This is a genomic window from Mesorhizobium sp. B2-3-13, from assembly GCF_006442195.1.
GTDB lineage: Bacteria > Pseudomonadota > Alphaproteobacteria > Rhizobiales > Rhizobiaceae > Mesorhizobium > Mesorhizobium salmacidum.
The window spans coordinates 1-53981 of sequence record NZ_VFVQ01000010.1 but is presented as its reverse complement, the minus strand read 5'-3'; the positions used below and the strand labels follow the sequence as shown (position 1 = coordinate 53981).

60 protein-coding genes, 1 tRNA gene and 1 pseudogene (1 of these 62 running past the window's edge) are annotated in these 53981 nt (G+C 62.2%); 34 read left to right on the top strand and 28 right to left on the bottom strand.

Translation table 11 applies throughout. The features are described 5' to 3' along the window. Positions 1-348, bottom strand: the beginning of a protein-coding gene (gene purC / locus FJ941_RS13930; RefSeq protein ID WP_013532127.1) for a phosphoribosylaminoimidazolesuccinocarboxamide synthase. Its footprint begins 447 nt before the window's first position; only the first 348 of its 795 coding nucleotides appear in the window; it begins with the start codon at positions 346-348; its stop codon lies beyond the left edge, outside the window. A gap of 274 nt (positions 349-622) precedes the next feature. On the opposite strand from purC, the gene FJ941_RS13920 reads away from it, so the two are divergent. Then, positions 623-943: a DUF1476 domain-containing protein gene (locus tag FJ941_RS13920; protein WP_140506359.1), complete on the top strand. Its 321-nt coding sequence runs from the start codon at positions 623-625 to the stop codon at positions 941-943. A gap of 109 nt (positions 944-1052) precedes the next feature. Beyond that, positions 1053-1826: an HpcH/HpaI aldolase/citrate lyase family protein gene (locus FJ941_RS13915; RefSeq protein WP_140506355.1), complete on the top strand. Its 774-nt coding sequence runs from the start codon at positions 1053-1055 to the stop codon at positions 1824-1826. 50 nt (positions 1827-1876) lie between these two features. Here the strand turns inward: FJ941_RS13915 and FJ941_RS13910 are convergent, their stop codons facing one another. Both FJ941_RS13910 and FJ941_RS13905 read right to left on the bottom strand, forming a co-directional pair. Continuing rightward, complete coding sequence (locus tag FJ941_RS13910) at positions 1877-3049, bottom strand: acyltransferase (RefSeq protein ID WP_140506353.1); 1173 nt, start codon at positions 3047-3049, stop codon at positions 1877-1879. Between the two features lie 126 nt (positions 3050-3175). Next, the gene (locus FJ941_RS13905; RefSeq protein WP_140506571.1) at positions 3176-3724 is read right to left on the bottom strand and encodes an alpha/beta hydrolase; all 549 of its coding nucleotides are present in this window, start codon (positions 3722-3724) and stop codon (positions 3176-3178) included. Between the two features lie 245 nt (positions 3725-3969). On the opposite strand from FJ941_RS13905, the gene FJ941_RS13900 reads away from it, so the two are divergent. Then, positions 3970-4782, top strand: coding sequence for a VOC family protein (locus FJ941_RS13900; protein ID WP_140506351.1), 813 nt, complete (start codon positions 3970-3972; stop codon positions 4780-4782). A 173-nt stretch (positions 4783-4955) separates the two neighbouring features. On the opposite strand, the gene purB is transcribed toward FJ941_RS13900, so the two are convergent. Further along, positions 4956-6263: an adenylosuccinate lyase gene (gene purB / locus FJ941_RS13895; RefSeq protein ID WP_140506349.1), complete on the bottom strand. Its 1308-nt coding sequence runs from the start codon at positions 6261-6263 to the stop codon at positions 4956-4958. A gap of 276 nt (positions 6264-6539) precedes the next feature. Between purB and FJ941_RS13890 the strand changes: the two are divergent. Beyond that, positions 6540-6790, top strand: a pseudogene (locus tag FJ941_RS13890) (DUF2171 domain-containing protein). Positions 6791-6799: 9 nt separating this feature from the next. Here FJ941_RS13890 and FJ941_RS13885 read toward each other — a convergent pair. Both FJ941_RS13885 and FJ941_RS13880 read right to left on the bottom strand, forming a co-directional pair. Continuing rightward, positions 6800-7825 carry a P1 family peptidase gene (locus tag FJ941_RS13885; protein ID WP_140506347.1) on the bottom strand — a complete coding sequence of 342 codons (1026 nt, stop codon included), beginning with the start codon at positions 7823-7825 and terminating at the stop codon, positions 6800-6802. Next, the gene (locus FJ941_RS13880; RefSeq protein WP_140506346.1) at positions 7825-8898 is read right to left on the bottom strand and encodes an ABC transporter substrate-binding protein; all 1074 of its coding nucleotides are present in this window, start codon (positions 8896-8898) and stop codon (positions 7825-7827) included. Before FJ941_RS13880 ends, FJ941_RS13885 begins: the two co-directional genes overlap by 1 nt. 173 nt (positions 8899-9071) lie before the next feature. Between FJ941_RS13880 and FJ941_RS13875 the strand changes: the two genes are divergently transcribed. From FJ941_RS13875 to FJ941_RS13845, 7 genes are read left to right on the top strand one after another with little or no spacing between them, the layout of a single operon-like run. Next, positions 9072-9599 (top strand): flavin reductase, encoded by a 528-nt coding sequence (locus FJ941_RS13875; protein ID WP_140506344.1) that lies wholly within the window; start codon positions 9072-9074, stop codon positions 9597-9599. Further along, positions 9596-10525, top strand: a complete 930-nt coding sequence (locus FJ941_RS13870; protein WP_140506342.1) for a MoxR family ATPase — start codon at positions 9596-9598, stop codon at positions 10523-10525. The genes FJ941_RS13875 and FJ941_RS13870 overlap by 4 nt, the downstream gene beginning before the upstream one ends. Before the next feature lie 4 nt (positions 10526-10529). Continuing rightward, on the top strand, positions 10530-11780 hold the full coding sequence (locus tag FJ941_RS13865; RefSeq protein ID WP_140506340.1) for a VWA domain-containing protein: 1251 nt from the start codon (positions 10530-10532) through the stop codon (positions 11778-11780). Between the two features lie 49 nt (positions 11781-11829). Continuing rightward, positions 11830-12168, top strand: a complete 339-nt coding sequence (locus FJ941_RS13860; RefSeq protein ID WP_140506339.1) for an XdhC family protein — start codon at positions 11830-11832, stop codon at positions 12166-12168. Positions 12169-12174: 6 nt separating this feature from the next. Beyond that, complete coding sequence (locus FJ941_RS13855; RefSeq protein WP_140506337.1) at positions 12175-12879, top strand: XdhC family protein; 705 nt, start codon at positions 12175-12177, stop codon at positions 12877-12879. After that, complete coding sequence (locus FJ941_RS13850) at positions 12876-14486, top strand: molybdopterin-binding/glycosyltransferase family 2 protein (RefSeq protein WP_140506336.1); 1611 nt, start codon at positions 12876-12878, stop codon at positions 14484-14486. Before FJ941_RS13855 ends, FJ941_RS13850 begins: the two co-directional genes overlap by 4 nt. A gap of 33 nt (positions 14487-14519) precedes the next feature. Continuing rightward, a complete protein-coding gene (locus tag FJ941_RS13845) occupies positions 14520-15428 on the top strand; it encodes an alpha/beta fold hydrolase (RefSeq protein ID WP_181169801.1) in 909 nt (302 codons plus the stop codon). 20 nt (positions 15429-15448) lie between these two features. Here FJ941_RS13845 and FJ941_RS13840 read toward each other — a convergent pair whose 3' ends face one another. Beyond that, positions 15449-16498 (bottom strand): DUF1176 domain-containing protein, encoded by a 1050-nt coding sequence (locus FJ941_RS13840; RefSeq protein WP_140506334.1) that lies wholly within the window; start codon positions 16496-16498, stop codon positions 15449-15451. Positions 16499-16638: 140 nt separating this feature from the next. Here FJ941_RS13840 and FJ941_RS13835 point away from each other — a divergent pair, with 140 nt between their 5' ends. Further along, positions 16639-17145 (top strand): DUF1993 family protein, encoded by a 507-nt coding sequence (locus FJ941_RS13835; RefSeq protein ID WP_140506332.1) that lies wholly within the window; start codon positions 16639-16641, stop codon positions 17143-17145. 44 nt (positions 17146-17189) lie between these two features. On the opposite strand, the gene FJ941_RS13830 is transcribed toward FJ941_RS13835, so the two are convergent. After that, on the bottom strand, positions 17190-17354 hold the full coding sequence (locus FJ941_RS13830) for a hypothetical protein (protein ID WP_140506331.1): 165 nt from the start codon (positions 17352-17354) through the stop codon (positions 17190-17192). 250 nt (positions 17355-17604) lie between these two features. Between FJ941_RS13830 and FJ941_RS13825 the strand changes: the two genes are divergently transcribed. The 3 genes from FJ941_RS13825 to FJ941_RS13815 all read left to right on the top strand — a co-directional run bounded on the left by FJ941_RS13825 (position 17605) and on the right by FJ941_RS13815 (position 20570). Beyond that, positions 17605-18066 (top strand): hypothetical protein, encoded by a 462-nt coding sequence (locus FJ941_RS13825; RefSeq protein ID WP_140506329.1) that lies wholly within the window; start codon positions 17605-17607, stop codon positions 18064-18066. A gap of 119 nt (positions 18067-18185) precedes the next feature. Next, positions 18186-19253 (top strand): aldo/keto reductase, encoded by a 1068-nt coding sequence (locus FJ941_RS13820; protein ID WP_140506327.1) that lies wholly within the window; start codon positions 18186-18188, stop codon positions 19251-19253. A gap of 48 nt (positions 19254-19301) precedes the next feature. Next, complete coding sequence (locus FJ941_RS13815; protein WP_181169799.1) at positions 19302-20570, top strand: cysteine desulfurase-like protein; 1269 nt, start codon at positions 19302-19304, stop codon at positions 20568-20570. A 15-nt stretch (positions 20571-20585) separates the two neighbouring features. On the opposite strand, the gene FJ941_RS13810 is transcribed toward FJ941_RS13815, so the two are convergent. From FJ941_RS13810 to FJ941_RS13790, 5 genes are read right to left on the bottom strand one after another with little or no spacing between them, the layout of a single operon-like run. Further along, on the bottom strand, positions 20586-21614 hold the full coding sequence (locus FJ941_RS13810) for a histone deacetylase family protein (RefSeq protein ID WP_140506324.1): 1029 nt from the start codon (positions 21612-21614) through the stop codon (positions 20586-20588). Next, a complete protein-coding gene (locus FJ941_RS13805; RefSeq protein ID WP_140506322.1) occupies positions 21611-22117 on the bottom strand; it encodes a GNAT family N-acetyltransferase in 507 nt (168 codons plus the stop codon). The genes FJ941_RS13810 and FJ941_RS13805 overlap by 4 nt, the downstream gene beginning before the upstream one ends. Before the next feature lie 14 nt (positions 22118-22131). Continuing rightward, the gene (locus FJ941_RS13800; RefSeq protein ID WP_140506320.1) at positions 22132-23061 is read right to left on the bottom strand and encodes a 3-keto-5-aminohexanoate cleavage protein; all 930 of its coding nucleotides are present in this window, start codon (positions 23059-23061) and stop codon (positions 22132-22134) included. Positions 23062-23066: 5 nt separating this feature from the next. Further along, positions 23067-24452 carry an aspartate aminotransferase family protein gene (locus tag FJ941_RS13795; protein WP_140506318.1) on the bottom strand — a complete coding sequence of 462 codons (1386 nt, stop codon included), beginning with the start codon at positions 24450-24452 and terminating at the stop codon, positions 23067-23069. A gap of 1 nt (position 24453) precedes the next feature. After that, positions 24454-26094, bottom strand: coding sequence for a N,N-dimethylformamidase beta subunit family domain-containing protein (locus FJ941_RS13790; RefSeq protein ID WP_181165988.1), 1641 nt, complete (start codon positions 26092-26094; stop codon positions 24454-24456). 154 nt (positions 26095-26248) lie between these two features. Between FJ941_RS13790 and FJ941_RS13785 the strand changes: the two genes are divergently transcribed. Next, a complete protein-coding gene (locus FJ941_RS13785) occupies positions 26249-26497 on the top strand; it encodes a ParB N-terminal domain-containing protein (RefSeq protein WP_140506316.1) in 249 nt (82 codons plus the stop codon). Positions 26498-26616: 119 nt separating this feature from the next. Next, entirely contained in the window at positions 26617-27573 is a 957-nt protein-coding gene (locus FJ941_RS13780; protein ID WP_140506314.1) for an alpha/beta hydrolase, read from the top strand. A gap of 50 nt (positions 27574-27623) precedes the next feature. Here the strand turns inward: FJ941_RS13780 and FJ941_RS13775 are convergent, their stop codons facing one another. After that, complete coding sequence (locus tag FJ941_RS13775; protein ID WP_140506312.1) at positions 27624-28652, bottom strand: 2OG-Fe(II) oxygenase family protein; 1029 nt, start codon at positions 28650-28652, stop codon at positions 27624-27626. 113 nt (positions 28653-28765) lie between these two features. Here FJ941_RS13775 and FJ941_RS13770 point away from each other — a divergent pair, with 113 nt between their 5' ends. The 5 genes from FJ941_RS13770 (at position 28766) to FJ941_RS13750 (ending at position 32245) form a co-directional block, all read left to right on the top strand. Further along, the gene (locus FJ941_RS13770; protein WP_140506311.1) at positions 28766-29161 is read left to right on the top strand and encodes a GFA family protein; all 396 of its coding nucleotides are present in this window, start codon (positions 28766-28768) and stop codon (positions 29159-29161) included. Between the two features lie 150 nt (positions 29162-29311). Next, positions 29312-29509: a hypothetical protein gene (locus FJ941_RS13765; protein ID WP_140506309.1), complete on the top strand. Its 198-nt coding sequence runs from the start codon at positions 29312-29314 to the stop codon at positions 29507-29509. A gap of 190 nt (positions 29510-29699) precedes the next feature. After that, positions 29700-30572: an undecaprenyl-diphosphate phosphatase gene (locus FJ941_RS13760; RefSeq protein WP_140506307.1), complete on the top strand. Its 873-nt coding sequence runs from the start codon at positions 29700-29702 to the stop codon at positions 30570-30572. Between the two features lie 147 nt (positions 30573-30719). Then, entirely contained in the window at positions 30720-31346 is a 627-nt protein-coding gene (locus FJ941_RS13755) for a transglutaminase-like cysteine peptidase (RefSeq protein ID WP_140506305.1), read from the top strand. A 110-nt stretch (positions 31347-31456) separates the two neighbouring features. Continuing rightward, a complete protein-coding gene (locus FJ941_RS13750; RefSeq protein WP_140506303.1) occupies positions 31457-32245 on the top strand; it encodes a phosphodiester glycosidase family protein in 789 nt (262 codons plus the stop codon). Positions 32246-32273: 28 nt separating this feature from the next. On the opposite strand, the gene FJ941_RS13745 is transcribed toward FJ941_RS13750, so the two are convergent. Next, the gene (locus FJ941_RS13745; protein ID WP_140506302.1) at positions 32274-32906 is read right to left on the bottom strand and encodes a DedA family protein; all 633 of its coding nucleotides are present in this window, start codon (positions 32904-32906) and stop codon (positions 32274-32276) included. 328 nt (positions 32907-33234) lie between these two features. Here FJ941_RS13745 and FJ941_RS13740 point away from each other — a divergent pair, with 328 nt between their 5' ends. After that, entirely contained in the window at positions 33235-34308 is a 1074-nt protein-coding gene (locus tag FJ941_RS13740; RefSeq protein ID WP_140506300.1) for a GH25 family lysozyme, read from the top strand. A gap of 39 nt (positions 34309-34347) precedes the next feature. Here the strand turns inward: FJ941_RS13740 and FJ941_RS13735 are convergent, their stop codons facing one another. Then, positions 34348-34536, bottom strand: a complete 189-nt coding sequence (locus FJ941_RS13735) for a hypothetical protein (RefSeq protein ID WP_140506298.1) — start codon at positions 34534-34536, stop codon at positions 34348-34350. A gap of 189 nt (positions 34537-34725) precedes the next feature. Here FJ941_RS13735 and FJ941_RS13730 point away from each other — a divergent pair, with 189 nt between their 5' ends. From FJ941_RS13730 to FJ941_RS13705, 5 genes are all read left to right on the top strand, one after another. Continuing rightward, positions 34726-35706, top strand: a complete 981-nt coding sequence (locus FJ941_RS13730) for a DUF3592 domain-containing protein (RefSeq protein WP_181169797.1) — start codon at positions 34726-34728, stop codon at positions 35704-35706. A 556-nt stretch (positions 35707-36262) separates the two neighbouring features. Then, on the top strand, positions 36263-36784 hold the full coding sequence (locus tag FJ941_RS13720; RefSeq protein WP_140506293.1) for a hypothetical protein: 522 nt from the start codon (positions 36263-36265) through the stop codon (positions 36782-36784). 19 nt (positions 36785-36803) lie between these two features. Further along, the gene (locus FJ941_RS13715) at positions 36804-37397 is read left to right on the top strand and encodes a hypothetical protein (RefSeq protein ID WP_246673823.1); all 594 of its coding nucleotides are present in this window, start codon (positions 36804-36806) and stop codon (positions 37395-37397) included. A gap of 100 nt (positions 37398-37497) precedes the next feature. Further along, entirely contained in the window at positions 37498-37962 is a 465-nt protein-coding gene (locus tag FJ941_RS13710) for a DUF488 domain-containing protein (protein WP_181169794.1), read from the top strand. Beyond that, the gene (locus tag FJ941_RS13705; RefSeq protein WP_140506287.1) at positions 37963-38748 is read left to right on the top strand and encodes a hypothetical protein; all 786 of its coding nucleotides are present in this window, start codon (positions 37963-37965) and stop codon (positions 38746-38748) included. Between the two features lie 76 nt (positions 38749-38824). On the opposite strand, the gene FJ941_RS13700 is transcribed toward FJ941_RS13705, so the two are convergent. The 6 genes from FJ941_RS13700 to FJ941_RS13675 all read right to left on the bottom strand — a co-directional run bounded on the left by FJ941_RS13700 (position 38825) and on the right by FJ941_RS13675 (position 46686). Beyond that, on the bottom strand, positions 38825-42622 hold the full coding sequence (locus FJ941_RS13700) for a vitamin B12-dependent ribonucleotide reductase (RefSeq protein ID WP_140506285.1): 3798 nt from the start codon (positions 42620-42622) through the stop codon (positions 38825-38827). Positions 42623-43295: 673 nt separating this feature from the next. After that, positions 43296-43607, bottom strand: a complete 312-nt coding sequence (locus FJ941_RS13695; RefSeq protein WP_140506283.1) for a PilZ domain-containing protein — start codon at positions 43605-43607, stop codon at positions 43296-43298. A gap of 104 nt (positions 43608-43711) precedes the next feature. Further along, positions 43712-44200 carry an NUDIX hydrolase gene (locus tag FJ941_RS13690; RefSeq protein WP_140506281.1) on the bottom strand — a complete coding sequence of 163 codons (489 nt, stop codon included), beginning with the start codon at positions 44198-44200 and terminating at the stop codon, positions 43712-43714. Positions 44201-44411: 211 nt separating this feature from the next. After that, positions 44412-44912, bottom strand: coding sequence for a xanthine phosphoribosyltransferase (gene gpt, locus FJ941_RS13685; RefSeq protein WP_027145490.1), 501 nt, complete (start codon positions 44910-44912; stop codon positions 44412-44414). Positions 44913-45028: 116 nt separating this feature from the next. Continuing rightward, entirely contained in the window at positions 45029-45862 is an 834-nt protein-coding gene (locus tag FJ941_RS13680) for a universal stress protein (protein WP_140506279.1), read from the bottom strand. 80 nt (positions 45863-45942) lie between these two features. Then, the gene (locus FJ941_RS13675; RefSeq protein ID WP_140506277.1) at positions 45943-46686 is read right to left on the bottom strand and encodes a competence/damage-inducible protein A; all 744 of its coding nucleotides are present in this window, start codon (positions 46684-46686) and stop codon (positions 45943-45945) included. A gap of 64 nt (positions 46687-46750) precedes the next feature. Between FJ941_RS13675 and FJ941_RS13670 the strand changes: the two genes are divergently transcribed. Beyond that, positions 46751-47131, top strand: a complete 381-nt coding sequence (locus FJ941_RS13670) for a hypothetical protein (protein WP_246673822.1) — start codon at positions 46751-46753, stop codon at positions 47129-47131. 59 nt (positions 47132-47190) lie between these two features. After that, a complete protein-coding gene (locus FJ941_RS13665) occupies positions 47191-47472 on the top strand; it encodes a hypothetical protein (protein ID WP_140506275.1) in 282 nt (93 codons plus the stop codon). Between the two features lie 67 nt (positions 47473-47539). Here FJ941_RS13665 and FJ941_RS13660 read toward each other — a convergent pair whose 3' ends face one another. From FJ941_RS13660 to FJ941_RS13645, 4 genes are all read right to left on the bottom strand, one after another. Next, positions 47540-47779 (bottom strand): DUF2188 domain-containing protein, encoded by a 240-nt coding sequence (locus FJ941_RS13660; RefSeq protein ID WP_027145493.1) that lies wholly within the window; start codon positions 47777-47779, stop codon positions 47540-47542. A 28-nt stretch (positions 47780-47807) separates the two neighbouring features. Continuing rightward, a complete protein-coding gene (locus FJ941_RS13655; protein WP_032935880.1) occupies positions 47808-48086 on the bottom strand; it encodes a DUF982 domain-containing protein in 279 nt (92 codons plus the stop codon). Positions 48087-48185: 99 nt separating this feature from the next. Further along, positions 48186-48503 (bottom strand): SH3 domain-containing protein, encoded by a 318-nt coding sequence (locus tag FJ941_RS13650; RefSeq protein ID WP_140506273.1) that lies wholly within the window; start codon positions 48501-48503, stop codon positions 48186-48188. A gap of 132 nt (positions 48504-48635) precedes the next feature. Continuing rightward, positions 48636-49739: an NADH:flavin oxidoreductase/NADH oxidase gene (locus FJ941_RS13645; RefSeq protein ID WP_140506271.1), complete on the bottom strand. Its 1104-nt coding sequence runs from the start codon at positions 49737-49739 to the stop codon at positions 48636-48638. A 156-nt stretch (positions 49740-49895) separates the two neighbouring features. On the opposite strand from FJ941_RS13645, the gene FJ941_RS13640 reads away from it, so the two are divergent. Continuing rightward, entirely contained in the window at positions 49896-50474 is a 579-nt protein-coding gene (locus FJ941_RS13640) for an NUDIX domain-containing protein (protein WP_027145497.1), read from the top strand. A gap of 22 nt (positions 50475-50496) precedes the next feature. Here the strand turns inward: FJ941_RS13640 and FJ941_RS13635 are convergent, their stop codons facing one another. Next, a complete protein-coding gene (locus FJ941_RS13635) occupies positions 50497-51036 on the bottom strand; it encodes a J domain-containing protein (protein ID WP_140506269.1) in 540 nt (179 codons plus the stop codon). 210 nt (positions 51037-51246) lie between these two features. On the opposite strand from FJ941_RS13635, the gene FJ941_RS13630 reads away from it, so the two are divergent. From FJ941_RS13630 to FJ941_RS13620, 3 genes are all read left to right on the top strand, one after another. Next, positions 51247-51534 carry a PilZ domain-containing protein gene (locus FJ941_RS13630; protein WP_027145499.1) on the top strand — a complete coding sequence of 96 codons (288 nt, stop codon included), beginning with the start codon at positions 51247-51249 and terminating at the stop codon, positions 51532-51534. Positions 51535-51707: 173 nt separating this feature from the next. Further along, positions 51708-52427 (top strand): carbonic anhydrase, encoded by a 720-nt coding sequence (locus FJ941_RS13625; protein ID WP_140506267.1) that lies wholly within the window; start codon positions 51708-51710, stop codon positions 52425-52427. 198 nt (positions 52428-52625) lie between these two features. Then, on the top strand, positions 52626-53381 hold the full coding sequence (locus FJ941_RS13620; protein ID WP_140506264.1) for a DUF4239 domain-containing protein: 756 nt from the start codon (positions 52626-52628) through the stop codon (positions 53379-53381). Between the two features lie 151 nt (positions 53382-53532). Here the strand turns inward: FJ941_RS13620 and FJ941_RS13615 are convergent. After that, positions 53533-53621: transfer RNA gene (locus FJ941_RS13615), tRNA-Leu, on the bottom strand. Between the last annotated feature and the right edge of the window lie 360 nt (positions 53622-53981).

The following is a 53981-nucleotide window of genomic DNA, read 5'->3' as shown; positions in this document are numbered from 1 at the left end:
CGAGCGCGGCAAAACGGTGCCTTCCTCGATGCCGAGGCGCTTGGACAGCGAACCGGCGGCGACATTGCGCACCACCACTTCGAGCGGGATGATCTCGACTTCCTTGATCAGCTGCTCGCGCATGTTGAGCCGGCGGATGAAGTGGGTCGGAATGCCCATGCGGTTCAAATGATTGAATATGTATTCGGAAATGCGGTTGTTGAGCACGCCCTTGCCGTCGATGACCTCGTGTTTCTTCTTGTTGAACGCGGTTGCGTCGTCCTTGAAGAACTGGATCAGCGTGCCCGGCTCGGGTCCCTCATAGAGGATCTTGGCCTTGCCTTCATAAATGCGGCGGCGATTTTTCATTTGAATTTTTCTCTGGATTTGCGGGCAGGCGGCAAGCGACCACTTCCTGTCCGTCCGCCTGAATTAATGCGGCGACGGTGACGTTCAATGCCGGGTCTATCCCAATCACACCGTTTGCTCAATCGGCAAATCCTTCCAATCAACCGCTTTCGGGACTGAAATGCCGCAGCGCAGCATATGACGAAGCATATTGACCGGCCCGCGACCTTTTGGTTTGTGCTTCGGCAACACATATTCACCTGCCAACGAATCGGATTTGACCCGGAGGGACTCCATGAGCAGCATGAAAGACCGCGAAGAGGGCTTCGAGCGCAAATTTGCATTCGACGAGGAGCTTCGGTTCAAGGCTTCGGCGCGGCGCAACAAGGCGCTTGGTCTGTGGGCCGCCGAAAAGCTCGGAAAATCCGGTGCCGACGCCGACGCCTACGCCAAGGAAGTGGTTGTTTCCGATATCGAGGAAGCCGGCGACCATGACGTATTCCGCAAGATCCGCAAGGATTTCGACGCCGCCGGCGTCGAGCAGTCCGATCACCAGATCCGCCGCACCATGGATGAACTGATGGCGCAGGCGATCGAGCAGATCAGGAACACCTGATCCGGCCTCTTACTGGACCAATCGACCGCCCGGCCGATCCGGGCGGTTTTTCTTTGCCTTGCGGCGGTTTCCGGCTGAAACTGCCGACGCTAACAAGGAAAGAGATTAGATGTCGCTGAAGTCCCGTCTTGCCGCCGATGAAACGCTGGTCACCGCCTGGTCCGGCGTGCCGGACGCGTTGACCGTGGAGATCCTCGCCAGGCAGGACTTCGATGCCGTCACGCTCGACATGCAGCATGGCGGTCATCACGAGGACAGCGTGCTGCGCGGTCTCGCCCCGGTGCTCGCCACCGGCAAGCCGGCGCTGGTGCGCATTCCCGTCGGCCGCTTCGACATGGCAAGCCGGGCGCTTGATTTCGGCGCCGAAGCGGTCATTGCGCCGATGGTCAATTCGGTGGCCGACGCAAAAATGTTTGCCGCCGCCATGAAATACCCGCCGCTCGGCGAGCGCTCCTGGGGGCCGACCTACGCCTTTCCTCGTCACGGCAAGGGCGACCAAGCCGATTGGCTGCGCGATGCCAACCAGCGCACCATGGCCTTCGCCATGGTCGAAACGCGTGCCGCGCTCGACGCGCTCGACGGCATTCTCGATACGCCGGGTATCGACGGCATTTTCCTCGGCCCATCGGATTTCTCGATCGCCTGGTCGAACGGCACGACCGTCAATTCGACGCTCGAAAGCATGATGGAAACCGTGGCTTCGATCGCCGAACGCACCCGCAAGGCTGGCAAACACGCCGCGATCTACGTCATCGAACCGGCCATTGCCGGCCGCGTCGTGTCGATGGGCTACCGCCTGCTGGCCACCGGATCCGAACACGCGCTGGTTTCGCTGGGAGCCAAGACGCTGCTGAAAGACATCAAGGATTCGATCGGGGCCTGAGCAGGCTCCTCGGGATTTCGCTAGCCTCTCGCGCCGGGGGCGCTCTGCGATCAGATATGCGCGGTTTCAGCCGCCGCTACTGTGTCGATGCGCCTGAATCTGTCGAACAGGACGCGAAGCACTGCGATCCACCAATTGTTGAAGGCCACTAGCGGCAATGCCGTGAGGACCGAGCCCAGCATGGCCGCTGCCGCGCCGAAGGCAGCGGAGCCGCTGGTCAAAAAAACCCAGGACCCCAACGAGCAGATGACCGGCACATGCACGAGATAAAGCGGGAATGACAAGTCGCCGAAGAAGCGCGCGGCTTTGCCCGTCAGCCACGATGGCGGGCTCCGCGAGGCCACCACGGCATAGATGAGCATGACGCTGCCCAATGTGGCGATATAGGCCCGCCTGGCGCTCTCGGGGAGACCGCCGGCCTCCAGCACGGCAAAGGGGCGGTAGATGCCAACCGAATTCCCGGCATAGCCCAGCAAAGCCAATGAGACAGCGACGAGGGCCAGCCTTGTACAAGCGTTCGGACGAAATTTCGAGGCGAGCAGAAGATGCAGCGAAAGCCCGACGGGGAAGGCGACCAGAACGAAATTGACCAACCACGCCAAGAACACGCCGATGGCAAGCACGAGCCAGGAAAGCGAAGGTATGCGGTCGTGCAGGAAGAAGATGGCCGGCGCGAGAGCAAAGACCATCAGGCTGCCCCAGAACTCGAACCACATGGTCCACAGGCTCGTGTCGTAGTAGCTGTCCCCGAAAATGAACGTCCGCCATGCCCCTTGCGCGAAGGCGTCCGAAAAGTTCGCGGTCTCTGGCGTCAGCTGCTTTGCGGCATAGGCGAAATTGGCGAGCCAGGGTGATCCGGTCTGGGCGCCCGCATCCCGGAAGAAATACAGCTCCTGCCTGAAGATGAGGCAGGACAGCAGCACCGTGACAAGCACGGGCCCCGCAAGCCGTGGCAGGCGCTTGGCCGCGGCCAGCAGGAGATCCCCGATCTTGCGGCTCGCGAAATAACGTTTCACCAGCACGAAGGAGGACAGCACGAAGAACAGATACACGGCGGACTGGCCATTCAGCGCGACGAAGACGAAGCTCGTTTGCAACGAGTTGGCTGGGCCATTCGCAAAAATACCGCTCGCCGAAGGCGCAAAACCGAGCAGCGTGTGCCAGAACATCACGACGATTGACGCAATGCCCCGCAACAATTCCAGCGAATCGTCCTTACGCAAATCCCAGCCCCCTTACTTCGCAGCCGCCTTGGCTTATCCGACCGGCCATTTGCCGTAAAGCTGCCCGGCGGCCATCGTCTTGCCAGGCATATAACCTCCAAAAGCGGGGCATGGACGGCCGAGCGACTAGAGATCCGTCAAGAACTTGGCAAAGGTCATCGAACCTTCTGGCCATGGGCCGAAGCCTGAATCCTCGCTGAGATGACCCGTCTCGCCGGCGTCGATGAACAGTGAGCCCCAGGCGCCGGCGATGTCCTCGGCGACATCGAAGGGACAAAAGGGATCGTTGCGGCTGGCGATCAAGATGGAGGGAAACGGCAGCGGCTCGCGCGGATAAGGGCCGAAGGTCATCAGATGCCTTGGCTTGATCTTGGGATTGGCGACGTCGGGCGGTGCCACGAAGAAGGCGCCGGCGACCGGCTTCTGAAATTGCGGAATGGCTTGTACGGCCGCGGCCACTCCCAGTGAGTGAGCGACGAGAACGACAGGTCTCTGCGCCTCGTTGACCGCTTTGGCCACGCTCGCCGTCCAGTCCTCGCGCACCGGCTTAGACCACTCCGCCTGTTCCACGCGCCGCGCCGTCGACAGCTTCGATTGCCAGCGGGTCTGCCAATGCTCGGGCCCGGAATTGGTGTATCCGGGAATGATCAGAATATCTGCGTCCTTGACTTTCATGGCGCTGAGATAGCGAGCGCGATTGTCTGATGCAACCATTGATGGATGCGCTCACGCTCGCAATGGTGAACACCATGTTTGCTTTTCGCGGTCTTGTGTGAACGATGGCGATCGACGATCTCTGTCGGGAAAGAAACAGCCGTGGAGGGACCGGGATTTTGGCGCTGACACGACGAACAATGATCGGCGGCGCCGGGGTCCTGGCTTTGGGAACTTCGCGAAACGTCGCCGCAACGGAGACAATGATGAGCGAACTGCCATTTGCCGCCACCACGCCGGTGAGCGTCGCCCGGGTCGGGCTGAAGGCGCGTGATGCCGAAAGCCTCGCGGCCTATTATCGCCGGGTTGTCGGCCTGCAGGAACTGAGCCGTGCCGATGGTGCGATCACCCTGGGCGCAGCCGACCGTCCGCTGCTGGTCCTTGAACCGGACGTGTCCGCCAAGCCGGACGATCCGCGCGGCGCCGGCCTCTTCCATACGGCATTCCTGCTGCCTAGCCGCGCCGATCTCGGCCGCTGGATCAAGCATGCCATCGCAGACAAGATCGCCATCGAGGGCGCTTCGGACCATCTGGTCAGCGAAGCGCTGTACCTGACCGATCCCGAGGGCAACGGCATCGAGATCTATGCCGACCGCCGCCCGCAGGACTGGAAATGGAACGGCGACAGGATCGCCATGGCGACCGAGCGGATGAACATTCCTTCCGTCGTTGCCGAAGTGCCGGCCGGCGATGCCGGCTGGCAGGGCGCGCCGGAAAACAGCATTGTCGGCCATGTCCACCTGCGCGTCGGCAGGCCGGAAGAGGCCGAAGCCTGGTGGAACCAGGAATTCGGTTTCGACACGGTGGCCAAATATGGCGGCCAGGCGGTGTTCCTGTCGTCAGGCCATTACCACCACCACATCGGCGCCAATGCCTGGCAGAGCGCCGGCGCCGCCCGCCGCGACCCGGCCCGTTCGGGCCTCGCCTGGGTAGAGATGCGTTCGGATAATGTGAGCAGCGAAACGACCCGCGAGGACCCCTGGGGCACGGTGATCAGGACTGTTCCCGGCAAGGCTTGATTGGCGAAAGCGTCGGCGCGAGCGTCTTCTCCCCATCTATACGGGGAGAAAGACCCGGCAGGGCAATGAGGGCAAGTCTTGAGATTGTCGAAGCCGACGAGGGTTCATCGCCGAAGTCGGTGCCGCCCCGCCTGCCGGCACCTTCTCCCGGTATGGGGAGAAAGAAGCTGTACTCACGCCTCTCCGAACACCCGCTTGAAAATCGTGTCGACGTGCTTGGTGTGGTAGCCCAGGTCGAATTTTTCGCGGATTTGCGCCTCCGGCAGCGCGGCTGTCACTTCCTTGTCGGCAAGGAGTTCCTCAAGGAAATCAGCGCCTTGTTCCCATACTTTCATGGCGTTGCGTTGCACCAGCCGGTAGGAGTCCTCGCGCGACAGGCCGACCTGCGTCAGCGCCAGCATCACGCGCTGGGAATGCACCAGGCCGCGGAACTTGTTCATGTTGTTCAGCATGTTCTCGGGATAGACGACCAGCTTGTCGACGACGCTGGTCAGGCGTGACAGCGCGAAATCGAGCGTCACCGTGGCGTCCGGGCCGATCATGCGCTCGACCGAGGAATGCGAGATGTCGCGTTCGTGCCAGAGCGCCACGTTCTCCATCGCCGGCAACGCCATGGAACGCACCATGCGGGCAAGGCCGGTGAGGTTTTCGGTCAGCACCGGGTTGCGCTTGTGCGGCATCGCCGACGAGCCTTTCTGGCCCGGCGAAAAATACTCTTCCGCTTCCAGCACTTCGGTGCGTTGCAAATGCCGGACCTCGATCGCCAGCCGCTCGATCGACGAGGCGATGACGCCGAGCGTGGCGAAGAACATGGCGTGGCGATCGCGCGGAATCACTTGCGTCGACACCGGTTCCGGCTTCAGTCCCAGCTTTTGGGCCACATGTTCCTCGACATAGGGCTCGATGTTGGCGAAGGTGCCGACCGCCCCTGAAATTGCACAGGTGGCAATGTCTTCGCGCGCGTGCACCAGCCGCTCGCGGCAGCGCGAGAATTCGGCGTAGGCCTGCGCCAGCTTGATGCCGAAGGTGGTCGGCTCGGCATGGATGCCGTGGCTGCGTCCAATGGTGACAGTGTCCTTGTGCTCGAAGGCGCGGCGCTTGAGCGCTGCGAGCAACGTGTCGATGTCGGCGAGCAGGATGTCGCTGGCACGGGTGAGTTGCACCGCAAAGCAGGTGTCGAGCACGTCCGAGGACGTCATGCCCTGATGGATGAAGCGCGCGTCGGGCCCGACGAATTCGGCAAGATGGGTGAGGAAGGCGATGACATCATGCTTGGTGATGCGCTCGATCGCGTCGATCTTGTCGACGTCGAATTCCGCCGCGCTTCCCTTTTCCCAAATGGTCTTAGCCGCTTCCTTGGGGATGACGCCCAGTTCGGCCAGCGCGTCGCAGGCATGGGCCTCGATTTCGAACCAGATGCGAAACCGGGTTTCGGGCGACCAGATGGCGACCATTTCTGGCCGGGAATAGCGAGGGATCATATGGATCGATTCCAGCTTCGCGTTGCGTTGGTCGCGTCCTAACAGAGGCGGGCAAAATGCTCAACGTTGCTGCTGCGCAAACCAGAGGCCGGTCAAGCGGAAATAAAGCCGGATTCCCCAGGCGAGTGAAGGCGGGCGCATGGACCTTAGAGGAGATTGGACGCGGTTGATTGCCCAATCAAAGCGTCGTGCGGGCCAAAGCCGATGCATCCAATCCGCTCGTCATTTGTTATTGTCGGCAATCCCAATGGCAACCACCCCAATGGAGAACCTGACATGACCGACACCAGCAAAATTCGTGAGCACATGGAAGTCGTCGGCGCCGATGGCGTGCATATCGGCACCGTCGACAAGGTCGAGGGCCAGCGCATCAAGCTGACCAGGGCCGACAGCAGGGCGCTCACAAGGGCCATCACCATTATATTTCCCTGGCCTTGGTTGCCGAGGTCGATGGCAAGAAGGTTTGGTTGTCCGCGAATTCGGATGTCGCGGTGACGTTCGAAGAAGAAAAATCCGATCCGGTTTGATCGAAGGCTTTAGCCCAGGCGCGACGACCAGACGGGAAACAGATCGTTGCCCGCTGGCGTCGCGGCAAACACACCACGGCTGATGGCCCGCGCCATGGTGGCGCCGGCCGCGGCATAGAGATCGACCGCTGCGTCGGCGGTCAGTTCGACCCCGCTCCTGCCGGTGGCCAGCGCGAACACCAGGTCGCCGTCGGCCGGCGTGTGCGTCGGCCAGATGGCGCGCACGAAGCCGTCATGCGCCGAAATCGCCAGGCGTTTCGCGGCGGCCTTGGTGAGGACCGCGTCTGTCGCGATGATGGCGATGGTCGTGTTGCCGCCGCTTTCCATCTGCCGCCCGTGATCCTTGTCGCGGTATTTCAGCAAGATCCGCTTTGCGTCGTCGGGCATGGGCGAGGGATAACCGAGCCCGCCGAATTCATCGCCGATTTCGAAGGGCGCCGCCCAGAAATAGCGGGTGCGGCCGACGGTGACCGATCCGGTTGGGTTGACGGCCGCCAGCGCGCCGATGGTGACGCCATTGTCCAGCAACGTCGAGGCGGAACCCAGGCCACCCTTCAGCCCCGACGTCAGTGCACCGGTACCGGCGCCGGCCGTGCCAAGTTGGAAATCGACGGCGGCTGCCTGTACCGACTCGTAGCCAAGGTCGCGATAGGGCGGATAGCGGCCCCAGTCCTTGTCGCCGCCATTGCGTAGGTCGAACAGGATCGCCGCCGGAACGATCGGCACCCGGAAGCCGCCCACCTCGAAGCCGATGCCGCGTTCGCGTAGCGCGGCCTGCACGCCGGACGCAGCATCGAGGCCGAAGGCCGAACCGCCCGACAGCACAACCGCATGGATTGTCTCCACGGAATTGTGCGGTTCCAGCAGATCCGTCTCGCGGGTTCCAGGCGCGCCGCCAAGGATTTGCACACCCGCCACCGCCGGCTCGTCGCAAAGGACGGTCGTCACGCCGGAGTTAAGCCTGGCATCGGAAGCATTGCCGACGCGCAGGCCGGCAACGTCTGATATGAGATTGCGCGGACCGGTGCGGAACATCAGTTGTTTTCCAAGGGCACGAACCGGGTGCCGTCGAAGCGGAAGACACGGTAGGGGCTCTGGTTGAGGTCGCCCTTGGCGTCGAAGCGGACGGGCCCGATCGCCGTCGTGAAATCATGCCCGGTGAGCGCATCGGTCAGTGGTTTGCCGGAGCCAGCAGCGTCCGCCGTCGCCGCCTTGGCGATCTCGACCGCCGCATAGGCCGGCAAGGTGTAGCCATCCGGCACGATCTTTTGCGCGGAGAAGCTCTCCAGAACTTTAGGGTCCGCGACATCGGCCCATTCGGGCGGCGCGATCATCAGGGTGCCCGTTGCATAAGGCACGTCGCCGGGCGGCGTGCGCAGGTTTTCGCCGCCGGCGAGGACGATGCCCGTCTGGAGCTGGGCGGCATCGCGCCCCATGATGGCGATGTCGTCGCCGTCGCCGCCGGCAAAAACATGCGTGGCGCCGGCCTTTTTCAGCCGCCCCACCAGGCCGATCTGGTTGTCGAGCTGCGGCCGGAACGTGTCGACGAAGACCGGTTTCAGCGCTGCCTGCTCGGCCGCCGCGCGAAGTGTCTCGGCGATCTCGCGGCCATAGATGGTGCCGTCATCGATGATGGCGAACAGTTCGTCACGCCACAGCCGGGTGAGGTTAGAGGCGACAGCGTTGCGCTCATCGTCGCCGCGTGGTCCCAAGCGATATACCGGCCAGCCTGTCTTGGCGCGGCGGTCGGTCAGGCTTTCGGTTCGCACGCCGATGGTGATGACCGGGATGTTGGCGTCCTTCAGGACAGGCATCGCCGCTTCGATAGCCTCCGTGCAGAGGAAGCCGATCACGACATTGACCTTGGCTGCCACGAACTCGCTGGCCGCCAAGGCGCCGCCATTGCCGGTGCAGGCGTCATCCACGGTCTTGAAGTGGATGCCGTTCGCCTCTGCCGCGAGCCGGGCGCCGGCCTCGATCTGCTTGCCGAGGATGGCCGATGGTCCCGACAGGGGCGCGGCGACGCCGATCGTGAGCGTCTGGGCGCCGGCGGCACCGGTCAGCAACAGCCAGGCCAGTGCGATGGATATCGTTCCCCCGGATCGCATCCTGTCGAACCGTCCCTCCAAGCCCGCGCGCGGGCGCCAATTCCCGCCAAGACCTAAAGGCTGTCCGGCCTTGGTGCAACACGCGAATTCCGGATATGGGCCAAGCACTTCGCTTGTGGCATGTGATGTCTGGCCATATATAACAGTTCAGGTTTTGGCTGTGGAAATCTCCAGTGCTGAAGATAAACGATATTGGACCGCAGGCCTATCGCGACGCGATGAGCCATTTTGCCGGTCACGTTCATGTGGTGACCACCGACGGACCCGCCGGCAAGCGTGGCGCGACGGTGATCGCGGCTTGTTCCGTGTCGGACACGCCGCCGACCATCCTGGTCTGCCTCAACCGTGAAAACCCCAAAAACGAGCCGTTCGTGAAGAACGGCAGGTTTGCCTTGAACACGCTGGCTTCGCACCAGGAGCCGCTGTCGATTGGATTCTCCGGTATGACTGGGTTGCCGGTCGAAGAGCGTTTCGCGCTTGGCGAGTGGGACGTGATTTCCACCGGCGCGCCGACGCTGAAGGGCGCGCTCGCCGTTTTCGATTGCGAGTTGATCGACACCAAGGACCTGGCCACCCATCGTGTGCTTTTTGGCAAGGTGACAGGCCTTCGCATGGGCGATAATTTGCGGCCGCTGATCTACCACGCGCGCGGCTACCACGTCCTGGAAAGTGGGGCGGCCGCACCCACGGAGAAAGAATGAGCGACTTGAAACCGCGCCCCGTGCCGCGGACGATCGATGAGACGCTCGATCTCCTGACCGGCGCGGACTATGTCGCGGACCGGTCGCTGGCAACGGTACTTTTCCTGTCGCTGCGCATGAAACGGCCGCTTTTCCTCGAGGGGGAGGCCGGCGTCGGCAAGACCGAGATCGCCAAGGTGTTGGCCGAGGCGCTTGGCCGCCGGCTGATCCGCCTGCAATGCTATGAGGGGCTCGATGTCTCCTCGGCCGTCTATGAGTGGAATTACGCCGCGCAGATGATAGAAATCCGCATGGAGGAGGCTGCCGGCAAGGTCGAGCGCTCCGCCATGGAGCGCAACGTCTTCTCGGAAAAATACCTGATCCGCCGGCCGGTGCTCGATGCGCTGACCGGCAAGACGGGCGCGGCCCCGGTCTTCCTGATCGACGAGCTCGACCGCACCGACGAAGCGTTCGAGGCCTTCCTGCTCGAGATCCTCTCCGACTTCCAGGTGACGGTGCCTGAACTCGGCACGATCAAGGCGGAAGAGCCGCCGATCGTCATCATCACCACCAATCGCACGCGTGAGATCCACGACGCGCTGAAGCGGCGCTGCCTCTATCACTGGGTCGACTATCCCAATACGGAACGCGAGCTGGAGATCGTGCGCCGCAAGGTGCCTCGGGCCAACCAGCGGCTTTCGGCCGAAGTGGTCTCCTTCATCCAGAAGCTGCGCCAGCTCGAGCTGTTCAAGGTACCTGGCGTCGCCGAAACCATAGACTGGGCCGGTGCACTGACTGAACTCGACAAGGTGGCGCTCGATCCGGAGACCGTGTCCGACACGATCGGCGTGCTGCTGAAATACCAGGACGACATTGCCCGCATCGGTGCGGGTGAGGGCCGGCGCATCCTCGACGAGGTCAAGGCCGAGCTCGCGGCGGCGGAGTAGGGGAATGAAGGCGTCGCGTCCCGACCCCAGAGAGGCGACCGAGGACGGGCGGATCGCCGACAATATCGTCTATTTCGCCCGCACCTTGCGCAAGGCCGGCATGCGGGTCGGGCCGGCCTCGGTCAAGGACGCGATCGAGGCGGTGCTCGTCGCCGGCATCGGCTCGCGCGATGATTTTTACTGGACGCTGCACGCCGTGCTGGTATCGCGCCATGAGGATCATGCCACCTTCGACGAAGCCTTCAGGCTGTTCTGGAAATCGCGCGAACTGATCGAGAAGCTGCTGGCGATGTTTTCGCCGGTGGCCCCCGACGTCAGGCAGAAGCAGAAGCCGCGCGCGGCCGAAAACCGCGTCAGCCAGGCGATGTTCGAAGGCCACCAGAAAAAGCAATCACCGCAGGAAGTCCCTGAGATCGAAGTCGACGCCCGCTTCACCTTTTCCGGCAACGAGGTGTTGCGGGGCAAGGATTTCGCGCAGATGAACGCAGCCGAGATGGCCGATGCCAGGAAGGCTATCGCCGAGCTGCGATTGCCTTTCGACATGGTGCGGACCCGCCGCTTCAAGGCCGATGCGCACGGCCGCCGCATCGATCCACGCGCCATGATGCGCTCGGCGGCGCGCACCGGCGGTGAATTGATCCTGCCGAAATTCCGCTCGGTCCGCGAAACCCACCCGCCGCTGGTGGTACTGGCCGACATTTCCGGTTCGATGAGCCAGTACACGCGCATCTTCCTGCATTTCCTGCATGCGCTGACGGAAAAGCGCCGGCGCGTGCACACTTTCGTCTTCGGCACGCGGCTGACCAATTTGACCCGGCAGATGCGCCACCGCGATCCCGATGCCGCTCTTGCCGACTGCTCGGCGGCGGTCAAGGACTGGTCGGGCGGCACGCGCATCGGCGATACGCTGGCAGAGTTCAACCTTGTATGGTCGCGGCGCGTGCTGGGACAGGGCGCGATGGTGCTTTTGATCACCGACGGGCTGGAGCGCGACGACGTCATGGGCTTGTCGGAAGAGATGGAGCGGCTGCACAAATCCTGCCGGCGGCTGATATGGCTGAATCCGTTGTTGCGCTTCGATGGTTTTCAGGCGCGCGCCCGAGGCGTCAAGGCGATGCTGCCGCATGTCGACGAATTCCGCTCGGTGCACAATCTCGAAGCGCTCGCCGATCTCTGCGCCTCACTCGACAAGAAATCGGCGCTTTCGGTCGATCCGCGGCGGTGGATGGGTGCTGGCGCGAGGCACGCCGCATAGCCATATGTTTCCTGGTTCCCTGGAAAAACAGACCCTGAGAGAAGCAACGATGAGCGACAGCATTTATCTCGATGAGGCCCGCGACCCGCTGATCATCGCGGAAACCTGGATGAAGGACGGCAAGGATGTGGCTATCGCGACCGTGGTCGAGACCTGGGGTTCGGCGCCACGCCCGGTCGGCAGCCACCTTGTCATCGATGCCGATGGCAATTTCCACGGGTCCGTTTCGGGTGGGTGCGTCGAGGGCGCCGTCGTGACCGAGGCGGTCGACGTCATCGGCTCCGGCAAGGCCAAGATGCTGGAGTTCGGTGTGGCCGATGAGACGGCCTGGCAGGTGGGCCTGTCCTGTGGCGGCCGTATCAAGGTTTATGTTGAGCGATTGGGCTGACCTCGGATGGATCCCTACGCGCTGAAGACGCTCAATGCCGAACGACGCGCCCGCCGCGCGGCGATCCTCGTCACCGATCTCGGTGATGGTCGCGATCGTATCGTGCGGGAGGGCGATCAGGTCGCCGGCGATCTCGGAGCGGCGATCGCCAAGGCGTTTCGATCCGGCGATTCCGGCTCCGTCGAGGCGGAAGGTCGGACATTTTTTCTCAATGCGCATCTGCCGCAGCCGCGCATGGTGGTGATCGGCGCCGTCCATATCAGCCAGGCGCTCGCGCCGATGGCCCGGATCGCCGGCTATCCCCTGGAGATCATCGATCCGCGGACCGCCTTCGCCACATCGGACCGGTTTCCCGACGTCGCCTTGCATGCCGACTGGCCGCAGGATGTGCTGGAGCGCCAGCCGCTCGACAGTTACACCGCGCTCGCCGCTGTCACCCATGACCCGAAGATCGATGATTTCGCGCTGAAGGCGGCACTCGACGCCAACTGCTTCTATGTCGGGGCACTTGGCAGCCGCAAGACGCATGCCAAGCGCGTCGAGCGCCTGCTGGCGCTAGGCGCGAGTGCCGACCAGATCGCGCGTATCCACGCGCCGATCGGGCTGGACATCGGGGCGGCAAGCCCCGCCGAGATCGCCGTCGCCATTCTCGCGCAGACCATCCTTGCCTTCCGCTCGCGCGGTCTCGATGTGAAGGGCGCGGCGGCGTGAAATTTGGTCCGATACCAATCGAGGCCGCCGAGGGGGCGGTGCTGGCGCATGCCACCACGGCGGGCGAAAAGCGGTTTCGCAAGGCGCACAGGCTGAGCGCCGAAGATGTCTCCATACTCAAAGGGGCGGGTATCCTGCAGGTCGTCGCGGCCGTGCTGACCCCTGACGATCTCGGCGAGGACGCCGCGGCGCAAAGAATTGCGCAGAGCATGACCTTTGGCGGCATCGAGGCGAAGCCTGCCGCCACCGGTCGGGTCAATCTCCACGCCAAGGCGGCTGGTATCTTCACGGTCAACGCCGCTGTCATCGACGCCATCAATGCCGTCGATCCGGCCATCACCATCGCCACGCTGGCCCGGCACGCGCCGGTCGAAAAGGGCCAGATGGTCGCGACGGTGAAGATCATTCCCTTCGCGGTCTCTTCCGCGTTGGTCGACGCCGTGGTGAAAATCTGCGCCGGCGTCGAAATTTTTGCCGTCAACGCCTATCAGCCGGTGCGTGTAGGTGTCATTCAGACGGTGCTGCCGGGGATCAAACCAACTGTGCTCGACAAGACGTTGCGCGTCACCGAAGCCCGGCTGTCGCGCTCGGGCGGCAGGCTGACGGCGGAGCGCCGCACGCCGCATGAGATCGGCCCTGTCGCCGAGGCCGCCATCGCGCTTGCGCGCGACAACGACATGGTGGTGATCTTCGGGGCTTCAGCCATGAGCGATTTCGCCGACGTCATTCCGGCGGCGATCGAGAGGGCGGGCGGTACCGTCATCCGCGCGGGCATGCCTGTCGATCCCGGCAATCTGCTGGTGCTCGGCACACTCGGCGGCAAGCGCGTCATCGGCGCGCCTGGCTGCGCCCGCAGCCCCAAGGAAAACGGCTTCGACTGGGTGCTCGACCGGTTGATTGCAGGCCTCGATGTCACCGCGCGCGACATCGCCGGCATGGGTGTCGGCGGCCTGCTGATGGAGATACCGACGCGGCCGCAGCCGCGCGAGCCGCTGCCGGCCAAAAACCGGCTCAAGGTCGGGATCGTGCTTCTGGCGGCGGGCCGGTCGAGCCGCATGGGCGGGCCGAACAAGCTGATGGCGCTGTTCGACGGTCAACCGCTGGTGCGCCGCACCACCGAACGCGCGCTCGCCTCGAAGGCTTCAGGCACGATTGTCGTCACCGGCCATCAGCGCGAGCGGGTCCGCGCGGCATTGTCGGGCCTCGACGTCACCTTCGCCGACAATCCCGATTTTGCCGATGGCCTGTCGACCTCGCTGAAGGCCGGTACTGCCTATCTCCCCGAGGACATCGCTGGTGCGATGATCGTTCTGGGAGACATGCCGGGTGTCGCGTCCGACGACCTTGACAGGCTCATCGATGCCTTCCGCCGGGCCGGCGGCAACTCAGTGGTCCGCGCCTCGCATGAAGGCAAACGCGGCAATCCGGTGCTCCTGCCGCGTTCGCTGTTCGCGGCCCTCGCCCATCTCGAAGGCGACACCGGCGCACGCCATCTGGTCGAGGCCGAGGGGCTCGATGTCATCGATGTCGAGATCGGCGAGGGCGCATCCGTCGACGTCGACACCCGAGAGGCGCTGGAAAGCGCAGGCGGCGTGCTGCAGGATTGACAAACCCGGCCTGTATTCCGCATGCCTTTCTGTATGGCATTCCCCATCTTGCTTCGCCGCCGCTTATCTCGCGCTTTCCTGGCCTTTCTGGCTGCAATCATATTTCCGATCGCTGCTCACGCTGACGCTCTCACGCTAAAACCGTTCAAGGACGATGTCTTCGCCTATCCGGCGACGCTCTCATCCGACAGCAACGGCGCCTACACGGTCCTCGACTACCGTGAGATGCGCGACATCAACCAGCGCGACGAGGTGCCGGAAAAGCGCGTGCATGCCCAGTACACCGACACCGGCGTGCGCAAGGTACAGCAGGATCTGCTGCTGAAGACGGACGCTGGCGATGTCAGGTATGTCGCCGTCGGCAAGACGCAAGGGGCCGCCGTCATCGTGCTCTATCTGCACGGGCAGGGCGGCAGCCGTAAGCAAGGCGTCGACGACTTCACCTTCGGTGGCAATTTCAACCGCCTCAAGAACCTGATGGCCGGCAATGGCGGGCTCTACATCTCTCCGGATTTTCCTGATTTCGGCGACAAGGGCGCAGCACAGGTCGCGGCCCTGATCGATCACTATGCCGAACAGTCCCCGGGCGCGAAAATCTTCGTCGCCTGCGGCTCGATGGGTGGAGCGCTGTGCTGGAAGCTTGCCGCACGCAAGGATACTGGCGGCCGCGTGAATGGACTGCTGCTGCTCGGATCGCTGTGGGACGAGGGCTTTCTCGCAAGTCCCGCCTTTAAGCGTCGCGTGCCAGTGTTCTTCGGCCAGGGCAGCCATGACGTGGTCTTTCCCGTGGCCAGCCAGGAAGCGTTCTTCCGCTCCATCCTTGCGAAATCAAAAACCTATCCGACCCGCTTCGTCCGCTTCGAAACCGGTACCCACGGCACGCCGATCCGCATGGTCGACTGGCGCGGCACGCTCAACTGGATGCTGTCGAAGGCGCCGTAAAGGCCAATGTGTGGACCGCTCTAAGGTGCGGTGTTGTAGTCGACAATGGTCTGCGGATTCTCCTCGCCGTCATAGGACGCGTCGACGTCATACTGAACCAGCGAAAAATCGCCGTTGCGGAACAGATACGTCCCGGCATCCGAAGCATCGCCGACGCCGCGCCATTTGTTGAACGTGGTGATCGTGTGGGCGTCCTGGTCATAGTCGGAATTGACCGCCCATCCTGTGGTCTGGAAGCCGATTACCGTTACACTCAACAGCTTGCCTTCGCTGTCATTATTCTCGTAGCGTATATCGGTCTGAGGTTCGGCGAACTGCAATTGCCTGACACCGTCCACCTCGTCGGTCATGTAATAGACCGAGCTTTCATTGTAGGCGGCGGCCGAGCAGGAGAAGTGGAATAGGCGGGTTTCCTTGTCCGGGTCGCCCGGCTGAGCATTCTTGTCCTTGTATTTGATCGAAAAGACCTCCGGCTCATTGGCCAAAAGATCCTTGTCGCACTGGTCGCCATAGGTCGCGAGGAAGGCCTTCTTGGCCTGTTCCAGCGCGGTATCCTTCTTCGGCGGCGGCGGACCGTCGCCGCAGCTTGGCGGCAACGCCTCGTCGAGATCGGCGGTGGAGGGCTTCAGCGCGCCCTTGTCGATGAAGATCGGCTGGAAGGGTGGCGCCTGGATCTGGGCATTGACCTGGCGCAGCGTGTAGCAGCCGGCGAAAACCTTCGCTTCGCCCTTCTTGTCGGTTGCCTGGATGGCGACCGGGACGTTGTAATAGATGCTGCCCGCCGCGCCCTCGTCCGAAATCGGACCAGTCCTGACCTCCACCCTGTCGGTGCCGTCATAGCCCTTGACGAATGTATCGAAATCCTTTGCCGGCTTTGTATCGCCGTAGTAGCCCCAGGCGCGCGCGAATTCATGCCGGTTGATGGCGCTGTAGAGAGAGCGGACGACCGCATCCGCGCTCGACCGATCATCGACGTAGGGCGCTTCGGGTGTATCGCTGGCGGCCAATGCCGTCTGGCCTGTCGTGGCAAGGGAGAGAAGGGCAGTCGCTGCGAGAAGGGCGCGTCTCATCGGGAATCTCCGCTCGATAACGAAGATTCTACCATGGCGATTGCGGCGACGTGGTGACGCCGTGCGGCTTCCGCTTGAAGAATCGCGGTTAAGGGCGCTACGTCCTTCCGCCGGTGTTCCTGCCGGACAGGAGATCTGACGTGACGATATCGATGTATGAGGCATCCGTGCCCGTGTTTTCAGCCAGGCTGAAGGCACTTTCCAGTGTGCTGGCGGCAGCCGAACAGAACGCGCTTGATCGCAAGATCGACCCGCAGGTGTTTTTGACGGCGCGGCTTGCGCCCGACATGTTCGCGCTGACCCGGCAGGTGCAGATCGCAACCGACCATGCCAAGGGCGCGCCGTCACGGCTGGCCGGCCGCGAAGTGCCGAAATACGAGGACAATGAAGCAAGCTTTGCCGAACTCGAAGCGAGGATCGCCAAGACGGTCGCCTATCTGGCGACTTTTTCGGCCGCCGATATCGACGGGTCGGATGACAGGATGATCGAGTTGAAGCTGGCGGGCCGGGAAACGACATTGCGCGGCATGCAGTATCTGCTGCATGTGGCCATGCCCAACTTCTATTTCCACCTCACCACCGCCTACGACATCCTTCGCCACAATGGCGTGCCGCTTGGCAAGGCGACGTTCCTGGGATCGCGTTGAGGAATCGAGATGTCCTGGATCGATCCGGGGCATCTCGCACCTGCTTAGCGGATGGACATTTCGCGGGCGATGCGCGGGAAATCGGCGGGCTTGACGCCGATGTCGGCACGCTCGGCATTGCTCATCGAATGAAGCAACACGAGCGCCGCGCGATACCTCTGATGTTCCTGCGGACGCGGCCGGGCGAACATTTCCGTGAAGAAACCCATGATTCAGGCTCCTGATTGGTCCTCCACGCCAGACAGTATAGGTGAATCGTGAAGATTGTGCATTGCAGCATTTGCATGCCTGCCATGCCCGGATGATTTTTTACAATTTTATTTCGGCCCCGATGAGACTTCTGCGCCGCGCCAGTCGGTGGCATGTATTTTTAACGAGCCGGTTCTATGCTCGGTAATCCAGACAGTCAGGCAAGGGGAGGCTGACATCGCTACTAGCGCCAAGCGTGATTTCGCTTCGTTGCTCGACGACCTCTTCGTTGCCTCCGAAAAAGGCGACGGCAGCGAGGGCGAGGAGACCGGCGCGCGCCCCTCCATCCCGTTCGACTATCTCTCGGTCGCCGATGAACTCCATTCCGGCCGCATCAAAGTATCCGCCGCGGAATATCGCGAGGCTGGTGTCGATCTGGCCAGCGAATTTGCCGCCTTGCTTGAACAGGCCAGGCTCGCCCTGGCTGGCGAAGAGCCGAAGCCGGAAGAAAAATTGCCGCCAATCGATCCTGAATCGATTGCGGTCGAACTGGGATTGGATCAGCCCAAGAACGCTGCCGATTTCGGTCGCATGCGCCGCAGCTTTGCTTTCGCCAATCATCCCGACCGCGTTGCGCCGCATTTGCGCCAGCGCGCCATGATCCGCATGCAGATCGCCAATATGCTGATCGACGAGGCCAAGCGCCGCGCCGTGGCCGCCGCACGCCGCTAACCGCCTCTGCTCACGCAAAAGTCGGCCCGGCTAGGCTTGGAGAGCGCCTCCGCTTTTCCTATAAGATGCGAATTCCTCTCCGCGCAGCCGCGCATACATTCCCTCCGGAGCAGAATTCCATGCACAAACGCCGTCTCGGTCGGACCGATCTTCTTGTTACCCAGATTTGCCTCGGTTCGATGACCTGGGGCCAGCAAAACACCGAGGCCGAGGGCCATGCCCAGATGGACCTGGCCTTCTCGCATGGCGTCAATTTCATCGATACCGCCGAACTCTATCCGATCCCGCCCAAGGCGGAGACGCAAGGGCGGACCGAGAAGATCATTGGCAGCTGGATGAAGGCCAAGGGCAATCGCGACAAGGTGATCCTTGCCTCAAAGGTTGTCGGTCGCACGGCCAATGCCTGGTTTCGCGGCGACCGGCCCTCGCAATTGGTGCGGGCCGATATCTTTGATGCCATCGACAAGTCGCTGGCCAAGCTCGGCACGGACTATCTCGACCTTTATCAAATCCATTGGCCGGAACGAGACATCCCCTGGGGTGCCAACCCAACGCGCATCGGGGCGGTGGCGCGGCGTGCCGATTCTGTCGGCGCACCAGTCGGCGAAACGCCGATCGCGGAGACGCTCGCGGTGTTCGAGGAACTGGTGAAGGCAGGAAAAATCCGCCATTTCGGCCTTTCGAACGAGAGTTCCTGGGGCGTGATGCGCTTCCTCGCAGAGGCCGGCAAAGAGATCGGTCCGCGCGTCGCCTCGATCCAGAACGCCTACAACCTCGTCAACCGCACCTTCGAGGTGAACCTCGCCGAGATTTGCGAGCGCGAAGGGGTGTCGCTGCTTGCCTATTCGCCGCTTGCACAGGGTTATCTGACCGGCAAATACGATCACGGCGCCCGCCCGCAGGGCTCGCGCTCGCAACTGTTCAATCGCGGTCAGCGTTACGAGACGCCCAATGCCGCCGAAGCGCAACTCGAATACAATGAACTGGCGCGCTCTTTCGGCCTGGAGCCGGCGCTGTTTGCCAATGCCTATGTTTCGAGCCGGCCCTTCGTGACCTCCAACATCATCGGCGCGACAACCATTTCCCAACTGGAAATGGCGCTGTCCTCGGTAGATGTCGTCTGGACCGAAGAAATGCAGAAGGCGGTGGACACCGTTCACCAGAGGGTCGGCAATCCCTGTCCGTGACCGATCCCGGGCGCGGAATTGTCGAGTAACAGCAAAGGCATGGAGACAATGGTGGATTTCTCGATCGAGGCCGTGCGTGGAAAATTCCCCGCTCTCTCGCTGACCGACAAGGGTCGTCGCCGCATCTATCTCGACAATCCTGCCGGCACGCAGGTGCCGCAGGCTGTGGCCGACGCGGTGTCGCGCTGCCTGCTCACGACCAACGCCAATCTCGGCGGCCATTTTGAAACGACGATCGCGGCGCAGCAGGTCGTTGACGAGGCGCATCAGGCGATGGCCGATTTCCTCGGTGCGGCGAGCCCGCAGGAAATCATCATCGGCGCCAACATGACGACGCTGACCTATCATATGTCGCGAACGCTCGGCCGCACGATGAAGCCCGGTGACGAAATCATCCTCACCCGCATGGACCATGAGGGCAATGTGTCGCCCTGGCTGCAACTGGCCGAGGACCTTGGCCTCGTCGTGCACTGGCTGCCGTTCGACGAAAAGACCTGGCGGGTCGAGGAGGCGATGCTGGCAAGTCTGTTGTCCGGGAAGACTCGGCTGGTAGCGTTGAACTACGCCAGCAATCTCACAGGCTCGATCAACAGGGTCAAATCCTTGACCCAACTTGCAAAAAACGCCGGAGCGCTGGTCTATGTCGATGCCGTGCAATTCGCGCCGCATGGCCTGATCGACGTGCAGGAGCTCGGCTGCGATTTTCTGATCTGCTCGGCCTACAAATTCTTCGGTCCGCATATGGGCATATTGTGGGGCCGGCGCGACGTTATCGATGGTCTGAAAGCCTATAAATGCCGCTGTTCCTCGAACGGACTGCCAGAGCGTTTCGAACTCGGCACGCCGCAGATCGAACTGATGGCCGGGCTCACCGCCGCGGTCGACTATTTTTCCGGACTCGGCACGTCGGCCGGCGAGGACGGGTCGAGAAGGCGCAGGATTGCCAAGGCGTTCGAAGTCTCCATCGCCTATGAAAACCCGCTGGCACAAAGGCTGATCGATGGGCTATCCGACATTTCAGGCCTGTCCGTCCACGGCATCACCGATCCGAAACGGCTCGGCGATCGCGTGCCGACCGTCTCCTTCACCGTGGACGGCATAGTGCCCGAAACGATCGTGAGGCAGATGAACGCCGAAAACATCTTCCTGTGGTCGGGCCACAACTATGCCTGGGAGATCGTCCACCAGCTCGGCATTCCTGCCGAGCAGGGCGTCGTGCGCATCGGCATCGCTCACTACAATACGGCGTCCGAAATCGACGAGACGCTTGAGAGCGTTCACCGGGTGATTGCTATGCTCAGGCAGCAACGCCCCTGACGCGAGCTTGCATTGTCACCGCGCCTTGCCGCCAAAACCGGTGAGGAAGGCGGTGAGATTGTCGCCGAGCCCGTCGCAGAGATAGCCGCCCTCCTGGACGATGACCGTCGGCAGGCCAAGCCCGGCGATCGCCTCGCCGATGCGCGAAAAGCCCGGCGTCGTCACCGAGAGCCCGCCGAACGGATCGCCTTCGAACGCGTCGAGGCCGAGCGCCACGACCAGCGCATCGGGAGAGAAGGCGCGGATACGCTGGAACGCAACGCCGAGCGCTTCCAAAAACGCCGCATCCGCGGATTTCCGCGGCAGCGGCAGGTTGAAATTGTAGCCAAGTCCCGGACCTTCACCGCGCTCGTGGGCGTGGCCCCAGAAGAACGGATAGAACCGCACCGGATCGGCATGCAGCGACACCGTCAGCACATCAGGTCGCGCATAAAAAATGCCTTGCGTCCCGTTGCCGTGATGCAGGTCGACATCAAGGATCGCCACGCGGGCCGCCTGTTTGCGCAGTATTTGTGCCGCAACGGCTGAGTTGTTGATGAAGCAGAAGCCGCCGGCGACATCGGCAAAGGCGTGGTGGCCGGGCGGGCGGCACAATGCATAGGCGCCGGAAGCGCCTGCCATCACCGTTTCCGCCGCCTCGACCGCGCTCCAGGCGCTCCACAGTGCACTTTGCCATGTCTCGCCTGAGATTGGGCAAGCGGTGTCGGCCATGTGATATCCGGCCTGGCCGACGGCGGAGGCCGGATAGGAGCCGTTGCGGGCGAACGGGTGGATGTTGGGGATGACCTCGGCCGATGCGCCAGCGATGCGCTGCCAGCGTTCGAAAATATGTTCGAGGAAGTCGAGATATTCGGGTGTGTGCACCGCCGAGACCGGGCCGAGGCCGTGATCGCGCGGCCGCTCGATCGTGTAGCTGGCTGACTTTGCGCCGGCTAACAATCTTTCGACGCGTTCCGGTTTTTCCGGGTTCGGCTGCGCCGCGCCGCTGGAAAGAAAGGCCTTGGGGTCGTGCCGCTTCTGCTCCTGCGCGTAGAAGGCTTTCATTCCTGCTCCCCATTTTCCGGCGGGTCGGCGAAGGCGAAAAAGGCCTCGCCGATAATTTTTTGCGTCTGCTCGTAACTCGACCAGGCAATGCCCAGCCTCTCGTAAAAGGCCTTGGCGCCCTCATTGTCGGTATCGACGGACAACCTGAGATAGACCCCGCCATGCTTGCGGCACTCGGCCGCCACGCGCCGCAGCAGGCGCTCGCCGATCTTGCGGCCACGGAACTGATCCTCGACATAGAGGTCCTGCACATAGACGCCAGGCCGGCCCATCCATGTCGAGAAGATCGGGAAATGCAGGCAAAGTCCGGCGAATTCGCCATCGACTTCGGCGATCAGAGTCGAGAAGGCGGGCCTTTCGCCGAAGCCCCAGATTCTGAGATCGTCCGCCGTCGCGATGATTTCCTCCGGCGCACCGATATGGCTGCCAAGCTTCAGGATCGCCGCGTGGATGGTTTCGACATCATCGATGGTGCCGGGGCGGAGGAGGATCGCACTCATCATAGGCGCTGTCCTCGTCAAAACGCCACCCGGTCACCGCCCTTGAGCGCCAGCATGTCGCGCGCTTCCGCGGGTGTGGCAACCTCCAGCGAAAGCCCGTCAAGAATGCCACGGATGCGGCGCACCTGGTCGGCGTTGGATTTCGCCAGCTGGCGGCCATCATAGAGGCTGTCTTCCAGCCCGACGCGCACATTGCCGCCCATCGCGGCGGCAATCGAGATCAGCGGCATCTGGTTGCGCCCAGCGGCGAGCACCGAGAACTGGTAGCTGTCGCAGAACAATTTGTCGGCGATGCGCTTCATATGGATGAGGTTGTCCGGATCGGCGCCGATGCCGCCCAGGATGCCCAGCACGAACTGGATGAACAGCGGCCCTGACACAAGCCCCCGGTCGCGGAAATGCGCCAGCGAATAGAGGTGGCCGACATCGTAGCACTCGAACTCGAAGCGGGTGCCGCAGCCTTTGCCCAGCCGCTCGAGAACACCCTCCATGTCGGCGAAGGTGTTCTTGAAGATGGCGTCGCGCGTGGCTTCGAGCAGCTGCGGCTCCCATTCGTGCTGCCATTCCCTTGGCTTTTCGAGCATCGGGAACAGCGCGAAATTCATCGAGCCCATGTTCAGCGAGCACATTTCAGGTTCAGCCCGCAGCGGTGCCGCGAGCCGCTGGTCGAGCGTCATCAGCGAGGAGCCGCCGGTGGTGATGTTGATCACCGCATCGGTCGCCTGCTTGATGCGCGGCAGGAACTGCATGAACACATCGGGATCGGCGGTCGGCCGCCCGTCTTTTGGGTCGCGGGCATGCAGATGCAGGATCGAGGCGCCGGCCTCGGCCGCCGCGATGGCGTCCGCGGCAATCTGGTCCGGCGTCACCGGCAAATAGGGCGACATCGACGGCGTGTGCACCGAACCGGTGACGGCGCAGGTGATGATGACTTTACGCGGTGCCATTTGCTCTACCCCCGGCCTTCGACCGGCAGGTCTAGCTCGGAGGCCAGAACTTCAAGCGAGTCGCCGATGATGGAGGTGATCTCGCCGACCTGCTCGCTGGTGACGATCATCGGCGGCGCCACCATGAAATTGTCGCCGTCGACGCCGCCCTTGACCCTGCGGCCATAGATGATCAGCCCACGCTCATAGGCGAGATCGAGCAGCCGCTGCGTCGCCTTCTTGCCTTGGTCGATTGGCCTCAGCGTATCGGGATCGGCGACCATTTCGGCACCAGTGAGCAAGCCTTTGCCGCGCACGCCAGCGATGAACGGGAAGCGCTTCGCCAGCCCCTTCAGCCCGTCCATCAGCACGTCACCCATGGCGGCAGTGTTGGCGATCAGGTCGAGCCGGTCCATTTCGCCCAGCACCGCAAGCCCGGCGGCGCAGGCCAGCGGATTGCCGGCATAGGTGTGGCCATGCTGGAAACCGCCTGACGCGAGCAGCGGCTCGACCAGTCGCATCGGCGCCGCCAGCGCGCCGAGTGGCGCATAGCCCGAACCCAGCCCCTTCGACAGCGCGACGATATCAGGCCTGCAGTTCCAGTGGTCGCCGCCGAGGAATTTCCCGGTGCGGCCGGCACCGCTCATCACCTCGTCATGGATCAGCAGGATTCCGTAGCGGTCGCAGATCTCGCGGATGCGGGCGTAATAGCTGTCCGGCGCCACCAGGGCCGCGGTCGCGGCGCCGCCGATCGGCTCCATGATGAAGGCGACGACGCTTTCAGGACCTTCGGCGAGGATTTTTTCCTCCAGCATGTCGGCATAGCGGACGCCACGCTGCTCCATCGAGAGGTTGTCGCGGTCGCGCCAGGCGGTCGGTGCCGGCACGGTCGGCATCACCCGCATCATCGGTGTGAAAGTCTCGGCCAGCGCGTCGTCGCCGGTGATCGAAAGCGAACCCAGCGTGCCGCCATGATAGGAAGGAAAGCGGGTGATCACCTTCCAGCGGCTCGCCTGGCCGGTCGCGACAGCCCATTGCCGCGCTAGCTTGATGCAGGATTCCGTCGCTTCGGAGCCGCCGGAGACGAAGAAGATGCGGTCCATGCCTTCCGGCAGCTTGCCGGCAAGTTCTCGCGCCAGTTCTTCCGCCGGCTCGTTTTCGAAATGCAGCCGGTAGGCGAAGGTGGCGCGGTCCATCTGCCGCTTCATCGCATCGAGCACATTGCGGTTGGAATGGCCGATATTGGCGACCATCGGGCCGCTCGATCCGTCGATGAAACGGCGGCCATCCTGCGTCCACATGTAGATACCTTCGGCACGGTCGATCAGCGGCCGGCGCAGACTGGAGAGGTAGAACAAATGCGATTGGCGCCGGGCATCAAGGTCTTGAACGGCAGGCTGGACTTTCGACATGTCAGGACTTTCCAAGATAGCGATCGAGGACATTCTGGGTAACCCGTTCGACCATCGGGTCTTGTCTTAGCAGACCGGCGACCCATTCGCAGCTTCCGGCATGGAACACCTCGCCCTTGCCGCGCGGAAAGTTGACGATCATGCCATTGCCGCGTTTGACCTTTTCGAGATTGGCGTCGCTCGCCGCGCCGAACAAAGTTTCGGCGGTGAAGCGGCCATCCTCATCGGTAAGGAACTGGTCCTCGACCGGGATGTCGGCGCTTTCCTCGACCTGGCTTGCCATGCCGACGGCCAGCACCTGCAAGCCATCGGGCGCACCGCTGGTCGGGGTCGGGTAGGGCAGGCCGCCGCGTATCTCGAAGTCGAGCCCGTCGACCTCATAGCCATAGACATGGCTGTCGGCGCCGAGCAGGTCGCCGTAATAGATGCCGGTGCCGGCGAAGGCCCAGTGCTCGGGCCGATAGACCGGAAAGCCGCGTACGCCACGTGGCGCGCAGCCACCCCAGCCGGCATAGACACCACGTGTGGCGTTGAGCCCGAAGGTCGCCGAACCCGGCCGGCCGATTTCGGGCGCTTCCCAGGAATTGGTGGCGCGTGTCACGTCGCCGCCGCGATAGGCGGGATCCTCGGCCCGGGCGCGGTATTTGTAGCAAACCTGCCGGAGGCCTTCGTCCTCCAGCCGGGTCTGCCACATGAAATTGCCGGCAAAGCGCGCCGCATGGCCGCCGCGCTCGACATAGAAGTCGACGGCATCGCGCATTTCCCAGGTCCAGTATTCGTCGTGGCCGACGAAGACCGCGCAGTCATATCCGTCGAGAATCTCGGGCGAAAAATGCAGATCGTGCTGGCTTGTCAGGTCGACATCGTAACCAGCCCGTTCGGCAAAGCGAAAAAAATGGCTGTCGTAGCTGGCCCAGCCCGACGAAGCGTATTTTTTCGAATGGCCGGTGGCGAGCGCCCATTCCATGTGCGGATAGCGCGGCGCGGTCTTCGGCGGCACCGCGACCTCCAACGGCACGCGCGGCGCATCCCCGGGCAGCACGACGAAGCCGCGGCACCAGGGGCGCTGCGTCGACACGATGGGCGAGTACAGGTTACGGTCGGGCCCGGTGATGCCCTGATAGTGGTTGGAGCCGCCCCAGGTGTTGTAGGCAAGCCAGGTGCCCGTCGCCGCCACCTGCAGAACACGGCCGGGTTTCTTGCCTGGCGGAGGGCTGACAATGAACAGATGGTGGGATCGGATCGGCTTGCCGTCGCGTCCGTCGGCGGTCAGGGTCACGCGGTAGGCGCCGGACGGCCAGTCGTTTTCCACACGGAATTCAAAGGAGGCTTCCCAGCCGCAGCCTTCTGCCGAGCATTGGTCCGGACTGTCCTGCCAGCGCGATGCGATGCCCGACTTCTCGAACGCCTTCGTCTCGGCGCCGCCGTCCCGAACGATCGTCATGCCGAAGGACGGAGCGGTGGAACTGACATGCAGCGTTACGGTTTCGCCGGCACGATACGAAAACCGGTCGCTGTAGCACCAGATCTCGCCGCGCTCGCCATCCATGCCCGGCCATTCGTAATAGTGACCGCGCACCGCGTGGCGGCGTTGCTCGGGCGTCAGCCCGAAATCGGGAAATTCGGTCGGCAGGTTGATCATGAAGCCCTGGCCCATCGGAGGCGCCATTTCGGCGATCCGCCGGCCAGGCGTCAAATAGAAACGATCATGCCAGCATTCGTTAGCCGCACCCTTGGCCGCGCTCAGCAAACGGACTATCTCAGAGGGCGGCGGCGGCTCCGCCACGGGGACAGGCATGCTCAGGGTGCAAAAGGTCAAGGTCAACGATATCTATGTGCCCACCGCGCGCAAGAAGACGCTGCACCCCGAAACCGTCCGGCATCTGGCCGAGGATATACTGGAAAACGGCATGAAGACGCCGATTCAGGTCCGCCATGACGGGAAGCGGCACATACTTGTCGAAGGACTGCATCGTCTGGAGGCCGCCAAGTGGCTCGGCGAGTCAGAGATCGACGCCTATCTGGTGCAAGCCAAGCGCCACTGACACGCAGTTTTTAGTCGACCGATAATGGCTGGCTGATCCTCGCCAGACAAAATTTCCACAGACCATGTCGGCCCGCGCCGTGTTCGCTCGTCCTTGGGCAGAACCGGAGGAGACCCGACATGTCCAGATCGACTTTTATCGCCATTCTTGCCTCGCTCGCAGCCTTGGTGGCCGCCTCGGGCCCAGCCAACACAGAGGAGTCAAAGCCTGCCATGACGACCGAAACGACAACACTGCCGAAGCCGCAAAAATCCGGCCTGCTGCCGATCAACGGCGTCAACTACTATTACGCCGTCTATGGCAAGGGTGAGCCGCTGCTTCTGCTGCATGGCGGCCTCGGCTCCTTCGATATGTTCGCGCCGATCCTGCCCAAGCTTGCCGAAAATCGCACCGTCATCGGGGTCGACCTGCAGGGGCACGGCCGCACGGCGCTTGGCGACCGGCCATTCAGCCTGGATGCGATCGGCGACGACATGGCCGGTATCGTCAAGGCACTCGGTTACGACAAGGTCGACGTCATGGGCTATTCGCTGGGCGGCGGCGTTGCCTTCCGCATGGCGGTCCAGCATCCCGAGGCTGTGCGCCGGCTGGTGCTTGTCTCGACAGGCTATGCGGCCGACGGCTTTTACGACGAGATGCGTCCGCAGCAGGCGCAGGTGAGCGCCGCCGCGGCGGCGTTCATGAAAGACACGCCGATGTACAAATCCTACGTCGCCGTCGCGCCGCATCCGGAAGACTTCCCGAAACTGCTCGACGCGCTCGGCAATTTCATGCGCCAGAACTACGACTTCTCGGCCGATGTTCCCAAGCTCAAGATGCCGGTCATGCTCGCTTACGGCGACAGCGATATGTACAAGCCCGAGCACGAGATCAAGTTCTACCAGATGCTCGGCGGCGGTCTGAAGGATGCCGGCTGGATGCGCGAGAACCTGTCGCAGAACCGTCTGGCGATCCTGCCCAACCGCACCCACTACGACGTCTTCTTCGCCCCGGAACTGACGGCCGCCGCGCTGCCGTTCCTCAACGGTGAGACCAAGGTGAAGAGCTGGGACGAGGTGGTCGGCGAAGCAGAATGACCCTCCACCGTCTCCGCCGGCCGTCTCCAGCGGGACGGCCGGCGAGTTGTTCAGGAAGCCTTGGCTCGGCGCGGCTGCCTCAGATGCTTGATGCCGCTCATCTCGACGAAGTTCGTCGCCGACTCCCAGAGATAGTCACCGTAGAGAAACGGCTCGAACGGCTCGGCGTCGTCCAACGGCAGAGGCGATATTTCCGCATCGACACGCGGCTCGTAGAAGAACGGTATAGAGAACCGCACCGTTTTCGGCGCAATGACCCGGTGCCGTGTCGCCCGCACGCGGCCGCCGGTCCAGTGTTCCAGCAACTGGCCGAAATTGACCGCCAGCGTGCCGTTGGCTGGAGGCACGTCGATCCATTCGCCGGCGAGGTTCTTCGCTTGCAAGCCCTCGACGTCGTCCTGCGCCAGCAAAGTGACGAAGCCTGAATCGGCATGTTCGCGGCCGATGATGGTGCGCGTCTCGCCCTTGTGGATCACCGAAAACTCCGGCCCGCCGGTATCGACGCCGGCATTGGCGTCACGCATGGGATAGCGGATCAGGCGCAGCGTCGAGATGCCACCGTCGAAATAGGCATCGAAGATCAGTTCAGGCAGGCCAAGCCCGCGGGCGATCGACCGCATCAGCATGATGCCGACCGTCTCCATCGCGCGATAGTAGTCGGCTGCGGCGGTACGCCAGCCTGGCAGCGCATTTTCGCCCGGCAGTGGTGTCGGCTCGCACAAGGGATCGTCGGAGGCTGACAGTCGCGCCGCGTCGGCAAGGTCCGGCCCCATGTCGATACCTTCCTTGTAGGAAACGGCATGCGGCTGCAGCGGAAACCAGCCGCGGTAGAAATTCTTCTTCGTGTGATCGAAATTCCAGCGCAGCAGTTTCTGCTTCTCGGCGTCGGGAAGCGAAAAGATGCGCAGCACTTGCGTGCGCTTGTCCGGCGTCAGCCAGTCATCGCCGGGAAAATCTCGAATCGCCATGAAACCGATGCCAGCCGCGGCGGCCATGATCCTGGCGTCGCAGCGATCGCGGGCGGGCGAGGGCGGTCCGAACACAGCCGCAATGCCGATTGTTTCGATGTCCGCTGTCATGACGGTCCTGCCACATCACGATAATCGATGAGCTTGTATCAGAGCTTTTCAATTGACCCAATCGGCCTCGCCGCTACCTTGCCGCCTGTTCACTCCACCAATGGATCCAGACGATGGCAAAATATGAGGGCGGATGCCTGTGCAGGGCGGTGCGCTACCGCACCGACGCTGACCCCATCAACGAGCGCATCTGTCATTGCCGGCTCTGCCAGAAGGCGATCGGCGCGGCCTTCAATGCGCGCGTTCTGTTCCACATCGATGATGTGACGGTCGAGGGTCCGTTGGCCACGGTCAACACCTCGCCGGATCTCAAGCGTGGTTTTTGCCCGAACTGCGGAACGACGATGTTTTCGCGGCGCGATTCCGCCGGCATCATCGGCCTTACGACCGGTTCGCTCGACGACCCGTCGCTGTTCAGGCCCCAGATGTATATCTGGACCACCTCGAAACAGCCCTGGGTGATGCTGGACGACGGCCTGCCGCGATATGAAGGCGCTCCGCCGGCCTAGGCTTCCTCCTTCCCCTCGCCAGGAGGACGTGCCCCAGGATGACCAAAAAATAATCCAAAGAGACACGCGATAGCCGGCAAAGCGTCATTGGCGGGCCATCTTTGTCACCCTATCTAAGCGTCGCGGGCCCGGCATTCGAGGAGACGACGGATGAACGACAGCATCAGCACCCTGGACGAGCTTTTGAGCGATCCGATGGTCCTGCTTGTGATGGAGCGTGACCGTGTGCGCCCGGAACAGGTGCGCATGCTGCTCGAACGGGCTCGCCGGCCATCCGCGGAGGAGCCTGTCGTGCCGCCCGCGCATGTAATTGCCAGGACCTGCCAGAAACTTTGGCTTTGCCCGTAATCGTCTTGCCAACCTCCACCATTGGAGCATCGCCGGCCCTTCGGGCCGGTTTGAACCGTGCGCGTCTGACGCGGCGGCGCCAGCTTACAAATCCGTAAATTGATTCTACGCTACATGACGATATGGCTTGCCGGGCACCGATCGCCATCGATGCCTTCGCTAGTCCGATCCCTCCCGCATGGAGCCCGACATGGCTGATATCTGCACGCAAGGCGTCGACACGGGCTTTGTCGGCCTTGGATTTGCCAAGGTCGCATTCCTCGGCCTGGTGCAAGGCATCACAGAACTGCTGCCGATTTCCTCGACCGCCCACATGCGCATCGTGCCGGCCGTGCTTGGATGGCAGGATCCGGGCTCCGCTTTCTCCGCCGCCATGCAACTGGCAGCCCTTGCCGCCGTGGTCAGCTATTTCTGGGGCGACGTAAGGGATCTTTTGTTCGGGTCACTCGCCGCCCTCGCGCGCCGCGATTTTGCCGACCGGCATTTCCGTCTGACGCTGTGGATCGTGCTGGCGACGATCCCCATCGTCATCGCCGGCGTGGCGCTCTCGGGCGTTCTCAACACCTGCAATTCGCCGTTGCGCAGCCTGACCGTGATTGGCTGGGCCTGCATCGCCATGGCGGTCCTGCTGGGGTTCGCGGAAATCTTTGCCCGCCATCGGCGCACCATGGCCGACGCGTCGCGGGCCGATGCATTGCTGGTCGGCGTAGCGCAGATCGCTGCCTTGATACCCGGCGTTTCCCGTTCCGGCTCGACCCTGACGGCGGCACTGGGGCTTGGCTTCAAGCGGGCGGAGGCGGCCCGTTTCTCGTTCCTGCTCGGGCTGCCGGCCATCGCGCTTGCCGGCCTCAAGGAATTATGGGAGCTGCACAAGGTGCATCTCGATGCCCATGGATGGTCGGTTCTCGGCCTGGGACTGCTCGTGGCTTCGATATCGGCCTTTTTCGCCATCTGGGGCCTGATGCGCGTGCTGGAACGCTTCTCCGCATGGCCCTTCGTCATCTATCGCGGCGTGCTCGGGGTCGTCCTGCTGGTGGGCGTGGCGATGGGGTGGCTTGTCTAGGCTGGACCCGCACGCTTCCGGTGTTGCACGGCTGCAACCGCCAGGAGAGCATCAACCCCTGCCCGAAGATGTGATAGGACGCCTTCATTGACTCCCGGCAATATCCGCCCTTAACGTTCTGTTAACAAAACAGATGGGCGGGGCCGGATGGCATCCTCGATGGGTTGGCGCCGGAAGGCGAAGGGGCTGGGGCTTGCGATTGGCCTGATTGCTTTCTGTTCGGCGGCGAGTTCCGCCTACGCGGCTCCCGTCTCCATGGTTATCGGCGGCTCGACCTCCCAGCCGATCGGCCACTATGATTTTTGCAAGATCCATTCCGCCGAGTGCTCGATCCGTTCGCCCGACAGCGAGCCGGCACGCTTGACCGCCAGGCTGTCGCGGGAGATCAGCGCCGTAAACCTTTCGGTCAACGCGCGCGTCAAGCCGATGAGCGACATGGACAATTACGGCAAGGAGGAATGGTGGGCCTATCCGGACAATGGCTTCGGCGATTGCGAGGATTACGCGCTGGAAAAGCGGCGTGAGCTCAACAGCCTGGGCATTGCCATAGCCAATCTTCTGATGACCGTGGTTCGCAAGCCGGACGGCGAAGGCCATGCCGTGCTGACGGTTCGTACCGACAAGGGCGACTTCATCCTCGACAACCTTGTCGACAAGGTTCGTCTCTGGAACCAGACGCCGTATCGTTATCTGAAAAGGCAGGCGAGCGACGACACCGGGCACTGGGTCTCCATTCTTGCCGGCGAAGAGAAGCTGGTCAGCGCCGTCAAATAGCCGCCGCGGGCCGTCCGGGCCGTAGTCCACGCCCTCAAGCAAATCCTTCATCGTACCGGCAAGCGGTGCTATCCACGACAGTTCGTTGGAACCGACAATCCGGAACGCGCATGGATTTTTTGACACTCCTGCATTCGGCACCCTTGTTGCTGGCCCTGCTCAAGGCCGCGTTGCCGCACGCGGTCGCCACGACGGTGGCATTCGGCCAGTGGTTCGCTTCGGTGCCGCCGTGCCGTGACGTCGCCTTCGAGGCGGCGAGCTTTCTCGTCTGCGAGGTCGATCCAAAGCTGTATTCGATCGAACTGTTCTGGAAAGACCCGGCGGGCAAGCCTTTTCAATCGTTGCACAATCTCGACGACGCCCAGCGCACGGCCGGACGTACCATGCTGTTTGCCATCAATGCCGGCATGTATCATCCCGACCTCAGGCCGGTCGGCCTCTATGTCGAACGCGGCCAGGAAATGGCCGGTGTGAAGACGGGATCGGGCAGCGGCAATTTTTCGCTGCAGCCGAATGGCATCTTCTACATCGGCGGCGGCAAGGCCGTGGTCCGGGCGACCAGGGACTTTGTCAGGCAGCGGCCAGCGACCGACTATGCGACCCAATCAGGGCCAATGCTGGTGATCGACGGTCAGCTTCACCCGAAATTCCGGTCTGACGGCACGTCGCGCAAAAGCCGCGACGGCGTCGGGGTGCGAAAGGATGGGATTGCTGTCTTTGCCATTTCGAACGGCACGGTGACGTTCCATGCCTTCGCCCGCCTGTTTCGTGACGCGCTCGGCTGCGACAACGCGCTCTTTCTCGACGGCACGATATCGAGCCTGCTCGCTCCGAGCATCGGCCGCAACGACGACTACTGGAACCTGGGGCCGATGATCGGCGTCTTCAGGAGGCGCTGATGCTTGGCGCCCTCGATCGCGATACGCGCTAAGCCCGTTTATCGCGCCTGCCTCGCAGCCTGATGACAATTACGGCGACGATGATCGCCGCCACCATGGCCGCGATCACCGCCAGGCCGAACAGGCTGGTCGCGTCGAGTTCGGGCAGATTGTCGGCCCCTTTCGCCACCAGCCATCCAGGCGACAGCACGACCGGCGCCCAGACGATCGCCGACAGGATATTGGCGATCTGGAAGCGGCGCCTGTTCATCCCCATCATGCCCGCGACCAGCGGCACGGTGGCACGCACCGGACCGAAGAAGCGGCCGACGAAAACCGCAGCGAAACCGTAGCGATGGAAGAACAGGCGCGCCCTGGCGATCTCGCGGCGATAGCGGTTGAGCGGCCATTTGTGGACGACGCCGCGCCCGAGCCATTTGCCGAGAAAATAGGAGATGGTGTCGCCGAGCGTCGCACCGATCATCGCGGCGAGGAGAACCGGCAGCGGCTGGACGATACCGGCGCCCACCAGGCCGCCGACGATGATCAGCACCGTGGTGCCGGGCAACAGGATGCCGACCAGCACCAGCGATTCGCCGAAGGCCAGCAATCCGACCACGAGGCCCGCCCAGGCCTGATGGTTCTCGATGAAACAAACGCTCTGGTCGATGAATGACTGCACGCAAGCTCCCTTTTGAAAGTGTTCCTCAGCTGCCGCTGTCGAGCAGGCCCCTGAGTTCGTCGAGCTTGTCGTTGACGAGCCAGCCGCGTGGCCCGGCGCCTTGTCAGGAATCTTGGGAACGCCGGCGCAAACGCCGCATACCGTTCTCAACAGCCACATCATGGCGCTGTCAAGGCTTGGCCGGACCGCTGCCGGCGGCTGTCTGAAAGGGGCCACAACTATGGTAAAAAACTTGATTCAATCTTTATTGGTAATTTCTCGTTCATAACTCGTCTGGTTGTCCGTCGGCCGTCGCCTTCGGTCTGTTGTGTTTTGAGTACAGGTCCAGATGTGGTTACCAGGCGTCATCAGTTTCGTGATCGCATCGCTGTGCCTTGCCGGCTGTTCGTCGACATCGGGCATGGATGCGCTCGACATGCAGAAGCCATCCAGTGAAACCACCAGTTCGGTTGTCCGGCCAAGCGCGCCGATCGCATCCGTTCCGCGGGCCAAGGCAAACGCGGCGCGCAATCGGGCCGAGGTTGCGCCCGAGGACGACACCGCTCGGCCCTTTGGCCTGGCGGAGGAAGAGACGGTGGCGTTTCCCGCAGCCGAACTGCCCGACAGCGTCGAGCCGCCGATCGAGGAGGCTGCCCTTGTGTCGCCGCCGAAGCTGTTGTCGCGGGCGGCACCGCCCATGCTGGCCGGACCGGTCACGCGCTACGGCTTCCGCGATGCCAAGCCGATCAATTTCGGCCGCTCATCGCCCCGTCACCTTGCCGTGCACGGTGTCGACGTGTCGCGCTGGCAAGGCAACGTGAACTGGGAGAAGCTGCGCGCCCAGGGTGCCAACTTCGCCTACATCAAAGCGACCGACGGCGGCGACCATCTTGACCCGATGTTCGCCAGGAACTGGCGCGGCGCCGACGCCGCCGGCCTCAAGCGCGGCGCCTATCATTTCTTCTACTGGTGCCGCACCGCCGGCGAGCAGGCCGACTGGTTCATCCGCAACGTACCCAAGGTCGAGGGCGCGCTGCCGCCGGTGATCGACGTAGAGTGGAACGGCGACTCCAGTTGCCAGCGGCGCCCGTCGCGCGAAAAGGTGCTGGAGAAGATGCAGGTGTTCATGGACAAGCTGGAACGCCACTACGGCCAGCGGCCGATCATCTACACAGCGCCGGATTTCTACCGAGACAACCTTCAGGGCGCCTTCCCGGACTACCCGTTCTGGCTGCGCGCTGTGGCCCGGCACCCGTCAAAGGTCTATCCCGATCGCAAGTGGCTGTTCTGGCAGTATTCCGGCTCCGGCCTGTCGCATGGCGTAACCGGCCGCATCGATCTCAACGTCTTCCATGGCGATGAGCGGCAATGGCGCGCCTGGGCCGGCGGCGGCGGCCGGCAGATGATGGCTGACTCGGACTAGGACGGGATACCGTCCGCCGCCCAGGCGCTCATTCCCGGCCTATCGGAACTGATTGCTCCCGCTGTGCCTTTCCTCGCTCAGCCGCAGCTTCGTCCTCAGGCTCATGATCTCGGCGATGGCGGCATCGATCATGGCGAGAAGCGTCAGCGTGTCGTGCTGGGTTGGGTCGGCCCTGACATAGGCGAGCTGGTTCACGATATCGGGTTCGTCGTCGGCTTTGTCACTCATGCGCATCGTCCCGGCTGTTGTCTTCCTGGATTTTATCCGATCGGGTCGATCGTCAAGTAGCCCTTTATCACGTCATCGTGCGGATGGCCTTGCCGGCGTTCATTTCCCAACCTTGCGAATGGACAAGACATTTCCGTTGCCGTGCTGTCTATATGCGGGCTGCTGCACTCTTGGTCTTCGGGGGACGAGTTGGAGCTCAAATTTCTATTGGTGGGCTTTGCCTGCACGGTCGCGGGCATGCTGTCGATCGTCACCTTCCTGAAATGGCGAGAGGTCAAGGCGGCCAGCCGCTGGTTGCCGACGCCTGGAAAGATCGTCTCGTCGCGCGTCGAGGCGCGCGAGGTGACAAGCTCGGGTACCGGCTCGGAGAGCAGCACCTCGACCGAAATCCGCAATTTTCCGGCCATCACCTATGAGTACAAGGTGGGCGGCAAGACATTTCAAAGCTCGCACTACAGCGTGCAGGAGAACCTCGGAAATTTCGAAGTCGCGGAAACCCTTGCGCGGTTTCCGCGTGGCGCGGCGGTAACCGTGTTCTATGACCCGTCCAGCCCGGGCAAGGCCGTGATCGAGCGCACCATGCCGGACGGCGCCTTCAAGTTCATGGTCCAGCTTTCGGCGGGGCTCGTGGTTGGTGCGCTGGTGTTGGTGTTTTCGGTCGGTGGCGTGCTGGAGGCTATCGGGCCGCATCTGCCCAAGCCGCGGAACCTCGGTGCGGCGGCATTCCTGCTGTTCATGGGGCTTTTTGTGCTGCGCATGGGCTTTACCCAAAGATCGATGGCCGGGCAGGCGGCAACATGGCCGACCGCCGCCGGCCGTATCGATGCGTCCGGCCTACAGGCAATTAAGACCCGCGACCGGTTCGAAGGCGTGGGATACCGGCCTTGGCGCACTGTCTTCAAATCCCGCATCATCTACAGCTATGGTGTCGCCGGACAGCGCTACAGCGCCGATCGTGTCGCTTTCGGCGCCAGCGTGACGGCCTCGCTGCCCGGCCTCGTCGGCGGTCAGGCGAGGCGGTATATCGAGGGCGGCAAGGTCGACGTGCACTATGACCCCGCCAATCCCGCCTCGGCGGTGCTCGAATGCCGGGTGCGCGGGCTCTGGCTGCTGTGGGTCTGTTCGGCAGGCTTTCTCGGCGGCGCGGCGTTGCTGGTCGGGCTGGTCTGAGTGTCGCCGCCTTCAGCAGCGGACGAGAGGTCCGCTGTCGAATCCCCGCCAGATCAACCGCACCGTCGCGCCATCTCTTTGGATATGGATGATGCGCCAAAATGGTTCGTCAAGCGATGGGTCCTCGCCATAACACTGGCTGGCGCGAACGAGCCAACCGGTGGCGGTTCTGCGGAAGCTCGCGTGCTCGCAGCCGAGGTTGGGAAACGACAGGGCCGACTGATCCACCGTGAAGACAGTCTGGCGCTGGACGTCTGCGGTCGCATGGCAGTTCAACCTGTCCCTGGACCACGTCCCGACATAGGGCGCGGCCGCTGCGGCCGGCACAATCGTAGTTGCGGAGATCGCTATGATCATTGCCAAACGCTGCATCTTTGTCCCCTGGGCTGCTGTGTTCGATCATACAGATTGCGGGTTTGCGTGGGGCAAGTTTTCGATCGAGGTGCGATAGACACAGCGGTTCCGGATTTCGTTTACGGTTTTGCACGGATGATGCGAGACTGTGCAGCCCGGCACGCAGCCGGCCCTGCTTCACAACGCTTTCCCCGAGATTTCGATGATCATTCGCAAACTGGCCTTTGTTGTCCTGGGTTCGCTCGGGCTCATGCAAGCGGCGAGCGCCAAGGAATGCCTCCTGAGCCATGCCACCTATCGGGAGCCACGTTCGGGCGCGGTCATGCAATTCCGGCCGCTCGACAACGAACCGGCGGCACTGACGGCGCAGGTATTCTCGCTGATCGTGCCCCATACCGGCATAAGCCTGCCGGCCGACATCACCTGGACCAACGGCAAGAATTCATTTCCGCTCGGTACCATCCGCCACCCCTGCACCGACGACGACCGCGAAGCGGGTCTGGAGGACGGCAGCGGGCTTTGCCGGATATGGGACGGGCAGATTTATGCCCTGACTGGAGGCGGCGCCGAGCAGCTGAATTCGCGCGAAGCGACACCGGCCCCGAAAGGGCTATTGCTGCCGCAGTTCGGTTCGATGTTCAGCGAATGGCCCGACTTCTCCAATGCCAACCCCGACGGCTCGGCCTGGGATGCCTTTGCCTTGACGGGATGCAGCGATGACTAGCGCGATGAGACTGATCAGCTTGACCTTCGCCCTGCTTGCGTCCGGATTGATTCCCGCTGTGGCGGGCGAATCGGCGCCGTCGCGCCCGCCCGTCGACAAATGCGTTTGGGAAAGGCTGACGGACAAAAATATCGGGCTCGCCGCCTGGGTGCAGCGCTGTGATTTTGGCTTCCGCCAGATTCATTTCGAATTCGTCGGCAATGCGCTCGCCATCAAGTACAGCGATGGCGGCGCGGCGGATCCTCTTATCGAGGTGTTCGACATCCAGTCTGGCAAAACCGCCGAAGCCGCCTTGCAGCGTCTGTTCCTTGAAAAGACCGACAAGGCCGTCAGCGCCCGCTGCGTGCTGACGCCTTACACCGAGGGCACCGTGCCCGCCGGCGTCAAGCGCTACACGTTCAGCCCGGACGCTGCCTATGCGAAAGAGCTGAAGGCGAAGGCCGATCCTAAAGAGGTCCCCGACCCGCCTTGCGGCGACTGGGGCGAAATGCCTGACGGCATCCAGTATTTCGAGGTGCCGGCGGGGGAGGGGCGGAAAGTGCTGTTCGTGCGTGTCGGCCAGGAGGAGCCGTTGTTTGACGGGCAGACGCTGCGGGTGTTGGCTGCGGAATAGGGAGGTGGACGAGCCGACGGAGAGCGCCTCGTTGGGCGTGCGTCACGCTTCGGACAAGTTTGATCGGCTATGACAGTTACAGCAGATAATGAGATGTCCCATGGCGCTATTTACGATTGGCTACGAAGGCTCTGAAGTTGAGGATTTCGTATCCGTACTAAAGGTAGCAAAGGTCGAATTGCTGGTTGATGTCAGAGATTTGCCTCTGTCTAGAAAGCCTGGCTTCTCCAAAAATTCACTTAGGAGCCACCTCGAAAACTCTGCGATCGACTATCTGCACACGAAAGTTCTTGGTGATCCGAGGGAGGGGCGGCTGGCTGCCAGAAGCGGGGATCGTCAGCGGTTCGAGCGAATTTTCAGAAGCCACATCGCGAATGAGGCGGCCAAAAAAACGATCCGTGAGCTAGCATTGCAGGCCGAAGCAAAAAACATCTGTTTGATGTGTTTTGAAAGAGACCATAAAGACTGCCATCGGTCTATTGTTTGCGAAGAGATATTGAAAATGAAAAATATTTCAATTAAGAATCTTGGAGTTCCGAAAGGATTTTGTTTAAAGGCTGCTTGATTGGCATCTATTTCTCAGCGCGACTCTGCGGTAATCCTGGTAAAGGCAGCGCCAAGAGTTGGAGAAACTCACGGGGAGCTGGTCTGTTGTGCGGGATTGGATTTTAACGGCAATTGGGTTCGGCTGTATCCCGTCGCGTTTCGAACTCTAGAAGATTCTCAAAAGTTTGGTAGATGGGACACCATAGAGTATGGCTGGAGTCTTCCTAAGGGCGATCACAGGCACGAGAGTCGAAAGCTAGAGCACAAATCTCTAGTCATAACGGGCAGTTTGGCCGAAAAATCACGAGCTCAATTCTTAGCCCGGCATGTTGTTTCCAGTCTCAATAGCGAACTGGAGCAGGGCCGAAGCTTGGCGTTGATTCGACCTCGGAATGCCGAACTTGTGGTTGAAAGAAAAGATCGCGCTGTGCTTGACGAGGAGAAAGCGCGATTTCGCTCTTGGCACGACCAAGAAGCCAACAGTCTATTTGGCTTCATGGGTAAAGACTTGGTTCCTGACGAGCCGTCTCCATTTCTTTTCAAATATAGATATGAAACCATCGATGGACCGCGCGAAGGAACGTGCCAGGATTGGGAGATAGAAGCAACGTTTCTCAAGTGGAAACGCCTTTATGGCGAGTCAGAAACACTTCGAAAAATGACCGAAAGATTTGGAGTTGAGTATCCGAAGAAAGGTTTCGTTCTCGCAATGGGCACACACAAAGCCTATCCACAATGGCTTATCAATGGTGTTATCCGGCTCGATCACGGTGTTGAAAACGAAATACAGCAACTGCTTTTTTAATGGTTTAAAACATTCGGCCCGATCTTACGACCGGGCCGATGATGATGATATTATTATTGCATTTTAGCGGTTGGCCTCAGCTGCACCCGCTCGTGGCGCCGCAAGTATCGCACTTCTCGCAGGTCCCGTTCCGCACCATGGTAAAATTCTGGCACTCGGAGCAGGAATTGCCCGTGTAGCCCTGGAGCAGCGACTTGGCGCGGCGGTCGGCGGCGAGTTTCTTCGCCTCGGCCGCTTCATGGGCCGCCGTATCGGTGAACAGGGCCGCGGTGCGATCGGTCGAGGCATCGGAGGCCGCTTCCTCGAAGGCAATGTCTTCCGCCAATTCCTTGGCCCGCTCCTCATAGTCGCGCTTGTAGGCGATCGCCTCGTCGCTCGCGGGCTTCAACGCCAGCACGTTGGAGCCGGAGAAGGCTGTCGGCGCCGAACGGGCAGGGATGCCGGAGGAGCCGGCAAAACCCTTCGGCTCGTTGCCGCTTGCCCTCGACACCAGCTTTACCGGCGAGCCGCGGGTCAGGCCCTTGGAGACGGCGTCGGTCTTGCCTTCGCTGATGCCGCGGCCAAGTGCGGTGTTGGAGAAGTCCGACTGGTCGACATGGGCGAGATCGTTGCGGCCGAGATAGGAGATGGCGAGCTCCCTGAACACGTAGTCGAGGATCGACGTCGCGCTCTTGATGGCATCGTTGCCGATGACCATGCCGGCCGGCTCGAATTTGGTGAAGGTGAAGGCGTGCACATATTCGTCGAGCGGCACGCCATATTGCAGGCCGAGCGAGATCGCGATGGCGAAGTTGTTGAGAAGGCCACGCAGCGTGGCACCCTCCTTGTTCATGTCGATGAAGATCTCGCCGAGACGGCCATCGTCATATTCGCCGGTGCGCAGGAAGATGGTGTTGCCACCGATCTTGGCCTTCTGCGTGTAACCCTTGCGGCGGCCGGGCAGCTTCTCCTGCTCGCGCGACACGCGTTCGATGATGCGTTCGACGATGCGCTCGGTGATCTGCGCCGCGCGCGCCGCAGCCGGTGCCTGGATCAGCTGCTCGATCGCATCGTCCTCATCCTCTTCGCCATCGGCGAGCAGCGAGGCACTCAGCGGCTGCGACAGCTTCGAGCCGTCGCGGTAGAGCGCGTTCGCCTTCAGCGCCAGCTTCCACGACAGCATGTAGGCGTTCTTGGCATCCTCCACCGTCGCGTCGTTCGGCATGTTGATGGTCTTGGAGATGGCGCCGGAGATGAAGGGCTGTGCCGCCGCCATCATCTGGATGTGGCTGTTGATCGAAAGCGAGCGCTTGCCAATCTTGCCGCACGGGCTGGCGCAGTCGAACACGGGGAGGTGTTCGGCCTTGAGGAAGGGCGCGCCTTCCAGCGTCATCGCACCGCAGACATGGATGTTGGCGGCCTCGATGTCCTTCCGGGAGAAACCCAGCGCCGGCAGCATTTCGAACGAGAAGTCGTTGAGCTGCTCGTCGGTGAAGCCGAAAGTTTCCTTCACCCAGTCGGCGCCGAGCGTCCACTGGTTGAAGACGAACTTGATGTCGAAGGCCGACTTCAGCGCGGCGTTGAGCGCCGCGATCTTGTCGTCGGTGAAGCCCTTGGCCTTGAGCGAGCCGGGGTTGACGGCCGGCGCCTGGTTGAGATTGCCGTGGCCGACCGCATAGGCCTCGATCTCGGCGATCTGGCTCTCGGAATAGCCCAACGTGCGCAGCGCCTCCGGCACGGCGCGGTTGATGATCTTGAAATAGCCGCCGCCGGCGAGCTTCTTGAACTTCACCAGGGCGAAGTCGGGCTCGATGCCGGTGGTGTCGCAATCCATGACCAGGCCGATCGTGCCGGTGGGCGCGATCACGGTAGCCTGCGCGTTGCGGTAGCCATGCTCCTCGCCAAGCTCGATGGCACGGTCCCATGCGGCCTTGGCATGGGTCGCCAAATCCTGCTGCTTCAGATCCGACGCCACGAGAGGCACCGGATTGACGGCGAGCTTTTCGTAACCGTCCTTGTCGCCATAGGCGGCGCGGCGATGATTGCGCATGACGCGCAGCATATTCTGGGCGTTACGGTCATAGTCGGGGAAGGCGCCGAGCTCGGAAGCCATTTCCGCCGAGGTGGAGTAGGCGACGCCGGTCATGATAGCGGTCAGCGCGGCGCAGATGGCGCGGCCCTCGTCGGAATCGTAGGGAATGCCCGAAGTCATCAGCAGGCCGCCGATATTGGCATAGCCGAGGCCCAGCGTGCGGTAGTCGTAGGAGAGCTTGGCAATCTCCTTTGACGGGAACTGCGCCATCATCACCGAGATTTCCAGCACCATGGTCCACAGCCGCACCGTGTGCTCGTAGGCTGCGATATCGATCGTGCCGTCGGCATTGCGATAGGGGAGCAGGTTGATCGAGGCGAGGTTGCAGGCCGTGTCGTCGAGGAACATGTATTCCGAGCATGGGTTGGAGGCCCGGATCGCACCGGCCGAAGCGCAGGTGTGCCAGTCGTTCATCGTCGTGTTGAAATGCAGACCGGGATCAGCCGAAGCCCAGGCGGCGTAGCCGATCTTTTCCCAGAGGTCCCGCGCCTTCAGCGTCTTCAAGACCTTGCCGTCCTTGCGGGCGGTCAGGTGCCAGTCGGCGTCGGTCTCGACGGCGCGCAGGAAGTTGTCCTTCAGCGACACCGAATTGTTGGAGTTCTGGCCCGAGACCGTCAGGTAGGCGTCAGAATCCCAGTCGGTGTCGTAGGTCTTGAACGACATCGACTTGTAGCCCTGCTTGGCGAACTGAATGACGCGGTAGATGTAGTTTTCTGGCACCGCCGATTTCTTGGCCGCCTTGATTTCGCGCTTCAGCGCCGTGTTGACGGCCGGATCGAAGCAGTCGTCGTCATGGCCTTCGCAATTGACGCAGGCCTTCATGATCGCTTCGAGGTGCTTCTTGACGATCTTGGAGCCGGTCACCAGCGAGGCGACCTTCTGCTCTTCATTGACCTTCCAGTCGATGAATTCCTCGATGTCGGGGTGGTCGGCGTCGACGATGACCATTTTCGCCGCGCGGCGCGTCGTGCCGCCCGACTTGATGGCGCCCGCGGCGCGGTCGCCGATCTTGAGGAAGCTCATCAGGCCGGACGAGCGGCCGCCGCCGGACAGCTTTTCGCCTTCGCCGCGCAGCAGCGAGAAGTTCGAGCCGGTGCCGGAGCCATATTTGAACAAGCGCGCCTCGCGCACCCACAGATCCATGATGCCGCCCTCGTTGACGAGGTCGTCCTGCACGCCCTGGATGAAGCAGGCATGCGGCTGCGGATGCTCATACGAGGATTTCGACTTCGTCAGCTTGCCGGTGAAGGGGTCGACATAGAAATGGCCCTGGCTCGGGCCGTCGATGCCGTAGGCCCAGTGCAGGCCGGTGTTGAACCATTGCGGCGAGTTCGGCGCGACGCGCTGCGTCGCCAGCATATAGGCAAGCTCGTCGCGGAAGGCGCGCGCGTCTTCCTCCGACGCCTTGAAGTAGCCGCCCTTCCAGCCCCAATAGGTCCAGGTGCCGGCCAGCCGGTCGAAGACCTGACGGGCGTCGATCTCGGAACCATAGCGCTCGGCCTCGGGCAGCTTGGCGAGCTCCGCCTCATCGGCGACGGAGCGCCACAGGAAGGAGGGGACGTCGTTCTCCTCGACCTTCTTCAGGCGCGCGGGAACGCCGGCCTTGCGAAAATATTTCTGGGCCAGGATGTCGGCGGCGACCTGGGAAAACTGCGCCGGCACGTCGATGTTGTCCAAGCGGAACACCACCGAGCCATCCGGATTCTTGATCTCGGAAAGCGCCTTGCGGAATTCGATCTCCGCATAAGCGGCCCCTTCTTGGCCTGCATGTCCTGGCTTGGTGAAACGACGCTCGATGCGCATTGGTCCGGTCCCTTTTGTCTACATATAGCGCTTTCATCGGGGGATTTCTGCCCCCAAAGACGAAACGCGCAGTCCGCCGTTTGCCGGCATCGCGAACAATGCCGGCGCCTCCTCTTCGCAGGCGCGGCCACACACACGACAAAACGCCTTGCCGGGCGTTTGCCGAGGCTGCCAACCGACCCCGCGGGTCCCTCAAAACTGAATTTTTCGATTCCCTCACCCGAGGGAAGTTCACACTATCTAGCGTCGAACCTAGCTGCAAACACTAAATATACTATTAACAGACAATTTATTCCAGTCCGACAATTCTCCCTTTCGTCGCCCCACCACCCACGATCCCAACGCTTCCGCCGGCCTCGTAAACGGGCGGAAATGCGGGCAAAACGCACATAATCCGGGAAAAAGACCGGGCTCAGAACTTTCCGGTCGCGCTCTCAACAGGAGCGCATGGCCTATAAAAGGCGACTCGTTTCGAGCCGTCAAGGATTCGTTTGCGTAGCTTTTGTGACCCCAACATCTTGTGTGTCACACATGTGGATAACGGGGATAGAATTGACCGCTTGCGGCGGCCATTTCCCGCGGCAGGCACACGCGATCACCCAGTCCGCGATACGCGGGCTGCGTAAAGACTGTCCCGCAGGCAGCAAAAGCCGGCAAGCCGGTGCGCAGGGCGTCAGCCGTAGTGCAGCTTCGGCTTGGGCTCGGTACCGGTGAACTGTACGCCGATCCGGTCGTTGCGGCGCCAGCGGACCTCGCAGCGATAGGCGACGCCGTCGAGCGGCACATAAAGAAGGAAATGGTCGGGAACCCGAGCTTCGAGCGGCATTTTCAGTTCGGCGCCGTCCGCATGCTGGTTGCGGACCGTGCAACCGACTTCTGAATTCTGGATTCCGGTGATGATCGTTCCACCTTTGAGCACGCGCGGCCGATGCTCGCGCTTTGGCTCGCCGGGATCTTGCTGAAGTGGGTCTGCGGGATTCGTCATCGATCAAACCAAGAGTGACCGATTCTTAGCGAAGAAAAATTAGGAAACCATTGCGGCACAGCACAAGGCCGTGAATCCGCCGTGATACACGCAAAAGGCGTCTATCAGGAGAACCTGCGCGGGTCGGCACAGAAATAGGCGATGATCTGACAGAGGTCGGGCTCATTGACCATGCGCACGGCTTCGCTGGAACTGACCCATTTGCGGGTGCGGGAGTGCTTTTCCTTCCAGCGGTCTGCGATCTTGTCGACGTGCAACGGAAACACCAGCACCTCGCAAGGCACTTCTTCGCCCGAAGCCAGCACCTTGGCATAGAAATAACGGCCGGCTTCGAGATGGGAGATGTTGCCGCGCAAACCGGCTTCCTCGGCGGCCTCGCGCGCGGCCGCTTCGCAGAGCGGCTCCCTGGCTTCCGGCCAGCCTTTCGGCAACACCCACCGGCCAGTGTCGCGGCTGGTGATCAGCATGACCTCGACGCCATCCCCAGTATCGCGCCAGGGCAGGGCAGCAACCTGCAGACGGCACGGCGCCGAGCCGAAGAGCCGTCGGACTCTTTCAGCAAGGTGGTTGTGCGTCGTTGGCCGTGTCAACATCGGAAAAGCTAGCCCCAGCCTCCAGAATCGTTTGCCGTCTTATGAATCTTACGGCTAATTGTGGCCAATAAAAGTAAAAACTTCGGTCACGCCAGCTAATTCCCGTCAACAAGGCGTCGATTTCACAGGATAGTTTGTCGGCGGGTCGCTCCGCGCAAGCAAATATCGTCATCGGCGCTGGCTTGATTGGCAAAAAGCGGCTTACCGCGAATCAACCAGCGTGATCGTCGGCGATCGGCTTCTGATAGGTGAAGCCCATGTCCCAGGGAAAATAGATCCAGGTGTCCTGGCTGACCTCGGTGACGAAAGTATCGACCAGCGGCCGGCCCTTGGGCTTGGCGTAGACGGTCGCGAAATGGGCCTTGGGCATCATTGCGCGCACGATGCCGGCGGTCTTGCCGGTGTCGGTCAGGTCGTCGATGATCAGCACGCCGGCGCCATCGTCGGCCAGCAAGGCCGGCGTGATCTCCTTCAGCACCTGCAATTGTCCCTGGCTGGTGTAGTCGTGATAGGAGGCGACACAGACCGTCTCGATGACGCGGATGCCGAGTTCGCGCGAGATGATAGCCGCCGGGACCAGGCCACCGCGCGTGATGCAGACGATAGCCTTCCATTGACCCTTGCTTGCGCCGGCAAGCCGCCAGGCAAGTGCGCGGGCGTCGCGATGGAACTGGTCCCAGGAGACCGGGAAAGCTTTTTCGGGAAGGGACATGTCTCGCGCACTCCGCGGCACGCGACAGCCGCGTGCAAGAAAACAGGGGAATGCGCGCGGAATTAACTGGAAACCCCACGGCTTGGCAAGGGTGGCTGGTAGCGATCGCTGTGGACTTACCGCGACAGGAAGGCTGCTACCTGTGCCGTGCGCAGCACCGTGCGCGTCACCCCGCCGAACAGAAGCTGGCGCAGCCAGGAGTGGCTGTAGGCGCCAAGCACCAGCAGATCGGCGCCGGTCTCCGCGATCCTGTTCTGGATCATGTCGTCGACCGAAGTGCCGCCCGATTTCTGCACCGAGACGCTGACGGTGGCGCCGTGGCGCGACAGCGCGGAGGCGATTTCGGCGCCCGCGGCCTCCGGGCTTTCGTCGAGCGTATCGGGCGGGTCGATGACCAGTATGTCGGTTTTCTCGGCCTCGATGATGAAGGGCAGGGCATCGAAGGCGGCGCGGGCAGCCTCCTTGCTGCCGTTCCAGGCGAGCAGAACGCGTTTGAAGGTGGTGACGAGAGGGCCGGCATGCGGCACCACCAGCACCGGCCGGCCGGCATCGTAGACCAGCGTATCAACGTCTGCGCTAGGATCGCCGTCGGTCTCGCGTTGGGCGGCGATGATGAGGTCGGCGGCGCGCACGTTTGAAATGCCGGTCAGCGCGCTGTCGCCGGAGAAGCTCTCCAGGCTGCGCCATTCGAAGGAAAGGCCGGAATCCTCGATGCGCCTCAGAAAGAAAGCCTGGAGTTTTTCGGCCCGCTCCCGGTTCATGTCGGCGGAAACCTGCAGGAACTCCGTATCGGGAAAACCCGTCGCCGAAGTGTAGGGCACCGGGAGCGCCTCGGCATGGATGCCGATCAGATGGCTTTCGAAGCGGCTGGCAAGCGGAATGGCGCAGTCGAGCACCCGCTCGGCGTCCTGCTCGTTCTGCAGAATGGCAACGATGGTCTTGAAACGCATGATGGTCCCTCAATCTTGCGAGTGATGGGTCGCGGCAGGAAAACGTTACAGCGTCGGCCTTGGTTCCGGTTTGCGCCGGATCAGCTCGCCTTGCTGGCGAAGCCGGCCACCATGGCCTCGACATCGGCGCGCGCGGCTTCAAGCGCATCCGCGCTGCGGGCACGAACCACCAGTTCGGTCCAGAACTTGCCATCGCCATATTTAGGGTAGGAGCCGATGATCGTATCCGGATTCGCTTTCTGGATCTCACCCAACGGCCCGCCGACAAGACCCTCGCCGAACGGACAGTGCACCGTGGCCGACAGCATTTTCGTGCCGGTCTTCAGCGTCGGGACGACATTGTCGAGCATGGCCTGGAAGATCGAGGGCACGCCGGCCATGACATGGACGTTGCCAATGCGGAAGCCGGGGGCCACGGACACCGGGTTGTCGATGTGGTCGGCGCCGCGCGGCATTCGCGCCATGCGCTTGCGGGCCTCCGTGTATTCGATGCCGCGTGCGGCATAGCTCGCCTCCAGCAGGGCATAAGCCTTGGCATCGTATTCACAGGGCACGCCGAATGCCTTGGCGATCGAATCGGCCGTGATGTCGTCATGCGTCGGGCCGATCCCGCCGGTGGTGAACACATAGGTATAGCGTGTGCGCACGGCATTCACCGCCGCGACGATCTCGTCTTCCTCGTCGGGAACAATGCGCACCTCTTTCAGGTCGATGCCGATCGCCGTCATGATATCGGCAAGGTGGCCGATGTTCTTGTCCTTGGTGCGGCCGGACAGAATCTCATCGCCGATGACAAGCATGGCGGCAGTGACGATTTCAGGCATGGAAGGCTCCGGCAGACGGGCCGTCTGAATAGCGCGGCCGACGGGCGGCGGCAATGCCCGCCAAATGGCGAACGTTCCCGACTACATGGTCGCCGGCGGCGGGTGGCTGGGGCTGCGGCCGGCGCATTTCCATGCGACTTCGACCGATGTTGTCGCGGTCGAACAGGATCTCGGCGGCGTCGAGCAGCGTTACGGCGAGATTGTTATGCCGGCCGGCATCCTGTTCGGCAGCGCCGACCGCGTCATCGGCATGGCCATCCACGGCGAACCGATGCGCCACAGGATCGGCGGGCTCGGTTTCGAGGCGGTCGACGGCCTTGGCCACATGCCGCAATTCGCCGCGCCTGAACAAGTCGTCGCCTTCATCGAGCGCATCGCGGCGCGCGCTTTTGTCGCCCCGGCATCACCGCCACTTCACGAGAATTTCAGGGAACCGTTCGGCTGACTATTGTGTTTTCACCCTGTCGCACCCAAGACGGCCAAAGTAGATACGGAGTAACTAATATGTATGTAAAACTTCTAGCCGCATCCGCTCTGACGATTGGTCTCGCCACATCGGCCATGGCTCAGTCGTCAGAACCGACATATACCAACCACAGCTGGTGGCTGTTCGGCAACAATGACGAGACAACTGTCGATCCAAGCACCACAGGAAGCATCAACGCCTACGGCTCGGGGCTGAGCACCCAAGGCCATACTGGAGGTATCGGCCCATGTGCTCACAACACGCCTGGTCCCGACGCCAATTCCGGGCAGAACGTCAACGATCGGTACTGCGGCAAGTAATTCGGCCACAGCGCGCCGGCTGGCCGCGGATGGTTTTCATACTATCCGCGGCCATAGTTCTGCTGGATCAATCCGAGATTTCAGTCTGAGGCCGGTCGCGGCCGTCGGCCAGTTCCTCGTGCCATTTGCCCTCGGCGTCCTCATACTGGATACCGTCGGTGGAACCCGCCACTTGTTGCTCGGCCGAAGCGATCTCGGCGGCGCGCAACGCATCCTGATGGGTGGGAAATGTCTCCGAGAAGGTTGAGCCGACCTTGTAGGCCCAGCCACCGTCGTGCTCGACGATCTTGTAAGTAAGCTTCGCCATCAAAACCTCCAGTTAAAGGTCCGCCTGCTCAATGCAACCGGTCGTCGGGCAGCTTATCGTCGGGCACCAGGACTTCCGATTCCCTGGCGGCCTCGATCAGTGCCCGGCGCGCTTCCGCTGTCGAACGATAACCTTCCAGCACTTTGAGGCAAGTGTCGAGAGCATCACGATGACGGGGGCCGCGATTGAGCGGCCACACAGTCATCAGGCACTCCGCCGCCTCCTGGGTCGAGCGGATATGGCGATATTTGCCGACGTGGCCAAGCTCGACCACGACAGGCGTTTCAAAAGGTTTGTTGTCCATCATGGCCGCAACGCAAAGCAGCCAATTTGGTTGCAAAAATGGCCTTTGGTCTGCGCCCAAAAGTCGCGTCGCCTCCGTAACGCGCACTGGATGATTGGCGTGTCAGTAACCGCAGTTGTTGCGCAGCCAACGTGCATTCGCCCAGCCGGTGCCGCCGCCGATTTCGACCTGGTACCAGTTGCCGCGCCGGTCGAAGATCTCGGTATGGTCGCCGTTGAACAATTGCCCGATCATCCGCGATGACGAGTTCGGCCGTGTGCGCAAGGCCAGAAAGCCGCTGCCGGTCGCCAGATTGTAGCGGCCGGAGAGGCCGTGCACCGTACCCTCGCAATATTGCGCGACGGTCGGCGTCGAAGCACCGAGCCAAAACCCGACCACAGCCATAAGTGCTGCAGCCGACAAGAGTGCCCTGAACGACATGATTATCTCCCAAGCCGGCCGCGCCCGCCGCAGCCTGACCAGCGTAACAGGTTGCGGCCAGAATTGAAGCGGGTCGTCGGCGAACGGTCCGGGATCACAAGCAGGAGTGCGCCGGGATCGGGAGATGAGCGATCAGCCGGCGGCCTTCATCCAGTGTTGCATCGTCGTCACCGAGCGGGCGAGCTGCGGTGCCGGATGGATTTTTTCGCTGAAGGTGGCGGCCGCACGCCATCCCCAGCGCGGATCGGCGAGGAAGGCGCGTGCCAGCGCCACCATGTCGGCGCGGCCTTCGGCTATAACAGCCTCGGCCTGTCTCGGGTCGTCGATCAGGCCTACCGCACGGGTCGGAATGCCGGCGCCCTTGCGTACGGCTTCAGCCAGATGCACCTGATAGCCCGGCCCGGTGGGCAATTTCTGCAACGGCGAATTGCCGCCGCTCGAGCAGCAGAGGTAGGCGATGCCTTCGGCCTTCAGCACTTTCGCCACCTCGATCGCGTCCTCGACGTCAAAGCCGCCATCGACCCAGTCCTTCACCGACAGCCGTGCGCCGAGCATCAGCTTTGGCGCTGCTTTCTTCACCGCCCTGGCGATCTCGACGACAAGACGCATCCGGTTTTCCAGCGAGCCGCCCCAGCGATCCGTGCGCTGGTTGGACAGCGGCGACAGGAACTGGAAGATCAGGTAGCCGTGCGCCGCGTGCAGTTCGATGAAGTCGAAGCCGGCGCGTTCGGCCCGCCTGGCGGCTTCCGCGAACCGCCCGATGAGCTGCAGGATTTCCTCGTCCTGCAGGGCGTGCGGCACGTTCCAGCCGGTGTCGTAGGCGATGGCCGAGGCCGAGACGGTCTGCCAGGGATCCTCATTTGGCTGCAATGGGCCGCCACCTTCCCAAGGCTTGCGGTTCGAGGCCTTGCGGCCGGCGTGCGCCAGCTGCGTGCCGAACTTGGTGCCGGGTGCGGCCACGCGCCGGGCCGCGTCCAGCGCGCGGCGCGCGGCGGCCTCATTGTCTTCGGAATAGAGGCCGAGGCAGCCATGGCTGATGCGTCCGCGCCGCTCGACATCGGTCATCTCCACCGTGACCATGCCGGCGCCGGACATGGCCAGATTCATCCAGTGGTAAAGATGCCAATCGCTGGCCGAGCCGTCCTCGGCGGAATACTGGCACATCGGCGCCACGGCGATGCGGTTGGGCAAGGTGAGCCCATCGAGTGTGATCGGCTGGAAAAGCGATGTCGTCATGAACAAACTCCGGGAGGGGAATGCGCTATTTAGGCAATGGCACCCTTCCATACCACACACGAGACAGTGAAGGGTGCTGGACCAATCGCTGGCCCGATTGCGCCTGTACCGGTTCGCGGCTACGCCTGCCTCCGCCAGCAAGCATCGAGGTGTCAGATGGAAGACCGCATTCGTATCCGCTCGGAAGAGATTCTTTCCAACGACTGGGCAGTCCTGAAGAAGACCGTGCTCGACTACCGCCGGCGTGACGGCCAATGGGAGACGCAGATTCGCCAGACTTATGATCGCGGCGACGGCGCGGTGATCCTGCCCTACGACCCCCGGCGTTCGACCGTGCTTCTGGTGCGTCAGTTCCGCTATCCCGCCTATGTCACCGGCCACCGCGAACCGCTGATCGAGGCCTGTGCCGGGCTGCTGGACGAAAACGATCCGGAGACCGCCATCCGCAAGGAAGCCGAGGAAGAACTGGGTTACCGGTTGAACAAGATCGAGCGGCTGTTTTCGCCTTACATGAGTCCCGGCAGCGTGACCGAGCGGCTCTGGTTCTTCATCGCGCGCTATTCGCCCGCCGACCGCATCTCGGCCGGTGGCGGCGCACCCGACGAAGGCGAGGACATCGAGGTCCTGGAAATGCCGCTCGACGAAGCGCTGGCCGGCATCGCCGATGGCCGCATCATCGATGCCAAGACCATCATCCTGATCCAGCATCTGAAGCTGAACCCGATGGCGGCTTGATCAGAGGCCGAGGGATTCCAATTCAGCCCGCATGGTCCAACAGGCGGGTGGTTGCTGCGTCATGATGATGTTCGGAATTAACGCGATCGATGCCTTCGACGGTGATGGCGAACGTCCCGTTTTCTGTTCTGGCTATCCAGCCCTTCGCTTTTAGATACCAGAGGTGAAACTCGAGGTGCTCACGCGGACAGCCTGACATTCGTTCGAGCTCATCGTCGCCAATGCCAGGATTGTTGACGTCCTGTCGGCGTTTTACATAAAGCAGTGAGAGTACTTTGGCTTGAAAGACCGAATCGCGATCGAGGTTGTTGCTGTTGCTCGCCTGATCGGTCAGCTCGGCCCGGAGGTTCAAATGGGCCTTGTACTGAATATCGTATTGCGCACGCTTGACCGGATCCTTGAGCGTGTTGTGAGCCTCCAGGATATCGCTGAAGCGTGACTCGTTGCCGGTGACCTGGTTGTCGGGGTGGTAGCGCATGGCAAAGTGACGAAAAATGCGCTCTATCGTTTCCGAATTTGCATTCGGACTGATTTCCAGCATCTCATAGAAGTCAACGAACATACCTGGTTCCCCATGCCATGCATTTTCGGCTGTCTCTGCCGCACTGTCAGTGACAACCTTGGCGATGACTATAGAGTATATATTTCACGATTTAATAATATGACGAGCGTACAAAGGACAGGCACAGGATTTAAGCGAAAAAGTCGGACCTTTGCGTCCTGAGCCGCAGACTTTAGTCTGGGAGCATTTCGCTCGTCGGAGGCGGCTTGCATGACTGATAAACCTTCTGACCCTCCGGTAGAGCGTCGAACGCACCTGCGTGAGGTGGTTTTGAAGGACGCGTTCATAATCACGCAGGACGGCGAAATAGGCTGCGCCGTCAGAAATCAGCATGAGCACGGCGCCGAGTTGCGTGTCGCCGCGGGGGCAAAAGTGCCAGATAACTTCCGGCTGCGCGTACCGTTGGACGGCGCGACCTATCGAGCGGAAGTGCGGTGGAGAAAAGGCGAGCGGCTAGGCATCCAGATCCATGGCAATTTCTCGCTGAAGATCAGATGATAAGGGAGGCCGCCCTGATATTCAGGGGCACGCCCAGGCGCCGCGTTGGGGTGGGTTTCGTGGTCCCAGCATCCCGGCCCGCTCTCTTTGATCGTGACCTTATCGCCAATCGCTTGCCTATATATTAGAGCAAGCGCATATTCTTCGGGGAGCAATGGGCGGGGGAGCTAAGAATGTGCAGCACCTGTGATGGTACAGGGGTCGGCCGGAGGGAGTTCCTCAAAGTCGGCGCGGGACTCGTTGCGTTTGGCCTTGGTGGGGCCACGTGGTCGGCGCGCGCGGCCCAAGGCGCGGCGACCCCATTGAGCCTCGATGAAGCGCTCGCTGCGCTAAAATCCGGCAACGAAAGCTACGTCAGTCACCCGGAACTCTGCTCGATCGATCTGGCCGCGCAGCGGAACGCTGTCGCCGCACACCAGGCGCCCTGGGCCACCATCATCAGTTGCGCCGACAGTCGCGTTCCTCCGGAGCTGATCTTCGGCGGTCACGGCGTTGGAGAACTGTTCGTCGCCCGCAATGCCGGCAACCTCGTCGACACTGCGACGCTCGGTACGGTTGAATACGGGGCAGCGGTGCTCGGCTCACCCTTGATCGTCGTTCTTGCTCACACAAACTGCGGCGCCGTCAAGGCGGCGTGCGACGTGGTCACCAAGAACGCGACCTATCCTGGCGCGATCGGCCCGATGATCGAACCGATCCTGCCCGCGGCGATAGCAATGCGGAGCGAAGCGGGTGATTTCGTCGACAACACCGCCAAGGAGAGCGCGCGGAGGACCGCGAGGCGCCTAGCCGCCTCGAGCAAGGTGCTGGCCGGCCTCATCAAGGCGGGGAAGCTGAAGATAGTCGCGGCAATCTATGACTTGCAAACGGGTGCGGTGACTTACATCGAATGACACACCCGTCATCGAGATCGAAGGCTCTGGGGCCTCGATGCGTCGGCGTCTGGCTTGGCTTGCCTTCCGGGGGCGGTGACGGCCACCTATCTCGGCTACAAGGGGCGCGGCAGGCGTTAGGCAGGGCGCAAGGACGCGCCGGAATAGTGATGGCGGTCATCAACTGACGCCTTGCCATTGCCAATCGGAATGAGCGGCATGCGCGAAGCTTTCATCGCAATGGTAATCTTCCTATGCCTGACGGTAGCCGCGCTCGCCAGCACGGCGATATGGCCAAAATTGCCGGCCAAACATCGTGACGACGACACGAACACCGTGGTTCGGCACGCCGCGAACCTGTTCGGGGTCATGACCTCGCTGATGCTCGGCCTGATGATCAACTCGGCCAGGAACACCTTCGAATCGATCGACCGCAACGTGCACGCCTATGCGACCGAATTGATCCTTCTCGACAGGACCTTGCGCCAATATGGCCCGCAAACCGACACGGTACGCCAGCCGCTGGTCGTCTATGTGCAGCGGGTAGCGGGTGATTCTTCGCCCACCAGCGAGACGCTGGTCGCCGCCAACCGGCTCTCTGAGCAGTTGCTGGCGGAAATCGGCACCCGGCTGAGTGCGCTGGCGCCGACCGACGATGCGCATGGCTTCATTGTGCAGGACGCCCGCCAGCATTTGCAGAAAGTGCTGGAGTTGCGCTGGGTGCTGATCGAGCAGTCGGAGGGCACGATCCCGGTGCCTCTGATCACGCTCCTGGTCACCTGGCTGGTGCTGATCTTCGCCAGCTTCGGCTTCAGGGCGCCACGCAATACGATCACCATTTCGACCTACGCGGCATCGGCGGCTTTGGTTGCCGGGGCGATCTACCTGATCTTCGACATGGACGTGGCTTTCTCCGGCCCGATCCAGATTTCAATGGCCCCGATGGAGAGGGCGCTGTTCGAGTTACAGCAGTGATCCGCAGCCGGTGACCACGCCGGTTATATGACGTTGCGGCGGTTCAACACAGAAAAATCAACCAAACTTGAAGCCTTTTGCTGGTGCGGTCGACGGGATTCGAACCCGTACGATCAGAGATCGAGGGATTTTTTAAGTCTCTTTGGCGCACTGGTGTGGGCGACGGGACTTGAACCCGTAAGTGTTTGAAGCACCGGCAGATTTTAAGTCTGCTGCGTATACCAGTTCCGCCACGCCCACCTCCCACATAGTGGGAAATCCCGTAGTTCTCCCACATGGTCGAGCTTAGGATTTGCCGTTGACTACCACGAGCTTAGGAGCAGCGCCACCTTGTAGGACAGCGAGGTTGTCCAGCAGATGGTTTGTTCTGCGGTGCCCGAACGCGCAACCCAGAGGAGGTCGCGTAACGATACTGGCGCGATCACGGAATTATCCGCGCCGCGGGCGTGGGTAAATATCTGGGCGGCGGACTTGATCCGCCATGGCCGGCGCCTCTCAGGCCCAACCCATCCCCCCGCCCACTTGGGCCTGTTGCGCAATTCTGGCATTGTGATTCACTTCGATTATTGCTCGGAGGGATTTGCGATGGCGGTGAAGCGG

Bases quoted from the DNA above. Each gene is read 5' to 3' on its own strand.
- FJ941_RS13920 (WP_140506359.1), top strand. From the start codon at position 623: ATGAGCAGCATGAAAGACCGCGAAGAGGGCTTCGAGCGCAAATTTGCA.
- FJ941_RS13915 (WP_140506355.1), top strand. From the start codon at position 1,053: ATGTCGCTGAAGTCCCGTCTTGCCGCCGATGAAACGCTGGTCACCGCC.
- FJ941_RS13905 (WP_140506571.1), bottom strand. From the start codon at position 3,724: ATGAAAGTCAAGGACGCAGATATTCTGATCATTCCCGGATACACCAAT.
- FJ941_RS13900 (WP_140506351.1), top strand. From the start codon at position 3,970: ATGAGCGAACTGCCATTTGCCGCCACCACGCCGGTGAGCGTCGCCCGG.
- purB (WP_140506349.1), bottom strand. From the start codon at position 6,263: ATGATCCCTCGCTATTCCCGGCCAGAAATGGTCGCCATCTGGTCGCCC.
- FJ941_RS13885 (WP_140506347.1), bottom strand. From the start codon at position 7,825: ATGTTCCGCACCGGTCCGCGCAATCTCATATCAGACGTTGCCGGCCTG.
- FJ941_RS13880 (WP_140506346.1), bottom strand. From the start codon at position 8,898: ATGCGATCCGGGGGAACGATATCCATCGCACTGGCCTGGCTGTTGCTG.
- FJ941_RS13870 (WP_140506342.1), top strand. From the start codon at position 9,596: ATGAGCGACTTGAAACCGCGCCCCGTGCCGCGGACGATCGATGAGACG.
- FJ941_RS13865 (WP_140506340.1), top strand. From the start codon at position 10,530: ATGAAGGCGTCGCGTCCCGACCCCAGAGAGGCGACCGAGGACGGGCGG.
- FJ941_RS13860 (WP_140506339.1), top strand. From the start codon at position 11,830: ATGAGCGACAGCATTTATCTCGATGAGGCCCGCGACCCGCTGATCATC.
- FJ941_RS13855 (WP_140506337.1), top strand. From the start codon at position 12,175: ATGGATCCCTACGCGCTGAAGACGCTCAATGCCGAACGACGCGCCCGC.
- FJ941_RS13845 (WP_181169801.1), top strand. From the start codon at position 14,520: ATGGCATTCCCCATCTTGCTTCGCCGCCGCTTATCTCGCGCTTTCCTG.
- FJ941_RS13840 (WP_140506334.1), bottom strand. From the start codon at position 16,498: ATGAGACGCGCCCTTCTCGCAGCGACTGCCCTTCTCTCCCTTGCCACG.
- FJ941_RS13830 (WP_140506331.1), bottom strand. From the start codon at position 17,354: ATGGGTTTCTTCACGGAAATGTTCGCCCGGCCGCGTCCGCAGGAACAT.
- FJ941_RS13820 (WP_140506327.1), top strand. From the start codon at position 18,186: ATGCACAAACGCCGTCTCGGTCGGACCGATCTTCTTGTTACCCAGATT.
- FJ941_RS13815 (WP_181169799.1), top strand. From the start codon at position 19,302: ATGGTGGATTTCTCGATCGAGGCCGTGCGTGGAAAATTCCCCGCTCTC.
- FJ941_RS13810 (WP_140506324.1), bottom strand. From the start codon at position 21,614: ATGAAAGCCTTCTACGCGCAGGAGCAGAAGCGGCACGACCCCAAGGCC.
- FJ941_RS13805 (WP_140506322.1), bottom strand. From the start codon at position 22,117: ATGATGAGTGCGATCCTCCTCCGCCCCGGCACCATCGATGATGTCGAA.
- FJ941_RS13800 (WP_140506320.1), bottom strand. From the start codon at position 23,061: ATGGCACCGCGTAAAGTCATCATCACCTGCGCCGTCACCGGTTCGGTG.
- FJ941_RS13795 (WP_140506318.1), bottom strand. From the start codon at position 24,452: ATGTCGAAAGTCCAGCCTGCCGTTCAAGACCTTGATGCCCGGCGCCAA.
- FJ941_RS13790 (WP_181165988.1), bottom strand. From the start codon at position 26,094: ATGATCAACCTGCCGACCGAATTTCCCGATTTCGGGCTGACGCCCGAG.
- FJ941_RS13785 (WP_140506316.1), top strand. From the start codon at position 26,249: ATGCTCAGGGTGCAAAAGGTCAAGGTCAACGATATCTATGTGCCCACC.
- FJ941_RS13780 (WP_140506314.1), top strand. From the start codon at position 26,617: ATGTCCAGATCGACTTTTATCGCCATTCTTGCCTCGCTCGCAGCCTTG.
- FJ941_RS13775 (WP_140506312.1), bottom strand. From the start codon at position 28,652: ATGACAGCGGACATCGAAACAATCGGCATTGCGGCTGTGTTCGGACCG.
- FJ941_RS13770 (WP_140506311.1), top strand. From the start codon at position 28,766: ATGGCAAAATATGAGGGCGGATGCCTGTGCAGGGCGGTGCGCTACCGC.
- FJ941_RS13765 (WP_140506309.1), top strand. From the start codon at position 29,312: ATGAACGACAGCATCAGCACCCTGGACGAGCTTTTGAGCGATCCGATG.
- FJ941_RS13760 (WP_140506307.1), top strand. From the start codon at position 29,700: ATGGCTGATATCTGCACGCAAGGCGTCGACACGGGCTTTGTCGGCCTT.
- FJ941_RS13755 (WP_140506305.1), top strand. From the start codon at position 30,720: ATGGCATCCTCGATGGGTTGGCGCCGGAAGGCGAAGGGGCTGGGGCTT.
- FJ941_RS13750 (WP_140506303.1), top strand. From the start codon at position 31,457: ATGGATTTTTTGACACTCCTGCATTCGGCACCCTTGTTGCTGGCCCTG.
- FJ941_RS13740 (WP_140506300.1), top strand. From the start codon at position 33,235: ATGTGGTTACCAGGCGTCATCAGTTTCGTGATCGCATCGCTGTGCCTT.
- FJ941_RS13735 (WP_140506298.1), bottom strand. From the start codon at position 34,536: ATGAGTGACAAAGCCGACGACGAACCCGATATCGTGAACCAGCTCGCC.
- FJ941_RS13720 (WP_140506293.1), top strand. From the start codon at position 36,263: ATGATCATTCGCAAACTGGCCTTTGTTGTCCTGGGTTCGCTCGGGCTC.
- FJ941_RS13710 (WP_181169794.1), top strand. From the start codon at position 37,498: ATGGCGCTATTTACGATTGGCTACGAAGGCTCTGAAGTTGAGGATTTC.
- FJ941_RS13700 (WP_140506285.1), bottom strand. From the start codon at position 42,622: ATGCGCATCGAGCGTCGTTTCACCAAGCCAGGACATGCAGGCCAAGAA.
- FJ941_RS13695 (WP_140506283.1), bottom strand. From the start codon at position 43,607: ATGACGAATCCCGCAGACCCACTTCAGCAAGATCCCGGCGAGCCAAAG.
- FJ941_RS13690 (WP_140506281.1), bottom strand. From the start codon at position 44,200: ATGTTGACACGGCCAACGACGCACAACCACCTTGCTGAAAGAGTCCGA.
- gpt (WP_027145490.1), bottom strand. From the start codon at position 44,912: ATGTCCCTTCCCGAAAAAGCTTTCCCGGTCTCCTGGGACCAGTTCCAT.
- FJ941_RS13680 (WP_140506279.1), bottom strand. From the start codon at position 45,862: ATGCGTTTCAAGACCATCGTTGCCATTCTGCAGAACGAGCAGGACGCC.
- FJ941_RS13675 (WP_140506277.1), bottom strand. From the start codon at position 46,686: ATGCCTGAAATCGTCACTGCCGCCATGCTTGTCATCGGCGATGAGATT.
- FJ941_RS13670 (WP_246673822.1), top strand. From the start codon at position 46,751: ATGGCGAACGTTCCCGACTACATGGTCGCCGGCGGCGGGTGGCTGGGG.
- FJ941_RS13665 (WP_140506275.1), top strand. From the start codon at position 47,191: ATGTATGTAAAACTTCTAGCCGCATCCGCTCTGACGATTGGTCTCGCC.
- FJ941_RS13660 (WP_027145493.1), bottom strand. From the start codon at position 47,779: ATGGCGAAGCTTACTTACAAGATCGTCGAGCACGACGGTGGCTGGGCC.
- FJ941_RS13655 (WP_032935880.1), bottom strand. From the start codon at position 48,086: ATGATGGACAACAAACCTTTTGAAACGCCTGTCGTGGTCGAGCTTGGC.
- FJ941_RS13650 (WP_140506273.1), bottom strand. From the start codon at position 48,503: ATGTCGTTCAGGGCACTCTTGTCGGCTGCAGCACTTATGGCTGTGGTC.
- FJ941_RS13645 (WP_140506271.1), bottom strand. From the start codon at position 49,739: ATGACGACATCGCTTTTCCAGCCGATCACACTCGATGGGCTCACCTTG.
- FJ941_RS13640 (WP_027145497.1), top strand. From the start codon at position 49,896: ATGGAAGACCGCATTCGTATCCGCTCGGAAGAGATTCTTTCCAACGAC.
- FJ941_RS13635 (WP_140506269.1), bottom strand. From the start codon at position 51,036: ATGTTCGTTGACTTCTATGAGATGCTGGAAATCAGTCCGAATGCAAAT.
- FJ941_RS13630 (WP_027145499.1), top strand. From the start codon at position 51,247: ATGACTGATAAACCTTCTGACCCTCCGGTAGAGCGTCGAACGCACCTG.
- FJ941_RS13625 (WP_140506267.1), top strand. From the start codon at position 51,708: ATGTGCAGCACCTGTGATGGTACAGGGGTCGGCCGGAGGGAGTTCCTC.
- FJ941_RS13620 (WP_140506264.1), top strand. From the start codon at position 52,626: ATGCGCGAAGCTTTCATCGCAATGGTAATCTTCCTATGCCTGACGGTA.